This window comes from Faecalibacterium sp. An77, from assembly GCF_002161315.1.
Lineage (GTDB): Bacteria > Bacillota > Clostridia > Oscillospirales > Ruminococcaceae > Faecalibacterium.
In genome coordinates, this window is sequence record NZ_NFHK01000023.1 from 1 (window position 1) to 41,007 (window position 41,007).

Here is a 41,007-nt window from a genome sequence, read left to right on the forward strand (position 1 = left end):
GACCCAAAACAGGTTCAAAGGAAGGTCCTTTCCTTTGTGTGCCTATAATACCATACCCCCCCCGGTGTCAAGACCCGATTTCAAGATTTTCCATTTTTGCTTAATTTTATATAGTTTGGAAAGGTCCATCTTGGATACAAGCCATTTTGAGGACGGGAGAGGCGGAGGAGATTTCCCCGGTTCTGCCCTCTGATTCAAAAATTTTTGGCTGTGAACGGGTAAAAAACAATGTCATCCCGAACGGCAGAAAAACCGCCAAAACCACACTTTAAAACAAAAAATCCCCGCCCCTACGGTAAGCAGAAGCGGAGATTTTTGTATTTTATAGAGCTTTCCTATCTACCGGGAAATAGCACACCAAAATAAAAGACAGATTCGGCCTCGCAAAACCTTGGACTCACCGGGGCGCAGCCCGGGAACCTGATAAAGCGGCTGAAACCTCGCCGCTGGCAGGGCCTTGTAAGGACCACAGCAGTCAGAGGTACCAGATGAAAGTCTTTTGCCTACTTTTCTTCCAGAAAAGTAGGGTTATTCGAGGTTTTGGGTGAGGGTCATGACCGAGGCCAGGACGGCCAGGGGCGCGGTCTCACAGCGGAGAATGCGGGGACCCAGGCCCACCGTTTTCGCGCCGGCGGCCGAGGCGGCCTCGGCTTCTTCGGCGGCAAAGCCGCCTTCGGCGCCGGTAACGATGGCAATGCGCAGAGGCCGTCCCTCAGGGGCAGGCGTGTCGGCCAGCAGCTGGCGCAGGGGCGCGCCGCCGCATTCGTAGCAGAACAGCACCAGGTCGTACTGGTCAAAGGTGCGGCAGACTGCCCCAAAATTGAGCAGGGGCATCCCTACGTCGGGCAGAATGCCCCGGCCGCACTGCTTGGCCGCCTCATAGGCGATGCGGTTGTAGCGGACGTTCTTCTGGTCCTCTTTTTTGGGGGCTGCCACGCAGTAACGGCTGAAAAAGGGAATGATGTGGCTGCATCCCAGCTCGACGCCGTGGCGGATGATCTGCTCCAGCTTGTCCTGCTTGGGATAGCCCGCCAGCAGGGTCACTTCCACGGTGGGCTCGGCCGCCGAAGGATACCCCTCCTGAATGGAGAACTCCACTTCGTCCTCCCCAAAGCCGGTGATGGTGGCGGTATACTCCACGGCGTTGCCGTCGCAGAGGATCACCTGATCCCCTGTTCTGGCCCGCATGACCCGGGCCAGGTGATGGGCATCGGCTCCCCGCAGAAAGGCCCGGCCCTCGGCGGGCCAGACATCGGTGGTAAAATAACGGTGCGGCATCTTGGTTTCTTCTCCTGTTGATCGGTAGGTTCAGGCGGCGGTGCAGACAAAGCAGACCCAGCCGCGCTTTTCTTTGCGCTCCTTCACCGCCAGGCCGGCAGCCTTCAGAGCTGCCTCCACCTCGTCGGCGCGGGTATCAATGATTCCGCTGGCAATGAAATATCCGCCGTCGGCCAGCAGTCCCGGCACCGCCGGGGACAGGGAGATGATGGCATTGGCCACGATGTTGGCGGTGACAATCTGATAGGTGCCGCTGGCCTGATCGGACAGGTCGCCCACCAGTCCGCGGAACTGGCTCTCCACCCCGTTGAGGGCGGCGTTTTCCACGGCGGTGCGGACCGCTACCGGGTCAATGTCCACGCCTTCGGCGCTGGCAGCCCCCAGCTTGAGGGCCGCAATGGCCAGAATGCCGCTGCCGGTACCGATATCCAGCATCCGCTCGCCGCCCTGGACCAGCTCGTCCAGCGCCTCCATGCAGAGGCCGGTGGTCTCATGGCCGCCGGTGCCGAAGGCCAGGCCCGGATCCAGCAGCAGCTTGACCCGGTCGGTGTCGTACTCCTGCCAGGAGGGCACCACCGCCAGGCGCCGGCCGATCTCCAGCGGATGATAGTACTTCCGCCAGCCGTTCTGCCAGTCCTCCTGCTCTACCCCTTCGGTTTCCACCGTGTAGGCAATGCCGGCGGCCTCCATCCGGGCCTCGATGGCCGCCAGGGTCTCGGCAGGCTGGGCGCCCGGTTCCAGATAAATATGGATAATCACCACGTCCCGGGGCTTTTCCAGCAGCTCGGGCTCGATGAGGTCCACATGGGCGATCTCCGCCACCTGCTCCTCAATGTCGCTGTAGTCCTCAATGTAGATGCCGCCCTCGGCGATCATGGTTGCAGCCGCTTCGGCCAGCTCGGCGTCCTTCTGGGCCACCGTCACTCGGATGTCCGTCCATTCCATTGTATATGCCTCCTGTCAAACATAATCTGGTTTTGTCCTGTAATATGATAAGGTGAATGCCGCCGGCCGGAACAGCCGGGGTCCCTTCTTTCCTGTTTTGCCCCGACCCGCCGGCGGGCGGCGCTCCGCCTCCGTGCGTCCGGGTCCGCTTGTCCTGTCCGTCAACGCAGCCCAAAGCCCATCCGCGCCCAGCAGGCTCCTCCGGGTTCAATAATCATGTATGGCTATTATACTTTGTCCGCCAAGGCGGACCGAGACAACTCCACGCGGAGCGTGCACTTCCAGGTACAATAATCATGTATAGCTATTATACCACAACCCCCTTCGTCCGGTCACCCCCAAACCGCGCCTATTCAGTTTGGTGCATCTTTATTCGATCGAAGTTGAATATTTTTCATACCTTCGTTAATCCTTTTCCCGCAAAAATAAAACCGGCTGTATTTTTTCCGATATTCATGCAATTCGTCCAAAAATTTTTTTATTTTCCAGAAAATCTATAGCTTTTCTTTGACAAATGTGCTACAATGTTGTTACACAAGTGTGAACACGTTGGCAACCAGAAGCGTGTTTGCACGCCCTTTATTTTTCATGGAGGCGGCGGTTGCCGCCTCGCGCACAAGGGAGGATATCACTTATGATGAAGTACCTGCAAAAACTGGGCAAGTCTCTGATGCTGCCCGTCGCAGTGCTGCCCATCTGCGGTCTGCTGATGGGTATCGGCTATGCGCTGTGTCCGTCTACCATGCAGGGCGGCTCGGTCGAGGGTCTGGCTCAGATCATCGGCTTCCTGCTGGTGAAGGCCGGCGGCGCTCTGATCGACAATATGCAAATCCTGTTCGTCATCGGCGTTGCAGTCGGCATGGCCGATGAGCCGGACGGCACCCCCGCTCTGGCTGGCCTGGCCTCCTGGCTGATGGTCCAGCAGCTGCTGAGCGTTGGCGTGGTCACCACCATCATGCCCAGCATCGTGGAAGGTTCCACCCAGTACATCGCTTTCAGCAAGATCTCCAACCCCTTCATCGGCATTCTGTGCGGCCTGATCGGCGCCTGGTCCTACAACCGCTTTAAGACCATGCAGCTGCCCGACTTCCTGGCCTTCTTCAGCGGCAAGCGCTTCGTCGCCATGGCCGCCGCCGTGGTCTCGATTCTGGCCTCTGTGGTCCTGCTGTTCGTCTGGCCTCTGGTCTTCGGCGGTCTGGTTGCCGTGGGCGACGCCATCGTCGGCCTGGGCGCATTCGGCGCTGGCATCTACGCTTTCCTGAACCGTCTGCTGATCCCCATCGGCATGCACCACGCTCTGAACAACGTGTTCTGGTTTGACACCATCGGCCTGGGCGACCTGACCAACTTCTGGGCAGGCAAGACCAGCGCTGACGTCACCTGGAGCCTGGGCATGTACATGTCCGGCTTCTTCCCCTGCATGATGTTCGGTGTCCCGGCTGCTGCTGCCGCCATGATCGCCACCGCAAAGAACAAGAAGGCTGCTGCCGGCCTGCTGATCTCCACTGCAGTCTGTGCTTTCGTCTGCGGCGTTACCGAGCCCTTCGAGTTCTCCTTCATGTTCGTGGCATTCCCCCTGTACGTCGTGTACGCCCTGCTGTACGGCGTCATGACCGTCATCACCTACTACAGCGGCTTCCGCGCAGGCTTCTCCTTCTCGGCTGGTGCAACGGACCTGGTCTTCTCCGCTTCGCTGCCCGCTGCTGAAAAGACCTGGATGATCCTGCCTCTGGGCCTGCTGGCTGCTGTTCTGTTCTTCATTGCCTTCTACGTCCTGATCAAGACCTTTGATTTCAAGACCCCGGGCCGTGAGGACGAGGATGAGAACACCGATGCAGAGAAGAAGGTTGTGCTGGCCAACAACAACTACACCCAGGTCGCTGCGGGCGTCCTGGCAGCTGTGGGCGGCAAGGGCAACATCAAGAATGTTGAGTACTGCGCAACCCGTCTGCGTTTTGAGATCAACGACTACACCGCTGTTGATGAAAAGGCCGTTAAGAATGCAGGTGCTGCCGGCGTTGTCCGTCCCAGCAAGAACGCCTGCCAGGTCATCATCGGACCCAAGGTGCAGTTCGTTTACGATGAGCTGAAGAAGATGCTCTGAGAGCGGCCGGCTCTCTGAGCCATCGCCGCCCCACTCATCCCATTCCCATGTAAACCGGCGGGGACTGGTTGCCCCGTCTCCCCTTTCATAGCCGCCGAGGGCGGGCCGAACAGCCCTGCTTTCGGCGGCTCCTTTTTGTCACAGTCTGTCCATACAGATGTGTTATAATGGAATTATCCAAAACGTGAGCAGGAACACACCCTGAAACGGAGGTTTATCCCTATGAAGATCATTCGCGCAAAGGATTACAAAGACATGTCCCGCAAGGCCGCCAACATCATCTCGGCCCAGGTCATCATGAAGCCGGCCTGCGTGCTGGGCCTGGCCACCGGCGGCACCCCCGTGGGCACCTACGCCCAGCTGATCGACTGGTACAACAAGGGCGACCTGGACTTCTCCGAGGTCACCACCGTCAACCTGGACGAGTACCGCGGCCTGCCCCGCACCCATGAGCAGAGCTACTGGTACTTCATGCAGAAGAACCTGTTCGAGCACGTGAACGTCCGTCCCGACCACATCCATGTGCCGGACGGCTCCAACCCCGACGCCGAGGCAGCCTGCCGCGAGTATGACCAGATCATCCGCGACGTGGGCGGCATCGACCTGCAGCTGCTGGGCATCGGCATCGACGGTCACATCGGCTTCAACGAGCCGGGCGAGGCCTTCGAGCTGGGCACCCACTGCGTGGACCTGACCGAGAGCACCATCGAAGCCAACAAGCGCTTCTTTGACGGCAACGAGGCTCTGGTTCCCCGCCAGGCCTACACCATGGGCATCAAGACCATCATGCAGGCCCGCAAGGTCCTGATGGTGGCCAACGGCGCCAACAAGGCCGAGATCATTAAGAAGGCTTTCTTCGGCCCGGTCACCCCCGAGGTTCCGGCTTCCATCCTGCAGATGCACCCCGACTTCATCCTGGTGGGCGACGAGGAGGCTCTGAGCCTGGTCTGATCCCACTGCACCGCCGTTTTGCGGCGGATTGATTCGCTCCCCGGCCCAGGCGGTTCCACAGGGACAAGCCGGCCCGCGGGAGCGGCAGGAGGTATTTCCCCATGATCCTGAAAAACGCTCTCATCTATACCCCCGAGCACACCTTTGTTCCCGGGGACCTGGCCGTCCGTGACGGCCGCATCGTCACCGATCTGACCCCCCAGCCCGGGGAGGAGGTCATCGACGCCGGCGGGCTGTACGCCCTGCCCGGCCTGCTGGACCTCCACTTCCACGGCGCCATGGGCCACGATTTCTGTGACGCCAGCGAGGAGGCCATCCAGGCCCTGGCCGATTTCGAGGCCAGCCGCGGCATCCTGGCCATCTGCCCCGCCACCATGACCTATTCCGAAGAGATTCTGAACGGCGTCATGGACGCAGCCGCCGCCCACAAGAACGGCCGCGGCGCCGACCTGGTGGGCATCAACATGGAGGGTCCCTTCATCAGCCCCCAGAAGCTGGGCGCCCAGAACCCCGCTTATCTCCACGGCCCCGATGTAGGGATGTTCCGCCGCCTGCAGAAGCGGTCGGGCGGCCTCATCAAGCTGGTGGACATCGCCCCCGAGGTGGAGGGCGCGCTGGACTTCATCGCCCAGTGCAAGGACGAGGTGCGGATTTCCATTGCCCACACCTGCACCGATTACGCCACCGCCATCCAGGCCTTTGACGCCGGCGCCAGCCACATGACCCATCTCTACAACGCCATGCCTGGCATCTCCCACCGGGAGCCCGGCCCCATCATTGCGGCCCTGGAAAAGCATGCCGAGGTGGAGCTCATCACCGACAACATCCACATTCATCCCGCCATGGTCCGGTTCACCTTCAACACCTTTGGAGATGACCGGGTGATCCTGATTGCCGACAGCATGATGGCCTGCGGCCTGCCCGACGGCCAGTACAGCCTGGGCGGCCAGGCGGTCACCGTCACCGGTCCCCGGGCTACCCTGACCGAGAACCCCGGCGTCATCGCCGGCAGCGCCACCTGTCTGTATGACTGCATGAAGCGGGCCGTCCTGGATATGGGCGTGCCTCTGGAGAGCGCCGTCCGCGCCGCCTCCGAGAACCCCGCCAAGAGCATCGGGCTGGAGGCCGACTATGGTTCTCTGGCTCCCGGCCGCTACGGCAACATCATTCTGGCGGACAAGGCTCTGAACATCCAGTCCGTCATCCAGAAGGGCGTCCGGATCGTCTGATCCCGCTCCGCCCCCGCAAAACCCTGAACCTATCCCGGCGAACGGCAACGTTCGCCGGGATTTTGTTTTGTGCCGCGGGGGCGTTTCGTCTTTTTGTCGGGGCAAAAGGCCCGATTTTCTCCACTTTCACGGGAAATGTAAAATTCAGGGCTATTCTTTTGGCCCCGATTTTACATTTTCTTTTCGTTTCGGCAAAACCACCGCCCAAAACTTTACACGAATTTTCCCTGGTCATGGTCGCAGCCGAGGCGGTTTGGTTGTACAATGGGGTCGTTCCGAGAGGAAAGCAAAAAGAAAAAGATCGCCGGGCCGACACATTCCCGGTGCTGTGATTTTGGAGGAAAATTCCTATGAAAAAGATCAATCGTCGTTCCTTCCTGGCCGTTTGCGGCGCTGCGGCTGTGGCCGGCGTTCTGACCGCCTGCGGCAGCTCTTCCAGCTCCACCGCTGCTTCGTCTGCTGTGTCTTCCACCGCTTCTTCCACCGCTTCTTCCACTGCTTCTTCCGCCGCTGCCGGTGATCTGAGCAGCCTGTCCGGCAAGATCGCCACCGGCGGTTCCACTTCGATGAACAGCGTCATCGAGGCTCTGACCGAGGGCTTCGCCGAGGTCGCTCCCAACGTCACCATCAGCTACGATCCCACCGGTTCGGGCGCTGGCATCACCGGTGCTGTGGAGCAGACCCTGGACATCGGCCTGGCTTCCCGCGGCCTGCACGACGATGAGACCGGCGTCACCGCCACCACCGTCGCCCTGGACGGCATCGCCATCGTGGTCAACAACGAGAGCGCTGTGTCCGACCTGACCGTGGATCAGCTGGCTCAGATCTTCACCAAGGAAATCACCAACTGGTCCGAGGTTGGCGGCGAGGACGGCGAGATCGTTGTCATCGGCCGTGAGGCTGGTTCCGGCACCCGCGACGGCTTCGAGAGCATCGTGGGCGTGGAGGATGCCTGCCAGTACGATCAGGAGCTGACCGCTACCGGCGCTGTCATCTCCGCTGTGGCTTCCAACCCTCTGGCCATCGGCTACGCTTCCCTGTCCGCTGTGGGCGACACCGTCAAGACCCTGACCGTCGGCGGCGTTGAGTGCAGCGAGGCCACCGTTCTGGATGGTACTTATGAGGTCCAGCGTCCCTTCAACTTCATCACCAACGACTCCGTGGAGCAGTCCGACGCTATCAAGGCCTTCATCGAGTTCGCTACCAGCGAGGATGCTGCTGAGCTGATCCGTCTGGCCGGCGCTGTGCCCCTGGTTGACGCCCAGGGCTAAGCCCAACCAAAGCCCGGGTCTTAAATCCTGAGATACTCCGCCTGGGTCCATGCGGTCCCAGGCGGTTTTTGGGAGTAGACCGCCGTTTTGCATCCTGATACCATGGGGGTTACTATGAAACAGCAAGACTCCGCTTCCGGCGCCGTCGTCCGGAAAAAATTCAACAAGCCCCACAATGCAGCCGAATGGCTGGAGCTGGTGATGAACGTCATCTTCTTCCTGTGCGGCATTCTGGCCATCGGCTGCGTGGCCCTGATTACCGTGTACATGGTGATCTCGGGTCTGCCGGCCATCGGCCAGATCGGCGTTGTGGAATTCCTCTTCGGCCAGAAATGGGCCTCGACCGCCGCCGAGCCTTCCTTCGGCATCCTGCCCTTCATCCTGTCCAGCGTGTACGGCACCCTGGGCGCCATCCTCATCGGCATCCCCATCGGCCTGCTCACCGCCGTTTTCCTCTCCAAGGCCGCCACGCCCAAGCTGCGCACGGCAGCCACCTCGGCCATTGAGCTGCTGTCCGGCATTCCCAGCGTTATCTTCGGCCTGCTGGGCATGCAGCTGCTGGTCCCCGCCGTGGCCGCGGCCTTTGGCCGGGCCTCCGGCGCCTGCCTCCTGACCGCCATCCTGGTGCTGTCCATCATGATCCTGCCCAGCATTGTCTCGGTGTCGGTGACGGCCCTCAACGCCGTCCCCCGGGAGTACGAGGAGGGCAGCCTGGCTCTGGGCGCCACCGAGGCGGAGACCTGGTTCAAGGTCAGCGTCCCGGCCGCCAAGAGCGGCATTGCCGCCGGTATCGTTCTGGGCATCGGCCGCGCCGTGGGCGAGGCCATGGCCGTCATGATGGTGGCCGGCAACAGCCCCAACATGCCCGGTCTGTTCAAGAGCGTCACCTTCCTGACCACCGCCATTGCCAAGGAAATGAGCTATGCCAGCGGCCTGCAGCGTCAGGCACTGTTCAGCATCGGCCTGATCCTGTTCCTGTTCATCATGGCCATCAACCTGGTCCTCAACTTCTTCCTGAAAGGAGGCCGCAACGGTGAAAAGTAATCGCTACGCTGATTTTTCTCCCTCCCGCCGCCTGTGGAACCAGTTCTTCACCTGCGCGGTATGGATTGCCGCCGTCCTGGTGATTGCGCTGGTGGTGGGCATCATCGGTATGGTTCTGGTGCGGGGTCTGCCCCACGTCAGCTGGACCTTCCTGACCACCACCTCCAGCATCCTGCGGGGCACCAACGGCATCCTGCCCGCCATCCTGAACACCCTGTACATCATTCTTTTGACCCTGATTATCGTCCTGCCCCTGGGCGTGGGCGCCGCCGTCTATCTGACCGAGTACGCCACCAACCGCCGCCTGATCTCGATGATTGAGTTCACCAACGAGACCCTGGCCGGCATCCCCAGCATCATCTACGGCCTGGTGGGTATGCTGGTCTTTGCCCAGACCCTGGGCTTCCAGACCAGCCTGCTGTCGGGCAGCCTGACCCTGGTCATCATGACCCTGCCCACCATCATCCGCACCACCCAGGAGTCCCTCAAGACCGTTCCCATGGGCTACCGCGAGGGCGCTCTGGGCCTGGGCGCCGGCAAATGGCACATCATCCGCACCATCGTGCTGCCCTGCAGCATCGACGGCATTGTCACCGGCTGCATCCTGGCCATCGGCCGTATCGTGGGCGAGAGCGCGGCCCTGCTGTTCACCGCCGGCGCAGCCCAGGTCATCGCCGGCAACATCATCGAGGCCTACACCTCCAACGGCGCGACCCTGTCGGTTCTGCTGTATCTGCGGGCCTTTGAAAACGGCGACTTCGACTCCGCCTGGGGCATCGGCGCCGTCCTGCTGATTCTGGTTCTGGTCATCAACATTGCCGCCCGCCTGGCCAAGAAGCATCTCCGCCAAAAGGGCTGATTGAATGAGGTAAAACGATATGGAAACGCAAAACACCACCCCTGTTATTTCGGCGAAGAACCTGAACCTCTGGTACGGTGACTTCAAGGCCCTCAAGTCCATCTCTCTGGACGTGGGCGAGCGGGAAATCACCGCTCTGATCGGACCCTCGGGCTGCGGCAAGTCCACCTTTCTGAAAACGCTGAACCGGATGAACGACCTGGTGCCGGGCATCCGCATTGAGGGCGACGTCACCCTGCGTGGTGAGGACATCTTTGGACCCAACATGGTCCTCACCACCCTGCGCCGCCGCGTGGGCATGGTCTTCCAGAAGGCCAACCCCTTCCCCATGAGCATCTACGACAACATCACCTATGGTCCCAAGCTCCACGGCGTGCGCAAAAAGGAAGAGCTGGACGAGATCGTGGAGAGCAGCCTGCGGGGCGCCGCTCTGTGGGACGAGGTGAAGGACCGCCTGAAAAAGAGCGCTCTGGGCCTGTCGGGCGGCCAGCAGCAGCGTCTGTGCATTGCCCGCGCCCTGGCCGTCAAGCCCGAGGTCCTGCTGATGGATGAGCCCACCAGCGCCCTGGACCCCGGCTCCACCATGAAGGTGGAGGAGCTGATGAGCGAGCTGAAGAAGAATTACACCGTGGTCATCGTCACCCACAACATGCAGCAGGCCGCCCGTATCAGCGACCGCACCGCCTTCTTCCTGCTGGGCGAACTGGTGGAGGTGGGCCCCACCAGCGAGATCTTCAGCACCCCCGCAGACAAGCGGACCGAGGATTATATCTCTGGCCGGTTCGGCTAATGGGTTGATGAGAGAGGAGAAAACCTATGAGCATTCGCAAGCAGTATGATGAGGCGCTGACCGAGCTGAACCAGGCTCTGGCCGAGATGGGCCAGGCCTGCGCCGACGCGGTGGAAAACGCCATGGAAGCTCTGGCCTCCACCGACGCCGAAGCCGCCGCCCAGATCATCCGGGACGACAGCCAGATCAACGAGATGGAGCACGACATCGAGCACCGCTGCATGGTGCTGCTGCTCCGCCAGCAGCCGGTGGCCGGGGACCTGCGCCGGATCTCCGCCGCCATGAAGGTCATCACCGACCTGGAGCGGATCGGCGATCACGCTGCGGACATCGCCGAGATCATGCCCCACCTGTTCACCTCCCGCAAGGCTGGCGACCCCGCCGTCAGCGACGCCATCCGGATGGGCCAGAAAGCCCACAAGATGGTGGTGGACGCCCTGGCTGCCTTCCAGGCCGAGGACATGAACGCCGCCCAGAAGGTGATTGCCGACGACGACGAGGTGGACTACGACTTCAACGCCGTCAAGCGGACCCTGGCCGAGGAGATTGCGGCCAATCCCGGCCAGGTGGACGCCGCCCTGGATCTGCTGATGGTCATTAAGTACCTGGAGCGGATCGCCGACCACGCCGTCAACGTGGCCGAATGGGTCCAGTTCACCCGCACCGGCCTGTACAAAAACGAGAACCTCTTCTGATCTTTTTCAAAACGGACCCTCTGGTCCGGCGGCCTGCCGCGCATGCGGCGGGCCGCTTTTTGCGCTTCGAAGGGCTAAAGGACCTTATTTTTGTACAGATTATGAGCAATCTGTTTCCTGCCTGTTGCCAAGATGTAAAAGTTCTTCCATACGTGCAATTTTGCAATAAAGCTCGTCCTTATTTCGTATTTGGAGTGAACGAAAGAGCTCCAGGCTCTGCATCGATCGGAGGAAACTATGACTGAACCACAAGCGAAGGACCTGCGTACAGGCCCCGGCCGGAGCGGTACGGTGAACAAAGAGGCGCTGGTCCGCGCCGCCCTCGATGAAATCGTCAACAACTATCGGGAGGCCAACCTCTCGAATGTGGCGCGTACTTATGAGGTTTCGCTGGCCTACGTCAGCGAATGTGTCCGAGCCGAGACCGGCAAAACCTACAAAGAACTGCTGCAAAAGCACCGTCTGGAAACGGCGGCCCGGATGCTGCGCCGCAGCGACATGACCATCCAGCAGATCATTGCCCAGGTCGGGTATGAAAACACCAGCTATTTCTACCGCCTTTTCCGGGCCCACTATGGCCAGAGCCCCCGGGAATACCGGATGAGCCGCCTGACCCGCTCCTCTTTTGCGGACCGAAAATAAGGTCCGCGTCTTTCCCCTTACCCTGCAAAAAACCGGCACCCCTTGGGCTTCTGCCCGAAGGATGCCGGTCTTTTTGTGCAGGAAAGCAAAATTCAAGGCAGACCCGCGGCGGCCTGGAGCCTCCGCGCAATCTGCCTCGAATCCTCACGCTGCCCCCCTCTGTCCAAACAGAGCCGGGGCGCTTTTTCTATTCTCAGTAATCCTGGCTGTGGTCCTCGATGGGCGCCGTGGCGCCGCCGTGGGCCTCCATATACTCCTCAAAGCTGGAGAACTTCTGCTGGGGCGGCCGGCGGCTGATGAGCACCAGGCCGGGGTCGTCGCTGCGGCTCTCGTGGCTGCGGCTGCCGCGGCCCTTGGGCTGGCTGGAAGCCTGGGCCCGGCCGGAATTATTCCGGCTGTTCTGGCTGCGGCCTGCGCCGTGGTCGGCGGGGGCGTTCTTGGGGGCGGACGCCTTGGGCTGGGCGGCGGGGCGGTTCTCCTTCTCCCCGCGGGCAGGGCGCTGCTCGGCGCTGCGTGCCTCATTGCCCTTGGAGGCGTTCCGGTTGGAACGGCTCTCCTTGTCCTCCTTGCGGCCCTCGGCCTGCTTTTCCCGCTGGGGCCGGGCGTTCTGGGCGTTGCCCTTGCCGCTGCGGCCATTGGGGTTCTGGGGCTGGATGGCGGTGCGGGGCTTCTCCCCCGAGGCCGCCACCGTCTTGGCCGGCAGAACTGCCGTCTCGGCGCCGGTCAGGAAGTGAGGGTCAAATTTCGGCTGCTGCTGCGGATTCTGGCCGCCCTGGGCGGGCTGCTTGCCGCGGCCGCCGTCCCGCCGGCCGCGCCGGGAACGGGAACGCTTCTCCCCGCCTTCGCTGGCGCGGGGAGCGGTCTTTTTGGTTTCGTCCATGATGGTCTCCTCTTTCTCTATCTTGAGGGGCTGCACCTGCCGCACCTTCACCGGCCGGGCAGGCTGCGCCGCCTTGGGTTCCTTCTGGGGTTCCTGGGGCTGGGGGCTGTCCCAGGGATGTCCGCTCACCACCGGGATTTTCTTGCGGTTCAGCTTTTCGATGCCCGCCAGGTACTCCCGCTCCTCGGGAGCGCAGAAACTGACGGCGGTGCCGTCCGCCCCGGCCCGGGCCGTCCGCCCGATGCGGTGCACATAGGTTTCCGGCACCTCGGGCAGGTCATAGTTGAACACATGGGACAATTCGCTGATGTCGATGCCCCGGGCGGCGATGTCGGTGGCCACCAGGACCTTGGTCCGGCCCGCCTTGAAGCCCTCCAGCGCTGCCACCCGGGCGCTCTGGCTCTTGTTGCCGTGGATGGCCGCCGCGGTGATTCCCTGCTTGGTCAGGTCCCGGGCGATGCGGTCGGCCCCGTGTTTGGTGCGGCTGAACACCAGCGCATTGCGGACAGGGGGCTCCAGATTCTGAATCAGCCAGGGCAGCAGCCGGCGCTTGTCCGCCTTGGAGACAAAATACAGGCTCTGCTGGATGCGGTCCACCGTGCTGGACACCGGGTCCACCTTCACAAAGGCGGGGTCCCGCAGGATGGTGGCGGCCAGCTGCTCAATTTCGGTGGGCATGGTGGCGCTGAACATCAGGTTCTGACGCCGCGCCGGCAGCTTGGCGATGACCTTTTTCACGTCGTGGACAAAGCCCATGTCCAGCATCCGGTCCGCCTCGTCCAGGACGAAAATCTCCACCCCGGACAGGTCCACATGCCCCTGGCCGATCAAATCGTTGAGCCGGCCGGGGCAGGCCACCAGAATGTCCACCCCTTTCTTGAGCTGTTCCACCTGGGGCGCCTGGCCCACGCCGCCGAAAATCACGGTGTGGCGGAGGGACAGATACTTGCCGTACTGGCCAAAGCTCTCCTCAATCTGGAGGGCCAGCTCCCGGGTGGGGGTCAGGATCAGGGCCCGGATGGACCCCGGTTTGGAGGCGGGCCGGGCCGACAGCAGATCCAGCATGGGCAGGGCGAAAGCCGCCGTCTTGCCGGTGCCGGTCTGGGCGCAGCCCATCAGATCCCGGCCTTTCAGCACCGGCGGGATGGCCTTTGCCTGAATCGGAGACGGCTTTTCATAGCCCGCCTGGGCGACCGCCCGCAGGATGGGTTTGGATAAATTCAGTTCTTGAAATGTCATTCTACTCCTTGGTTGCGTGTGGGAAAACAGGTGAAAAATCCGTCATGCCCGGACGGCACAGTGCGTACGGGCATGACACAGGCAGGGATATCCCGGCCCGGGCCCTGGGCCCGGCCGTCGGATGGTTTATTTGGTGATGCGGCGGCACTCCATGTAGTACCGCTTTTCTTCGGCGTGACCCATGCTGAAGGTCTTGCGGGGCAGCACGCCGCCCAGCACCACGCCGCGGAAGATATCCCCTTTCTTCATGGGCGGCAGCAGCAGGCCCACAGCCCCCTCCTTCGCGCAGAAGGAGCGGACGGCGGCCTCATCGTGGACATAGTCCACCCGGGCCTCGGGGTGGTTTTCGAGGAAATACTCCACGAATTCGTCCACCGTGCCCACTCCCAGAGGGGCGGTGGGGTTCTCGAAGCTGAGGGCGCACTCGTCCTGCGGGCCGGTCAGGCGGAGCTTCTGTTCAAAGTTCTCCCCGAAGCGGACCCCTGCCATATTTTCATCGCTCCATGTAACCAGGTTCAGCAGCACCGTCTCATAGCTGGTGTTGAACAGAACCCGGTGGATCGGCTCGATTTCCACCGCGTCCGACCGCACATTGCAGACCTCTGCCAGGCACCAGCGGGCCGGATGATTTTCCCGCTGCTGGGGGGTCAAGGTCTTTTTGATTTCCTCCCAATAGGCCTTGGCGGTGGCCAGGGAGTGGTTGCCGTCCCCGACGGCCAGGGCCAGGGGGCGGTCATTGGGGGCCGCAGGATACTTGGCCAGGAAGGTCTCCTGGCTGCTCAGAACCGCCATGGCCTCCTCGATCTGCTGGATCAGGGCGGGGTCCTCCACCGCCCAGCCGGCCACCGGGCCGCCGCCCAGCATCAGCTCCCCTTCGTACAGGGGGCGCAGATGATCCTTCTGGCGGCCGATGGGCTCAATCAGCAGCTGATCGGGGTCGTCCGCCAGCATCATCACATGGGGGGTCTCCAGGCAGGCGCCGCGGCGGACCGCCATCCGGGGCGGGATCCGCTCCTCCACCGTGTGCTCACTGGGCCGGATCAGGGACAGGCTGCCCAGATGGTAGTTGTACGCCTCCAGGTCCACCCGGCCCACCAGGCCCTGACGGACCCGGCCGCTCTGGAGGGTCCGCTCTACGTAGACAAAGCCGTCCACCGCCCGGGTCAGGACGCTGCGGCTGTATTCTTCCATGGTCCGGTGGATTTCATCCACCCGGGCCTGCTGGTCCTTGTCCCCCAGATACACCTCCGGCAGGATCATCCGCAGGGTGCTGGGGCCGCCGGCGGCTGCCGCCTCGGCGCTGGCCCAATAGTCCCGGTCACTGGTAAACTGGTCACAGGCAATGCAGCCCCACTGTCCCAGCGGCACGGATGCCTCGGGCAGAAGGATATGGGCCGGCATAAAGCAGGACGTTTTTTCCATGATTCGGTTCCTCCCTCTCACAAAAGACCCAAACTGTGGGTCAGATCAATAAAAGCTCCCGGTCTCGCTGTCCCGCACGACAACGTACTGAGCCCCCAGCTCTTTCATCTGGGCGACGGTCTGGGCCAGCTGGGCCGGGTCCTGGGCTTCCCCGGCCGGCAGGCTGATGACCAGATTCTTCACTCCCAGCTGGGCGGGCAGAGCCCCCAGGGTGGAGCTGACGCCGGTGCAGCTGGACACAGGGTATTCGTACCACAGGGTGACCCGCCCCGCAAACCGGGCGTCCCATGCGGCAATGTCCGCCGCCAGCTGGCCGTCGCGGCCCACGCCGCCGGTCTCGCCATAGCTCTGTTTGGAGGAGGTGGACTGGGGGAACTGCACCGCCGACAGGCAGACCTGTTCAAAGCCGCAGTTGTACAGTTCTTCCACCAGATCTCCCACAAACTGGATGGCCGAAGCCGCATAGGGATTCAGCCAGGCCTTGCCGCCGGCGGCCGCATTGGCTGCATCCAGCCAGAGGTAATTGCCGTCGCCGCTGTACTGAATGGCCATGGAGCGGTCGGTGTAGCTGGCCACAGGGTCCTGGAAGGCGGCCACTCCGGCCACCGGCACCAGGCCCTCCTCCTTGAAGATGGAGGCGATGAGGGCAGAGTCCACCACGCTGGCGGCCACACTGCCGGAGGCCGCCGGCACCGCCGACGCATAGTAGATATAGCCGTTGGTGTCTTTCAGGGGCACCAGGGCATAGGTCACGCCCTGGCTGGCCAGGGTCTGGGCGGTGGCCCGGATGGATGCCTCATCCCCCAGCGCCGACAGGCTGACGGTGGCCCAGCTGCCATCCCGAATGGCGGTGCCGTCCACCGGCTCGGGCCGGGAAGACGCCGCCTCCGAGGAAGCCGCCGAGCTGGCCGCCTGGGACGAGGAGGACGCAGCCTCGGACGATACGGCCGACGAGGCCTCCGAAGACGCCGCCTCGGAGGAGGACGGCAGGTCTCTGTCCCGCACCACCGTGTACCAGGTATGGGTGGCCCAGTCCAACACATAGGGCGCGGCCAGCCAGGCCACACCCAGCACCACCACGGCCAGCACGAGGATGCCCAGGGCCTTCTTGATCTTCATTCCCCGGCTGTAAAAGCTGCGGTGATACCGCTTGACTTTTTTGTTCCGCCTTCTTTTCGGCATGGTTCCTTCACCTTTCCCTTACAGGCGGGAAACAATTTTTCCTGCCACCGTTCGTGAAATATCGTTCAAAGCCAGCCCGGTTTCCGGGCCGTGTCCCCAACAGAAAACGCCTTTGGCCCGGTTTACAGGATGACGGTGTGGCCGGTCAGGCCGTAAATGGCCAGCGCCAGCACGCCAATGTAAATCAGGGTAATGGGCATCCCGCGGAAAGCCGCGGGAATCGCCTGGCTGCGCAGGCGGTTCTGGGCTTCCGTCACCAGCAGCACCGCCAGCAGATAGCCCACGCCGCTGCCCAGGCCAAAGCCCATGGACTGCAGCAGGCTGAAGCTCTGGGTCCGGCCCAGGAGCAGGGTGCCCAGCACACAGGTATTCAGGCAGGCCAGCGGCAGAATCCGCAGCAGCTGACGCTGCCAGGGCAGCTTGACCAGATGCAGAAAGACCATTTCGGCCACACTGACCACCGCAATACAGGCCAGATAGACCAGAGGCCGGGAGGCTGCTCCCAGCCCAAACGACGCGGCCACGCCGCCCACATACCAGGCCAGCGGGGCCAGCAGCAGCTGGGTGATGCACTGCAGGATACCGAACAGGACGCTGTTGGTCCGCTCGTCTCCCACCAGCTGCACCAGGCGGGAGACGCCCAGCGCACGGGTAAAAACAGCATTCTGGGCCAGAACCGCCATCATGGCGTAGCCAAAGAAGATGGTCAGCGCCTCGGAAAGAGAGCCGGCCGGTGCAAAGATGGCAGTATTCACGGTTCTCCCCTCGCTTCCTTCTGATGGTTGACAATCACCTGGTTGCGGGCCTCATTGGCCAGGAATGCCCGATACCGGGCCGCCAGGGCCCGCCAGATGGCGCTGAGAACGCCCAGCAGGATGAATCCGCCCGCCGGCATGGAGGCCAGGGGCAGCAGCACGGTATTGGCCGTCACGGCAAAACCAAAGACGGTGCCGGAGGCCAGCCATTCCCGGACGCAGCCCACCAGCAGCAGAACCACCGCATAGCCCACCGTCACCCGCAGGCCTTTGGACACCGACTTGCGCAGGGTCTCCTGGACGCGGCCGTAGCGGTAGATGATGAGGGGTTCCACCACCAGCATGGGCAGATAGATGCCCAGGGTCAGCAGTTCCATCCCAAACAGACGGCTCATGAGAGGGTAAAACAGCAGATACATGACCGCCGCGGTGCCGGAATAAATCAGGCCGCGGGGCAGCAGTTTGGCACGCAGTTCCTCCTCGCTGGCGTGCTCCTCCAGGGGCACCAGCTTGCTGAGGAAAAAGCTCACCACGCGGGAGGGGGTCAGCAGCAGAGCCACCGCCACCGCCAGCATCAGGGCGTTGCGGCCGGTGGTGGCCAGCACCACCACCGGGGCCAGGCCCATGCCCTGCATGATGACCGGGTTATTCAAAAAGATGCGGTCGTGATGGGCGTACTTGCCCGGGTCACGAAGGATGACTTCCGCCTTGCTCTGTTTCATAAGGCAGCCTCCTTCCCGCCGGCCCGCCGGTTTTCAGGCAGGCGGTACAGCCGCTCCACCACGCGGTCCAGCCAGCCGGCCAGGCCGTTCATCATCAGGATGGCAAAGCAGACCGCCGTCTCGTACACGCCCACATAGCGGAACAGCATACTGACGCAGCCCAGCAAAGCCCCATACAGCACCTGGCCCAGTTTGCGCCGGGGGCAGGTATAGGGCTCACTGATCAGGAACACCGCACTGTACAGGGTGGCGCCGCTGACCAGTTCGTATTTCACCAGATTGAGACGCTGCCAGACGCTGTCCCACACGGCGGTGTGGACCAGATCGGCCTGGCGGGGGAACAAAAAGACAATCACAGCGCAGGCCGCCAGGAAACTCAGGGCAGCCGGCAGCCGGATATCTTTCTGGGTGCAGAGGAACAGCCCGCAGGCCAGCAGAATCAGGACGGCGCCGCTGCCCAGCGGGGCGGCGAACTCGCCCAGAAACAGGGACAAAGACCCTACGGTGGGCAGGCCGCCGTTGCGCAGGGTATTGCTCATGCCGCTGACCAGGTTGACCCCCGAGGTGTCAAACAGGGGGATATTGGCGTAGGGCTGGGGGTACAGAAAGACCTGTTCCGGCCAGGACACCGCCACCACCACATAGCCCACAGCCGCGGGATGAAAGGGGTAGCTGCCGTAGCCGCCAAAGGCTTCCTTGCCCAGCAGAACGCCGGCCACCACCGCCACCACCAGCACATACCAGCTAACCGTCGCCGGCATCAGCAGGGCGATGACGAGGGCAAAGCTCTCATTGGACCAGTCGGAGGCGCTGTACACGCGGCGGCGCAGCACCGCCACCAGACGGTCGCACAAATTGCCGGTCAGGAGAGCCACCAGGCACATCACGACCGGCCGCGGCCCATACAGATAGGCCGACATGCAGACAAGAGGCAGCGCCATCCAGCAGATGTGCTTATAATACCGGCCCGTCTGGGCCAGCGCCGCCTCCTGTTCTTTTCTTGTTGTTTCTTCCATTGGTCATCCTCATCCGAACGGAGTTACACCGCCGCCAGGGCCTGCACCACAGCAGCCGGGTCAGACGCAGCAAACACGGCGCTGCCCGCCACCAGCACGTCCGCACCGGCTTTGGTGCACAGAGGAGCCGTCTCGGCGTTGACGCCGCCGTCCACCTCCAGCAGGAACTCCAGGCCCCGGGCCTGACGCTCCGCCTTGAGGGCGGCCAGCTTATCCAGGGCCGAGGGCATGAACTTCTGGCCGCCAAAGCCAGGCTCCACACCCATCACCAGGACCAGGTCCAGCCGGTCCAGCCAGGGGAAGAGCTTTTCAGCCGGGGTGCCCGGGCTGATGGTCATGCCGGCCTTGCAGCCCGCTGCCTCGATGGCGTCCAGCACAGCAGCCGGGTCGTCCTCGGCCTCCAGATGGAAGTTGATGAGGCTGGCGCCCGCCTTGGCAAAGGCATCCACATAGGACAGCGGATGGCTGATCATCAGATGCACGTCAAAGAAAGCGCTGGGGATGCCCCGGTGCAGGCTGGCCAGCACCGGCACGCCGAAGCTGATATTGGGCACAAAGTGTCCGTCCATTACGTCAAAGTGGAGCATTTCGGCTCCGGCTTCCAGCGCCATGCGGCACTCATCCCCCAGACGGCAGAAGTCGGCAGATAAAATCGATGGACTGATGATCGCCATGGTATGTTTACTCTCCGTTGTATCAGTTTTTTGTATTCCGTTTCGTTGGCGGCGCACCATGCGCAGCTTACATTTTAGTGTACACGAAAACGACACAAAAATCAAACCCGACGCCGTCTTTTTCACGGAAATGACGTAAATTCATCGGATCAAATGCCCAGATTTTCCACAAAATCCCCTGTTTTCGGACCAAAAAGCCCGCCGGACAGGGTCCAAATTTCGCGCCGGACCGTCCACTCTGCCCATCCGCCGGCCCGGAATTACTGCGCCGGCCGGGCGGGGCCGGCCTGGGTGGTGTCGTCGGACAATTTCAGCAGATCGCCGCGGCCCGGCACCTCCACCGGCAGGGTAAAGACAAACCGGCACCACTCGCCCTGTTTGCTCTCCACCCGAATCTGTCCGCCGGCCAGATTCACCAGCACCTTGCAGATATGCAGGCCCAGCCCGGCGCCCCGGGCATGGAGACCGCGGGACTGGTCCTCTTTATAGAATCGCTCAAATACGAAGGGCAGCGCGTCCTCGGCAATGCCCTGGCCGCTGTTCCAGATGGAAATTTCGGCCTCGGGGCCCAGCTTTTCGACGTTGAACCGGATCACCCCGCCGGGAGGCGTGAACTTGATGGCGTTGTCCAGCAGGTTATACACCACCTGATAGATCAGGTCGGGGTCGGCGTACACCAGCACCCGCTCGTCCATGGTGAGGCCTTCCAGGTCAATCTGGCCGTCGTTGATCCGCTGTTCGGCGGACAGGGCCACCCCGGTGAGGGTTTCCCAGATGTTGAACATCCGGGCGTTGACCCGGTACTCTCCCGACTCCAGCTTGGACAGGTCCAGCATATTCTGGACCAGCCGGGCCAGACGGCCCGTCTCCTGGGACACCAGCTGCAAATAGTGGTTGTGGAGCTCAGGCGGGATGGTGCCATCCAGAATACCGTCGATGAAGCCCTTGATGGTGGTCATGGGGGTGCGCAGCTCGTGGGCGATGTTGCCCATAAACTGGCCCCGGGAGGTGTCAATCTGCTGCAGGTTGGCGGCCATGGTGTTGAAGGTGCGGGCCAGATCGGCGATTTCGCCGTCGCCGTCCACGTCCTCCACCCGGACCGAGAAGTCACCGCCGCCGAATTTCTGGGCGGCCTCGCTGATCCGGTGCAGGGGCTCGGTAAGGCTGCGCATCATGAACATGGTGAGGACGCTGGCGCAAATCAGCATCAGGCAGGCCGACAGGAGGAAGTTGGAGGCGAACCGCCCCACAAAATCATCCAGCATCTGCCCCGAAGCACAGACAAAGATATAGCCCATGGTCTCGGAATTGCTCAGAATCGGCCGTGCCGAGACATAGAACTCCTCGTCAAAGGAGCCCTTCATCTTGCCCAGTTCGTGGTATACCCCTTCCTCGGCCCCGGCCACATTGGCCAGAACCTCCGGGGGAATGTTTTCCTGGGTCAGGTGGTTGCTGTTGGAAGCAAGAACCACCTTGCCCTCGGTGTCGGTAAAGAAAATATAGACGTTGGCGCTCTCACCGATCAGGTCCACCTGACCCACGACGCTCTCCATCTTCTCGCTCTCGGTCAGGTCGTCCCAGAAATACCCCACCGTCCGGCCGGCCAGGTTGCCCACGTCGTCCAGGGTATCAAACCGCTCCTCAGCAAAATACTTGCTGAACAGGACCAGCTGGGACAGACCCATAACGGCCACCGCCAGAATCAGCAGGGTGGCCACCGTGGAGAAGAAAGCCACCGATATGCTTTTGCGCATTACTGACGCACCTCGAATTTATATCCCACGCCCCAGACGGTTTTCAGCTCCCACTTGTCGGAAGCGCCGGCCAGCTTTTCACGCAGGCGCTTGACATGGACGTCGATGGTGCGGGAGTCGCCGTAGTACTCAAAGCCCCAGACCTCGTCCAGCAGCTGGTCCCGGGTATACACCCGGTTGGGGTGGGAAGCCAGGCAGTACAGCAGTTCCAGTTCCTTGGGGGGAGCCTCCACCACCTTGCCCTTGACCTTCAGCTCGTAGCTGTTCATATCCAGGCGGAGGTTGTCAAACTCCACCACGCCTTCCACCGGCTTTTCAGCCGCCGCGCCGCCGGCGCACCGGCGCAGCACCGCCTTGATGCGGGCCACCACTTCCTTGCTGTCGAAGGGCTTGACGATATAGTCGTCGGCGCCCAGCTCCAGGCCCAGAACCTTATCGAAGGTCTCGCCCTTGGCGGTGAGCATAATCACAGGGGTATCGCCCTGTTTGCGGATGCGGCGGCAGACCTCCCAGCCGTCCAGCCGGGGCATCATGACATCCAGCAAAACCATATCCGGCTTGATCTGGGCGTACTTCTCCAGGGCGTCCTCACCGTCCGAGGCGAGGGTGACCTGGAAGCCCTCTTTGGTCAGGTAGAGCCGCAGCAGCTCACAGATATTCTGGTCATCGTCCACGACGAGGATCTTTTCGTTTGCCATGGTATATTCCTCCAGCCATTCCCATCGCAGCGGGCGCGCAGCGCGCAAAATCTTCTTCCCCCTGCGTTTTACATTTTGCGATATAGCTTTATTATACGGAACAGATATGACAAAATAAAGAACTTTCCGGCTTTTTCGTGAAAAAGCTTCACTGGGTACCATACACTTTCCGGGTCTCCGACACTTCCGCGGGGCCGTTGCGCTCCGGCTCGCTCGTTACGTTTGTGCCTGCGGCACGGTACGATGCAAACTGCCTCATAGACTGATTTTACCCAGCGGCCGGGCTCCGGCTCACGCGTTGCGTTTGTTCCTCTTGCGTTTAGCCGGGTGGCGGCACCCTGCTTTTGCTTCGGGCGCCGCCGCGCTCATGTAAAAGACAGACCGCTGCCCCCGCTCCGCCTCGGCTGCGCAGCCAACGGCACAATATGATACAGGGGTTAACCGGACCCGGATTTACTTTCTTCTGTGAACAGGTAGTAACATGAAATGTACAATCAAGCCATACCGGAGTTTGCATCGTACCGGGGCGCAGGCAACGGCAGCGACCGCATCCGGTGGATGAAACAGGGAGCTGCCGTTGGCGCTGCGCTCCGGTTTTTGCAAGCGCCATTCTTGGCACGCCGCAAAAACCGGCTAAGCGCAAGAGGCACAAACGTAACGAGCGAGCCGGAACGTAAAGGCCCCGCGGAACCTTCGGAGACCCGGAAACTGTATGGTACCCATTGAATCCTCTTGCGCTTAGCCGATTTTTGCGGCGCGCCACGGCGGGCGCTTGCAAAAATCGGAGCGCGGCGCCAGCTTCGGCTCGGCTGTTTCGTCCGCAGGACGCGCCGAGCCAAAGCTGCCTTTTGCCTACTTTTTCTCGAAAAAGTAGGTTGCGCTTGGGGCGAGGGTTCAGTATAATGAGGAGGAACGCAAAATCCGGCGCTGTGCCGCAGACGGCGCAGCCTGCTATAAAGGAGCATTATCGTATGAAATTAGGTATCGTCGGCCTGCCCAACGTGGGCAAGTCCACCCTGTTCAACGCCATCACCTCGACTCGCAACGCCGAGGCCGCCAACTATCCTTTCTGCACCATCGAGCCCAACAGCGGCATCGTGGCGGTGCCCGACAGCCGGCTGGACAAGCTGGCCGAAATCTGGCAGACCAACAAAAAGACTCCCGCCATTGTGGAGTTCGTGGATATCGCCGGCCTGGTGAAGGGCGCTGCACAGGGCGCCGGCCTGGGCAACAAGTTCCTGGGCCATATCCGGGAATGCGACGCCCTGGTCCATGTGGTGCGCTGCTTTGACGACGACAATATCATCCACGTGGTGGAGGACGTGACCCGCGCCGAGGCCGTGGACCCCATCTCGGATATCGACGTCATCGACTATGAGCTGATCCTGTCCGACCTGGAAGTGGTTCAGAACCGGGCCGGCCGGATGGCCAAGGCCGCCAAGAGCGGCAACAACAAAGGCGCAGCCGCCGAGGCTGCCTGGCTGGAACAGCTGGCCGCCCATCTGGCCGAGGGCAAGCCCGCCCGCAGCTTTGACTGGGACGAGACCAGCGACGACCAGAAGAACGTCCTGCGTGAGATGGGCCTGCTGAGCGCCAAGCCGGTGCTGTACGCCTGCAACGTGGGCGAAGATGACCTGATGGAGGGCATTGAGAACAACAAGTACGTTCCCCTGGTGGCCCAGCGGGCCGCCGCCGAGGGCGCCAAAGTCATCCCCATCTGCGCCCGCACCGAGGAGGACATCGCCGACTACAGCCCCGAGGAAAAGAAAGCCTTCCTGGCCGAGATGGGCATCCAGTCCAGCGGCCTGGACAACCTGATTACCGCCAGCTATGACCTGCTGGGCCTGATCTCCTTCCTGACCGACGGCAAGAAGGAATGCCGCGCCTGGACCATCCGCCGCGGCACCAAGGCTCCCCAGGCTGCCGGCAAGATCCACAGCGACTTTGAGCGGGGCTTCATCCGGGCCAGCGTCATCCACTACGCCGACCTGGAAGCCAACAACTTTGACTATGCCGCCGTCAAGGCCAAGGGCATGCAGCACACCGAGGGCAAGGAATACGTGGTGGAGGACGGGGACGTCATCGAGTTCCTGTTCAACGTCTAAGGAGGTGGACGCAATGGTCATCGGCATTATGGGCGCCATGCCCGACGAGGTGGACCAGCTCTGCGCCCGCCTGACCGACGTACAGGTTGAGGACTACGGCGGCGTGCAGTATCACTGCGGCAGCCTGGCCGGACGCCAGGTGGTGGTCTGCTGCGCCGGCATGGGCAAGGCCAACGCCGCCGCCACCACCCAGGTCCTGATTACCAAATACGCCGCCCAGCAGATCATCTTCTCGGGCATCGCCGGGAACATGACCAGCAAAATCGGCATCGGCGACGTGGTCATCGGCGGAACGGTGCTGTATCATGACGCTCAGCTGGACATGATCTGCCAGAATCCCCCCTACCTGAAGGAATACCACGGCGACCCCGCCCTGATTGCAGCGGCCGAAGCCGCCTGCGCCGAGGCCGGGGTCCGGTACATCACCGGCAAGATCGCCACCGGCGATCTGTTCATCGGGGACAGCGCCTCCAAGGAGGCCATCGCCGCCAAGTGTGACCCCGACTGCGTGGAGATGGAGGGCGCCGCCGTCAGCCAGATTGCGGCCAAGAACAACGTTCCCTGCGTCATCCTGCGGGCCATGAGCGACAACGCCGACGAGGACGGCCACGAGGTTCTGGTGGTGAAGAAATTCAGCATTGCGGAATATGTAGCCACCGCCACCCGGATTGTGGCCTCCATGATCCAGCGGCTGTAATCCCCCGCCCCATCATTCATACGACAAAAGGCGCAGCCTTCCACACCGGGAGGCTGCGCCTTTCTTTGGGTCTTGTTACAGGAACTGTTCCAGCTTGATGCGGTTGTCCTCCTCAAAGTCCTGGAGCCGCTGCATCAGCCGTTTGGTGCCGGGGGCGGCGTTGGGATAATCCTTCTGGCACTTGATGCAGTCCATCACGCCCTGGCTGCTGCCCTCGGACAGCATCTCGGCCAGGTTCCGGGTGGACTTGTCGGTGAGGGTCTTCATGCTGATGCCCATTTTGGTGTTCATCTTGGCAAAGGCGGACTGGCCCTGCGCCTGGCCGCCGCAGGCCTCCATGTCGCTGTGGGCCTCCTGGCTCAGCTCCTGGTAGCCGTTCCGCTCCCGAATCAGTTCGGCACGGAACCGGGCATCGTCGGTCATGGGCAGGATCTGGGCCAGGGTATTTTTGCCCATCTCGGTGTTCTGGATGACCGCCTCCAGCATATTCAGGTTGTCGTTTTTCTGGTGTTCCATCGAAAAAGCCTCCTTTTGGGTCTGGGAACGCCCCCGCAAGGGGGGACTTTGGTTCCTAGTGTGTACCAAAAGGAGGCTTTTATACCGTGGGTTTGGGGGTGCAAAAAATCCGGCCGGAGGGCAGACGCCGTTCCGGCCGGATAAAGGTTTGATCTCAGTCCCGGGCGCAGATGCAGTTGCCGCCGCTGGACACTGCGGCACACAGTCGCTTGTCGCACAGGTGGTACAGGTTCTCCCAGCTGCGCTGGCCCTCGGCCAGCTCAGAGGTGCCCGCCACGCCGATGGACAGGGTGAAGGCCACCCGGCTCATCATGCCGGTGCCGGCGATGCAGCTGCAGGGCATGGAGGCGTAATGCTGCCGGACTTCTTCCTCCAGCTGGGCCGCCGTCATTCCCTCGCAGACAATCAGGAGAATCCCGCCGTGGAGGCGGCAGACCACCCGGCTGTTGGGCACGTCGTAGTGTTTTTTCCACTGGTTGACGATGGTGCAGACGATCTGGTCCAGAGAGGGCTGCCCGTGGGCGTACCGCAGGCGGTCGGCCTCGTCCAGCGACACCAGCGCCGCGGCGGCCTGGCCGCCAGCCTGGAGGATTTCATCCAGCCGGGGGCTGAACACCGTCTCCACATAGCGGCGGTTGTAGGCGCCGGTCAGGAAGTCCCGGTTGAGGTCCTCCCGCACCAGTTCCCGCTCCCGCTCGGTCATCCGGTCCTCGGGCAGGGTGTTGCCCGCCAGAGGCGCGCTCATCTGGATGCCATAGCTGGCCTCATCCACCTTGACGCGGCGGCGGAGCACACAGCTCACCTGGCCGCCCCCCTGCTCATAACTCACCTGCATGGCGTCATCCTGCCAGTGATCCTCGGACTCGGGCGGCAGCGCAACAACGCTGACGTCCTCAAAGACCATCTGTAAAGCCTCGGTCAACCTTTGCAGGTCCTGCACCGTACATCCTTTTTTCATCGCTGTTTCCCCCGCTATGCGCCGGTCCTTCTTCATGGGCCGCGGCGGCAAAATCCCTCCGTCCGGCTTTGCTCCCCACGCTCCAAGGCGGCTGCATATTCCCTCAGACGGGCCCTCTGCCCATCCATTTGCCAGCTTGTCTAAATAACCAGCATATGTAAATTATATCACGGACTGGATCTATTTTCCAGCCGCGGGGGCAACTTTCCCCCCGGATTGCGGAAATTTTGTCATTCTGCTAAAAGATTCTCCCGGGTACGGCAGCTTACCTCACATTCCTGGCGGATTCGCTCGGCCAGGGCGGCGGTGTCAAAGCCTTTCTTGGCCCGCCATGCCCAGTTGCCGCCCAGGCGGCCCGGGGTGTTCAGATGGGCCTCGGCGCCCAGGCCCAGCCAGTCGTACAGGGCGATGATGGCCCGGTCTGCCGGGGAGCTGAGGGCCGCCCGGAGAATGGCCTGACGGGCCTCGGCGGGCTCCACCAGGGCGGCCTGGGCCGCGGTGGGCTTGAGGTAGCTGGTCAGGTGCAGATAGGCGGCAGCGTTCCGCTTTTCGGTCTTGGTGGCCACGTTTTCCCACCAGTCGGTGATGGTGGTGTTGTCGTGGGTGCCGGGGTACACCACGCAGTTCTTGATGTGGTTGTAGGGCAGGTATTCATTGTCTCCGCCGGTGAAGGCAAACTGCAGCACCTTCATGCCGGGGAAGCCGCTGTCGGCCAGAAGCTGGCGGACGCTGTCGGTCAGATCGCCCAGGTCCTCCGCGATGATGGGCAGCTGGCCCAGGGCGTTCTCCAGGGCGTGGAACAGCTCCATGCCGGGGCCCTGCTCCCACTTGCCGGTCTTGGCGGTGGCGCTGGAAGCCGGGATGGCCCAATAGGTATCGAACCCGCGGAAGTGGTCAATCCGCACCAGGTCATAAATCGAGGTGGCGTAGCGCACCCGCTTGATCCACCAGGCAAACCCGGTCTTGCGGTGATAGTCCCAGTCATAGAGGGGGTTGCCCCACAGCTGGCCGTCGGCGGCAAAGTAGTCCGGCGGGCATCCGGCCACCCGGGCAAACCGGCCCTCGCCGTCCAGCTCAAAGAGGCTGCCGCCCACCCAGGCGTCCACCGAGTCGGCCGAGACGTAGATGGGCATATCGCCCAGAATCTTGATGCCCTTGGCGTTGGCGTAGGCTTTCAGCTTGCTCCACTGCTTGCTGAATTCATACTGGAGGAACTTCCAGAAGCCGATCTCATCCTGGTTTTCGGCGGCGTAGCGGCGGATGGCCTCGGCGTCCCGCAGACGGTATTCCCGGGGCCACTCGGTCCAGGGCTTCATCTTCTGCTCCGACTTGAGGGCCATGTACAGGGCGTAGTCGTCCAGCCAGTCTTCCTGGGTCAGGGTGAAGGCGTAATAGTCGTCGGGGTAGTACGTCTCGCAGCCATGGAGGCCGACGCACTTGGCCTGCCATGCCTTATAGGCGGCCCGCAGGAGCTCATAGCGGCTGTTGTACAGGGCGCCGTAGTCCACCACGCAGGGGTCCTCGCCCCAGTCGGCTTCCTCCAGCTGCTCTTTTGTGAGCAGGCCCTCGGCCTGCAGGGCTTCCAGGTCGATGAAATAGGGGTTGCCGGCAAAGGCCGAACAGCTCTGATAGGGACTGTCCCCGTAGCCGGTGGGGCTGAGGGGCAGAATCTGCCAGATGCTCTGGCCTGCCGCCGCCAGAAAATCCACAAACTTCACAGCCTCTGCGCCGAAGCAGCCGATCCCGTAGGGGCCGGGCAGGCTGGAAATCGGCATCAAAATTCCACTTTCACGCATGTTCCGTTCCTCTCTTTTTTCAAACGTGCCGCCCTTTTATGCGCGGCCCTGTCTATTTTATGATATCACAACCGGTAACTATTTTCCACAGGCAAAAATCGTGGTATAATAGCCCTAAACGGGCTATTTGACCTAAATGACAGCGCTTCGCGCCCATTGGTTTTTGTCTGCTTTCGCAGACACGGTATAACGGCTGCAAGAGCAGCCATTTGACCGAGAAGTGCGCGCGATGCGCGGATTTGTTTTTGTCCGCTTTGGCGGACATGGTATAACGGCTGCAAAAGCAGCCATTTGACCGAGAAGTGCGCGCGATGCGCGGATTTGTTTTTGTCCGCTTTGGCGGACATGGTATAATAGCCCTAAACGGGCTATTTGACCTAAATGACAGCGCTTCGCGCCCATTGGTTTTTGTCTGCCGTTTCCCGCTGTTCAGAGAGAGGAAATCCATCATGCACCCAACCGAACGTTTTTACGAAGCCGACCCCTGCCGCGCCGAGGCGGACACCCTGATTGAGGCCGCCGAGCCTCTGGCCGAGGGCGGGGGCCGCATTGCCATGACCGGCACCGTCTTTTATCCCGAGGGAGGCGGCCAGCCCGCCGACCGGGGTACCCTGACCCTGCCCGACGGCACCGCCCTGCCGGTGACCGACGTCCACGAAAAAGAGGGCATCATCTGGCACACTGTGTCCCTCCTGCCCCCTGACGCCAAGGCCGGGGTTCCCGTCCATCAGCAAATTGACTGGGAGTGGCGGTTTGACAAGATGCAGCAGCACACCGGCGAACACATCCTGTCCGGAACCCTGCACCGTCTGTTTGGGGCCGAGAATGTAGGCTTTCACATCGGCAGCGAGGCGGTGCGGATGGACACCAGCGTCCCCATCAGCCCTGAAGGGCTGCGCCAGGCCGAGGCGGAGGCCAACCGCTTTGTCTGGCGGGACCTGCCGGTCCAGATCAGCTATCCCAGCCGGGAGGAGCTGGCCCACATGACCTACCGCAGCAAAAAGGAGATCGAAGGCCAGGTGCGGATTGTCACCATTCCCGGAGCCGACGTCTGCGCCTGCTGCGGCACCCACACCGCCACCACCGGCCAGGTGGGTCTCATCAAGATTCTGGCAGCGGAACATTACAAGGGCGGGATGCGGCTGTCGGTGGTCTGCGGCGGCCGGGCCCTGGCCGAAGTCCAGGCCATGCAGGACCGCCAGAGCACCATTGTGGCCCTGCTGAGCGCCAAGCCCGCCGAGACGGCCAACGCCGTCCGCCGGGTTCACGCCGAACTCACCGCCCTCAAGTACACCCAGTACGGCCTGTGCGGCCAGCTCTTTGACGCGCTGGCCGGGGCGGTGGGCCCCCACGAGGACGCCATCCGGACGGTGGCCGGTCTGGACCCCGACGGGCTCCACCGGCTGGCGGTACGGCTCACCGAAGCCACCGACGGCCTGTGCGCCGCCCTCACCCCCACCGACAAGGGCTGCGGCTACTGTCTGGCCCGCCGGGACGGGGACGTCCGTCCCCTCACCAAGGCCCTCAACGCCGCCTGCGGCGGACGGGGCGGCGGAAAGCCCGGCATCTGCCAGGGCAGCTGTTCCGCCGGGCCGGAAGAAGTGGCCGCCTTCCTGCAGAATGCAGCCCATTCGTAAAATCATCAATCCATAAAACAAGGAGTATAACCCTATGCGCATGCGTTTCAAGCCCTACGCGCGGGCCGAGCTGCTCGCCGCCGACTTCCACATCCATGACCCCTTCCACCTGCAGGGCCAGTGGCACAACCAGTTCGCCAACCCGGATCTGCCCCTGGTGCTGGAGCTGGGCTGCGGCAAGGGCGGCTTTATCTCCCAGCTGGCCGCCGCCCACCCCGAAAACAACTATCTGGGCATCGACATCACCGACAAGGTGCTGATTCTGGCCAAGCGGAAAATCGAGGCGGCCTACGCCGCCGTCAACCGTCCCATCGACAACGTGCGGATTATGAGCGCCGACATCGAGCGGATTCGCAATCTGTTTACCCCCGAGGACACCGTCAGCCGGATCTACATCAACTTCTGCAACCCCTGGAGCAAAAACGCTTCCTCCAACAAGCACCGCCTGACCCATCCCCGGCAGCTGATCCAGTACCGGGATTTTCTGGTGGACGGCGGGGAAATCTATTTCAAGACCGACGACGATGACCTGTTCCGGGACAGCCTGGCCTACTTCCCTGCGGCGGGCTACGAAATCACCTGGCAGACTTACGATCTCCACGAGAACGAGCCGGCCTGGAACATCCGCACCGAGCACGAGGGGATGTTCACCGAAATGGGCATCAACATCAAAGCCCTGATCGCCCGCAAAATCCCCGGCGACGACAGCGTCACCTGGGTGGAACCCAAGCGCCGCGGCGGCCAGGACGAGGACGACGCCGAAGCCCCTGCCTCCGGCAGCGAGGAATAACCGGCTTTTTTGAGAGGCTGTCTTATGATCTTTGGATTCACCTTGTATCAAATCGCAGCGTATTTCCTGATTTACTCTTTCCTGGGCTGGGGGCTGGAGGTGGCCTATGCCGCCGTCACCACCGGAAAGCTGGTCAACCGCGGCTTTCTGAACGGCCCGGTCTGTCCCATCTACGGCTTCGGAATGCTGACCATGCTGTTTTTCCTGACCCCGCTGCTGAACAACAATATCCTGCTGTTCATCGGAGGCGTCATCATTCCCAGCGCCATCGAGCTGGCGGGCGGCTGGCTGCTGTATAAGATCTATCACACCCGCTGGTGGGACTACACCGACCGGCCCTTCAACCTGGGCGGCTATATCTGCCTGGAATTCTCCCTCTACTGGGGCCTGGGCGCCGTCTTTATGATGAAGCTGGTCCATCCCACCATTGCCGCCCTGGTGGGCATGGTGCCCACCACCGCAGGGTGGATCATCATTGCCCTGCTGTACATCCTGTACGGCGTGGACCTGGTGGTCACCACCATCACCGCCACCGGCCTGGCGGAGGAGCTGGAAGCCCTGGAGCGGATTGCGGACGGCATCCACGACATCAGCGATGTGATGACCGACCTGATCGGCTCCACCGCCCTGGACGCCGACCAGAAGCTGGACGAGAGCCGTCTCCAGATCAAGCTGGCCCAGGCCGAGCTGCGGACCGCGGGCGAAAAGCTGTCGGCCAAGGAGATCCGCCGCACCTCCCGTGCCGCCCGTGACAAGGCGGACGAGGCCATCGAGGCCGCCCGCCGGGCCGGCGAGCTGGCCCGTCTGAACGCCATGGAGGCCGCCGAAGCGGCCCGTCTGGCTGCCGCCGGCACCATGGAGCGGGCCACCGACCGAGCCGCCGAGCTGCTCCAGCTGGAAGACCTGCGGGCCGAGCTGGAAGCCCGTTCGGAGGAAATGCAGGCCCAGATGCGGGCCCAGATGCAGCACGGCTCCTTCTTTGGCGCGGGCCGTCTGCTCCATGCCTTCCCCCGGATGCGCCACGGCCGCCGTCACCTCTCCCTGGACGCTCTGCGGGAGCGCCTGCGCCGGAAGGACGACGACGAATCCCAGTCCTGAATACCAAAAAAGCTGCCGCAGGGTTTTGGCCCTGCCGCAGCTTTTCTTTTTGTATTCCCTTTTGATTTTCCCGGGAAACCGGACCCTCAGGGGCCGGTTCCGCCTTCATCAGGTGAGCTGATTGGGATAGATGACGAAGTTGACTTCCTTGTTCTCCAGGCGGTAGACAATCCGCAGGGTCTGGAGGTTCTCGGTGATCTGGCCGATGCAGTCAATGTGGGAAGCGCCCTTGGGGACTTTGGCGTATGTATTCTCCTTGCGGGGCTGGCCTGCCGAACCGGTGTAGCAGACGGCGCCGAACTTGCCGTCGTTCAGGTACATGCCGTTGTTGTAGCCCCAGATGACAGCGGGAGCCTTCACCATCCGGTTGGCGTTGGGATAAGTGGGATACTCGCTGGTTTCCTCGGCGTTCTTCTCCCAGCGGTAGAAGTAATCCCGCACCTTTTCGTCGGTGTACTTGGTCTCGAACCAGTCGAAGCTGTAGCGCTTGTTGTACAGCTCGATGTCGGCGTCGGTGGTGTTGGTCATCTCGATCCGGAGATAGACATAGCGCTGGCCGTCGTCCACCTTCAGCTGATAGTTGGATGCCACATCGGTGTGGTTGGAGGCGGTGACCTCCCAGGCCTCGGCAATCTTCATGGAAACCGTGCCGCCATTTTTGTCGGTCCAGGTGACGGTCTCTCCCAGGCCATACTCGGCGTCAAACTTGGTGCAGCCGCCCAGGAGGCTGGACGAGGCCAAAGCCAGGGCGCCTATGCCGGCGCACCTCATAAAGTTTCTGCGGGAGATTTTGCAAGACATAGGATGTCCTCCTTCACGTTTCTTATGTTACACCGGCCCTGCAGCCCGAAAAAGCTGCCGCGGCATACGTCTCGGTATGGTTTGATTCTATCACAGGGGGCAGATTGTGTCAATCAACACCCAGAATTTTTCATTTGATACGTCCTTTTTTCGATTTTCGCGCCGGGCCGCCGGGCGGCCCGTTCATCCATGAGCCGCCTGCATCTACACGTTTGATGGGTGCAATTTATTTCATCTGTTTTTCCACGGCGGACGCCTTGCAGGGCCGGTCTGCGGTCCATTATAATAGAGTCAGAGTAGACCCAAGGAGGGATGTTCCATGAAATCTTCGGTCCTTCATCTGCCTGCCCACTGCGCCCCCATCGGGGCGGAAAACCTGGCCGGCATCGACGGCGGATGCTGCCACCGCGCTGCCGGCTGCTGTGCCGTTTCCTACGACTGTCCCTATCAGGGCCAGCCCGCCGGACGGCATGCCCGCCGGCGCCGCCACGCTGCCTGGTGCCAGCCCGACTGCACCGGTTTTGACTGCATGGTACAGGCCGAATGACCCCCAAACCACGCCGCTGCATCTGCCTTTGCAGCGGCGCTTTTTGTTTGTTGGATGCATGGCATTGACTTTCCTGTCCAAAACCGGTACACTGGGACGCAGGAAAAAAGCCGCGCCGTCCCGGGAGTGGACAGCGCCGGGAAATGGAGGTTCATCCCTATGAAAATCGCACTCATCAACGAAAACAGCCAGGCCGCCAAGAACGGCATCATCCTCGCCGCCCTCAAGAAGGTGGTGGAGCCCATGGGCCATGAGGTGGTCAACTACGGCATGTACGCCGCCGACGATGCCGCCCAGCTGACCTACGTTCAGAACGGCATCCTGGCCGCCATCCTGCTGAACAGCGGCGCCGCCGACTATGTCATCACTGGCTGCGGCACCGGCGAGGGCGCCATGCTGGCCCTGAACAGCTTCCCCGGCGTCATCTGCGGCCACGTGGAGGATCCCGTGGACGCTTACACCTTTGCCCACGTCAACGACGGCAACGCGGTGGCTCTGCCCTTCGCCAAGGGCTTCGGCTGGGGCGGCGAGCTGAACCTGGAGTACATCTTCGAGAAGCTGTTCGGCTTCGGCCACGGCCAGGGTTATCCCAAGGAGCGCCGTGAGCCCGAGCAGCGGAACAAGATCATCCTGGACGGCGTCCGCGCCAACAACTTCAAGCCCCTGATCGACTGCCTGAAGGACCTGGACCCCGCTCTGGTCAAGGGCGCTGTGGCCGGCGAACACTTCAGCGAGCTGTTCTTCCCCGCCTGCAAGGATCAGGAGCTGGCCGACTACGTCAAGACCCTGCTGGACTGAGCCTCTGACCCTCCGATTCCACCCCACACCCAGAAAGGATAACCGCTAACCCATGCTGCAACTCTTTGAACAAATGGACTCCGGGATGGAGACCGCCCTGGCCGTCTCTGTCCCTCTGATTTCCGGCATCGCCGAGTTGATCGGCCTGCTCATCATCGTGGTCAGCCTGCTGCGCACCACCTACCACTATCTGCGGGTGGTTTTGTTCCACGACGACTACGACTATCACCTGGAGATGAGCACCGGCCTGATTACGGCGCTGGAGTTCCTGATGGCGGCCGAGGTCTCCAAGACCATCCTGCTGCCCAGCCTGGACGCCGTCCTTCTGCTGGTGGCAACCTTTGGTTCCCGCGCTCTGATGAGCATACTGCTGCGGGTGGAAATGCGCTCGGAGCGGGCCGAGCGGGCCGAGGCCAAGCGCGACGAACGCCGGGCCGAGCGCCGGGCGGAACTGGAGTCCAGTCCCTTCTGGCCCTGGAAACCCGGCTCTGCCGGCGAGTCCGCCGGGATGGACCGTTCCGACGATCCCGACCAGCGGGAAGCCCAGTGACCGGCTTGGGCATTTTGGCGAAAAGCAGGGGCCGCCTTTTGGCGACGCTGTGAAACGTCCCAAAACGCCGCGCCCGTTCTTGACATTTCGCACAAAGCGAGCTATACTGACATCGTCGAAAGCAAAGGCGCTGACGGACTGGAGTCTGTCAGCGTCTTTTTGTTTTCGCGGCCCGGCGCCTTCCGCTTTTCGGGGAGAATAGAGGGCTCTCTGAGAGGCGGCCCCTGCCGCAAGGGTTACGGTGCGCGGGCGTTCTCCTTCTTCTTTTTCTTTCCTTTTACCAGATGCAGAAAGCAGAGCAGCCTCCGCCCCCAGCCTCCGACAGGGCGGGGGCTGTTTTGCTGGGGCAGACAGGTTTTTGCCCCGCCCGCTTGCATTTTTGCCGCAGGTGTGCTACAATCTTCTCAGTTTCATCCTGGCCAAGCGTGAGAGGGCCCCGGCGCCCTCTCGGATGCGGACAAACAGGGGCAGAACCGCGACGCCTGAGAGAGGGCTGCCGCCGCAGCGATGCGGCGTGCTGCAAGCAGCCTGGCGCAGCCCGCCCCCTACCACCGCGGAGTGCAGAGGCGAACCTCTGCCGGGTGTGCCCGTTACAGCACATCGAGAGGCACAGCCCCCTGGGCGGCGCAATTCGGGTGGAACCGTGGAGCGTTCCCGGCAAAGAATGACCGGCGCTTCATCCCGTGCATACGTTCTGCGGGATGAAGCGCTTTTTTATTTTCCATGCAAACCCTATTTGGAGAAAGGAATACTGCGATGAAGATCATTTACAATGACGGCACCGTTGCTGAGTGCCCGCAGGACCAGGAACTGCACGTTTTGCGCCACACCGCCGCCCACATCATGGCACAGGCCATCAAGCGCCTGTACCCCGAGGCTGACTTCGGCTATGGCCCCGCCACCGAGAACGGCTTCTACTACGACGTGGACCTGGGCGACACCAAGCTGACCGACGAGGATCTGGCCGCCATCGAGAAAGAGATGCGGAAGATCGTCAAGGAGAACCTGCCCATCAAGGCCTTCATCCTGCCCCGTCCCGAGGCCATCAAGCTGATGGAGGACCGTCAGGAGAAGTTCAAGGTGGAGCACATCGGCGATCTGCCCGAGGATGCCACCATCAGCTTCTATCAGCAGGGCGAGTACATTGATATGTGCGTCGGCCCCCACCTGACCTACACCAAGGCCCTGAAGGCCTTCAAGATCACCCAGCAGTCGGGCGCCTACTGGAAGGGCGACAAGGACAACAAGATGCTCACCCGCATCAACGGCGTCGCCTTCCGCACCCAGGAGGAGCTGGAAGCCTGGGAGAAGCAGCAGGAAGAAGCCCGCGCCCGGGATCACCGCCGCATCGGCAAGGAAATGGGCCTGTTCATGACCGACGACCTGGTGGGCCGCGGCCTGCCCATGTTCCTGCCCAACGGCTACACCGTCTGGCAGGAGCTGGAGAACTATATCAAGGCCAAGGAGCGCGCCCGGGGCTATCAGCACGTCATGACCCCCTGCGTCGGCACCGTCAACCTGTACAAGACCTCCGGCCACTGGGATCACTACCGTGAGAACATGTTCCCCGCCATGGAGATGGAGGGCGAGAGCTATGTCCTGCGTCCCATGAACTGCCCCCACCACATGATGATCTACGCCAACCGGCCCCATTCCTACCGCCAGCTGCCCATCCGCATCGGCGAAATCGCCCACGATTTCCGGTATGAGTCCAGCGGCACCCTGAAGGGCATCGAGCGCGGCCGTCACTTCTGCCAGAACGACGCCCACCTGTTCGTGACCCCCAGCCAGATCAAGAGCGAAGTGGCCGCCGTCTGCGACCTGATTTTCGAGGTGTACAAGGACTTCGGCATCACCGACTACCGCTGCGTGCTGTCCCTGCGCGACCCCGCCGACAAGAAGAAGTACCACGACGATGACGCCATGTGGGATCACGCCGAGACCGCTCTGCGCGAGGTTCTGACCGAGCTGGGCATCAACTTCACCGAGGAGATCGGCGAGGCTGCCTTCTATGGTCCCAAGCTGGACGTCAACGTCCGTCCCGCCGTGGGCGCCGAGTACACCCTGTCCACCTGCCAGCTGGACTTCTGCCTGCCGGCCAAGTTCCACCTGACCTACGTGGACAGCGACGGCACCGAGAAGACCCCCGTGGTCCTGCATCGCGCCATCCTGGGCTCCATTGACCGCTTCATGGCCTACCTGATCGAGGAGACCAAGGGCCGCTTCCCCACCTGGCTGGCACCCACCCAGGTCAAGGTCCTGCCCGTCTCGGAGAAGACCCTGGACTACGCCACCGAGGTCACCGAGAAGCTGGTTGCCGCCGGCATCCGCGTTGCTCTGGACAGCGACAACGAGAAGATCGGCTACAAGATCCGCGAGGCCCAGCAGGTGGACCGCGTGCCCTATATGCTGGTCCTGGGCGCCAAGGAAGCCGAGGCCGGCAACGTCTCGGTCCGTGACCGCAAGGGCGAAACCACCACCATGGAGCTGGATGCCTTCATCCAGAAGGTCTGCGACGAAATCGCCACCCGCGCCCACGAGTAACCTCCATCCTTTCAACTGGTACCAGCAGCTGCTGTGAACTTCACAAGGCCCTGCCGGCGGTCAGGTCTCAGCCTCTTTAGGAAGGCTCCCGGCCTGCGGCCCGGTACGATGCAAAGTCTGTCATCGCCTGATTTTCTGATCCACAGCAGAGCTTCATAAAAACACAAATCCCCGTTCCTGTAAAAAGGAACGGGGATTTTCTCTTCCCCCAGCCCTGCGGGCTCGCCCCGGCGGGGCTCTGGACACAGGGTACATTCTCTATTCTGTACGTTTCCCTCATAACAAACAATGCGAGGGCCAGCTCGTGAGAGCCGGCCCTCGCAGAGGGACCCTATCTTTCGTGACGCAAAAGTTCTTTTGTTTTGGTGCGATCAACAACAGAAGGAATATTGGTTAGACATTCCCCTTTGTCGCCACATCGGATGGGTTATTTACCCGAGCCTCTAAACGGTCTCTCGCTTAAAAGCCCCTTATATCAGCTCCCAGCCATGGTGCTGCTGGGGTGTTATAAGCATGAATGCGTGTCAAATCAGACAACCTTGGTCACATTCTGGGTGACAGCAACAGCAATGTACTTGACACCAGTCTCCACGCCCTGGACGACAGAGGAAGTCACAGTCTTGGTCACAATGCTTGCAGAGATGTCATAAGTATACTTGTAGTTGGTATCTGCAGAAGTTTTCGGCAGGTCCACAATACCAATCATTCCTGCAATCTGCTCCAAAGCATACTCATCGCTGGTAGTAGCATTGACAACATACAGGTTCACAGCTGTGGTGGTCTTGGTGTTATCATCATCCAGCGCAGCCACAATACCCTTCTCTGCATTCATGGACTTAACCAGGTTATTGTAGATGACAGCATTCTCATCATCAAGATCAACCTGAACTGCGTCAATATTGGTGATATCAGCGTAATCAGTGATTACAAAGTACTTTTTGACATTCTGTTCCAGAGCAGAATCCAGCTTGCTGTTTGCTACAGCAGTCACACGCTCCTTTGCAGCGCCAGTCATAGCGGTGCGCAGCTCGGTGGAGTAGCTGGTAGCGGTCGAGGTCTCGCCCTCACCCTTGTTGTCATCGGTGTTGTTGCCAGAGCAGCCAGCCAGCATGCTGACAGCCATAACGCCAGCGAGCATCAGAGAAGCAATCTTCTTGAGTTTCATAATGAATTTTTCCTCCTTAATGGTGTAAAAAGATAGAGACCCAAAACAGGTTCAAAGGAAGGTCCTTTCCTTTGTGTGCCTATAATACCATACCCCCCCGGTGTCAAGACCCGATTTCAAGATTTTCCATTTTTGCTTTATTTTCTATAGTTTGGAAAGTTCCATCTTGGATACAAGTCGTTTTGAGGCGGGAGAGGCGGAGGAATTTTTATCTGGCGCTGTGGCCCGGGGCCCTTTCGAAACAAAACAAAAAAGCGATGGATTTTCATCCATCGCTCTTTGGCGCCTCTTGCCTGACTCGAACAGGCGACACCCTGATTAACAGTCAGGTGCTCTAACCGACTGAGCTAAAGAGGCATATATATAAAACGGCACACGGCCGTTTTATATGTTGGTGACCCGTACCGGAATCGAACCGATGTTAAAGGCGTGAGAGGCCTCTGTCTTAACCGCTTGACCAACGGGCCATATTTTGTTGTCGGCGTGTCGCTCTTGACTTCCGACTCGGTTATTATAGCGCAAAAGCTGTCAGATGTCAATAGGTAAAATGCAATTTTTCGTCTTTTATTTTTTGGTTTGTCCGGGCCGGCCTTTGTCTTGCGGGGGCGGGCCCTTTCACGTATAATAGGAAAAGATTCTCATGCCATTTTACATCGAACAACGAAGGATTTTGCCATGAACGAAGGAAATCTTGTCGCCATCACAGCCCAACAGGTGCTGATGATGTTCCTGCTGATTCTGACGGGCTATCTCGCGGTGCGCGGCAGGCTGTTGAATGCCGAAGCGCGCCAGGGCTTTTCCAGTCTGCTGGTGAACCTGGTGGTCCCGGCCATGATCATCAACTCATATCTCATTGAGTTTGACCCCGAGATCCTGTCCAATCTGGTCCGCACCGCCTTTGCCAGCGCGGCGGTACTGGTGATCGGTCTCTGCATTGCCCTGCTGTCCACCCGCAAAAAGACCGGCCCAGACCAGCCCATTCTCCGCTTTGCCATGACCTTCTCCAATGCGGGCTACATGGGTTTTCCCCTCATCAACGCCCTGTTTGGGGCCGAGGGGATGCTCTATGCCAGCATCTTCAACACCTTTTTCAATCTGCTCATCTGGACCGCCGGCATTGCCCTGGTGGACCGCAGCAGCGGCGCCGCCAAGCGCAACCTTGTGGTGGAACTCATCAAAAAGCCCGCCCTTCTGGCGGTGGCGGTGGGTCTGGTGCTCTATCTGGGTCAAATCCCGGTCCCCTACCTGATCGCCCAGCCCATCAGTCTCCTGGCCGGCATGAACACGCCGCTTTCCATGCTGATCACCGGCATCATCATCGCCACCAGCGACCTGCGGCCGGTCATCCGCAGCTTTCAGCTTTGGCACGCCATTCTGATCCGGATGCTGATTATTCCCGCGGCATCCTTCCTTTTCTGCCTCCTCACCGGCACCGGCGGCATGGTAGGGGCGGTGGTGATCCTGCTGGAAGCCTGTCCCTGCGCGGCCCTCACCTCGGTTCTCGCTATCCAGTACCGCTACAGCGAGCAGCTGGCCGCCGGACTGGTGGTCTTGTCCACCCTGTTGTCCATTGCGGCCCTGCCTCTGTGCGCCATGTTTGTTCAGATGATGGGATGAGGAGCAACTCGCTTTTGCACCATGCCGGCCTTCGGGCCGGCTTTTTTCGTGTCAGTCTCTCCGCACGACTGCATACAGCATCCGGGAAAAGTCCGGCGGACAGGCCGTCAGCCCCGTTTCCACCACCGCAAGGCGGTTTCGGGTCAATTCCTTCTGAAAGGCATCCATGCCCACCATCCGGCAGGATGTCCCCGCAATCCGCACGGTTTTCCCTGTTCCCTGGTGAACCCGTTCCTGCGGCTCAAAGGCCGTCCGAATATCGCTTTGGGCCTCCGTCTCACCATCACCCATGGTACAGATCAATGCCAATCCCTGGGGTTTCAAATGGCTCTGGATAAACCGATAGAAAGCCTGCCGGTCCTCCTCCAACACCAGCATATGGAGTACGGCCACGGCATAGATGAAATCAAAGGTTTCCTCCATGGTTCCCGCAATGCAGTCCAGCACCTGAAAATGTTCTTCAAAATCCGGGGCTTTCTGCTGACAGAATGCAACCGCTTCGGGTGAAACATCAGTCGCCAGCACATCCAGCCCCCGGCGCAGAAGATCCAGAGCATCCCGGCCCTCTCCGCAGCCAATCTCCAGAATTTTGGCCCCTTCCGGGAGAGGATACCGGCCGAGAACCTCTCCCACAATCGGAGAAGGCGTATCGCTGGCCCATTGCAGGTGCTGCTGATGAATCTGCTTGTAGCGCAGGTCGTATGCCTCGTAATATTTGGCCGTCATCGTTGCCTCCCTGTATATTTTGCAAAAGAATAAACAAAAAACATCCATTCAAGCCAAAGCCTAAATGGATGTTTCGTTGGTGCACCTCCAGGGACTCGAACCCTGGGCCCACTGATTAAGAGTCAGTTGCTCTACCAACTGAGCTAGAGGTGCATGACCATCAGAATACGGTTTCAATATTCTGATGGATGAGAGAAGCCGGCATCTACCTATTTTCACAGGCCGTGTCCAGCCAACTATCTTCGGCACAAGTGAGCTTAACTTCTGTGTTCGGAATGGGAACAGGTGGGACCTCACCGTCATCGACACCGGCTGTTCAGATTTGCGTCTGAACAATCTCTCTATTCTCTTTTGGAAGGACGTGCCTTCAGAACTGAATAATAATCTGCGCCATGCAATCAGAGTACAAGTGCTTTCAACCTGGTCAAGCCCTCGATCTATTAGTACACTCTTGCTGAATGGATCACTCCACTTACACATTGTGCCTATCTACCTTGTAGTCTTCAAGGGAT

Annotated in this window: 36 protein-coding genes, 3 tRNA genes and 2 rRNA genes; 19 read left to right on the top strand and 22 right to left on the bottom strand. The window is 61.2% G+C overall.

Annotation, left to right across the window (positions count from 1 at the left end):
- Nucleotides 1-528 precede the first annotated feature (528 nt).
- Nucleotides 529-1,278, bottom strand: a complete 750-nt coding sequence (locus B5G28_RS08760; protein WP_087247942.1) for a 16S rRNA (uracil(1498)-N(3))-methyltransferase — start codon at nucleotides 1,276-1,278, stop codon at nucleotides 529-531.
- A gap of 30 nt (nucleotides 1,279-1,308) precedes the next feature.
- Nucleotides 1,309-2,223, bottom strand: a complete 915-nt coding sequence (prmA, locus tag B5G28_RS08765) for a 50S ribosomal protein L11 methyltransferase (RefSeq protein ID WP_087247944.1) — start codon at nucleotides 2,221-2,223, stop codon at nucleotides 1,309-1,311.
- A gap of 634 nt (nucleotides 2,224-2,857) precedes the next feature.
- Between prmA and B5G28_RS08770 the strand changes: the two genes are divergently transcribed.
- From B5G28_RS08770 to B5G28_RS08810, 9 genes are all read left to right on the top strand, one after another.
- Nucleotides 2,858-4,327 carry a PTS transporter subunit EIIC gene (locus tag B5G28_RS08770; RefSeq protein ID WP_087247946.1) on the top strand — a complete coding sequence of 490 codons (1,470 nt, stop codon included), beginning with the start codon at nucleotides 2,858-2,860 and terminating at the stop codon, nucleotides 4,325-4,327.
- Between the two features lie 222 nt (nucleotides 4,328-4,549).
- Nucleotides 4,550-5,278: a glucosamine-6-phosphate deaminase gene (gene nagB / locus B5G28_RS08775; RefSeq protein ID WP_087247948.1), complete on the top strand. Its 729-nt coding sequence runs from the start codon at nucleotides 4,550-4,552 to the stop codon at nucleotides 5,276-5,278.
- A 101-nt stretch (nucleotides 5,279-5,379) separates the two neighbouring features.
- Nucleotides 5,380-6,507, top strand: coding sequence for an N-acetylglucosamine-6-phosphate deacetylase (nagA, locus tag B5G28_RS08780; RefSeq protein WP_087247950.1), 1,128 nt, complete (start codon nucleotides 5,380-5,382; stop codon nucleotides 6,505-6,507).
- Between the two features lie 350 nt (nucleotides 6,508-6,857).
- Entirely contained in the window at nucleotides 6,858-7,778 is a 921-nt protein-coding gene (locus tag B5G28_RS08785) for a phosphate ABC transporter substrate-binding protein (protein ID WP_087247952.1), read from the top strand.
- A gap of 201 nt (nucleotides 7,779-7,979) precedes the next feature.
- Nucleotides 7,980-8,822 carry a phosphate ABC transporter permease subunit PstC gene (gene pstC / locus B5G28_RS08790; RefSeq protein WP_087248010.1) on the top strand — a complete coding sequence of 281 codons (843 nt, stop codon included), beginning with the start codon at nucleotides 7,980-7,982 and terminating at the stop codon, nucleotides 8,820-8,822.
- A gap of 31 nt (nucleotides 8,823-8,853) precedes the next feature.
- On the top strand, nucleotides 8,854-9,681 hold the full coding sequence (gene pstA / locus B5G28_RS08795) for a phosphate ABC transporter permease PstA (RefSeq protein ID WP_087248008.1): 828 nt from the start codon (nucleotides 8,854-8,856) through the stop codon (nucleotides 9,679-9,681).
- A gap of 19 nt (nucleotides 9,682-9,700) precedes the next feature.
- Nucleotides 9,701-10,471 carry a phosphate ABC transporter ATP-binding protein PstB gene (gene pstB, locus B5G28_RS08800; RefSeq protein WP_087247954.1) on the top strand — a complete coding sequence of 257 codons (771 nt, stop codon included), beginning with the start codon at nucleotides 9,701-9,703 and terminating at the stop codon, nucleotides 10,469-10,471.
- 26 nt (nucleotides 10,472-10,497) lie between these two features.
- On the top strand, nucleotides 10,498-11,166 hold the full coding sequence (gene phoU / locus B5G28_RS08805; protein ID WP_087247956.1) for a phosphate signaling complex protein PhoU: 669 nt from the start codon (nucleotides 10,498-10,500) through the stop codon (nucleotides 11,164-11,166).
- 237 nt (nucleotides 11,167-11,403) lie between these two features.
- A complete protein-coding gene (locus B5G28_RS08810; protein ID WP_087247958.1) occupies nucleotides 11,404-11,808 on the top strand; it encodes a helix-turn-helix transcriptional regulator in 405 nt (134 codons plus the stop codon).
- Between the two features lie 193 nt (nucleotides 11,809-12,001).
- Here B5G28_RS08810 and B5G28_RS08815 read toward each other — a convergent pair whose 3' ends face one another.
- The 9 genes from B5G28_RS08815 to B5G28_RS08855 form a co-directional block, all read right to left on the bottom strand.
- Nucleotides 12,002-13,927 (bottom strand): DEAD/DEAH box helicase, encoded by a 1,926-nt coding sequence (locus tag B5G28_RS08815; RefSeq protein ID WP_087247960.1) that lies wholly within the window; start codon nucleotides 13,925-13,927, stop codon nucleotides 12,002-12,004.
- Nucleotides 13,928-14,053: 126 nt separating this feature from the next.
- Nucleotides 14,054-15,349: a DUF1015 domain-containing protein gene (locus B5G28_RS08820; RefSeq protein WP_087247962.1), complete on the bottom strand. Its 1,296-nt coding sequence runs from the start codon at nucleotides 15,347-15,349 to the stop codon at nucleotides 14,054-14,056.
- A 45-nt stretch (nucleotides 15,350-15,394) separates the two neighbouring features.
- On the bottom strand, nucleotides 15,395-16,531 hold the full coding sequence (locus tag B5G28_RS08825) for a putative glycoside hydrolase (RefSeq protein ID WP_087247965.1): 1,137 nt from the start codon (nucleotides 16,529-16,531) through the stop codon (nucleotides 15,395-15,397).
- Nucleotides 16,532-16,653: 122 nt separating this feature from the next.
- Nucleotides 16,654-17,286 carry an Rnf-Nqr domain containing protein gene (locus tag B5G28_RS08830; RefSeq protein WP_242962142.1) on the bottom strand — a complete coding sequence of 211 codons (633 nt, stop codon included), beginning with the start codon at nucleotides 17,284-17,286 and terminating at the stop codon, nucleotides 16,654-16,656.
- Complete coding sequence (locus tag B5G28_RS08835) at nucleotides 17,283-18,008, bottom strand: Rnf-Nqr domain containing protein (protein WP_087247967.1); 726 nt, start codon at nucleotides 18,006-18,008, stop codon at nucleotides 17,283-17,285. Before B5G28_RS08835 ends, B5G28_RS08830 begins: the two co-directional genes overlap by 4 nt.
- Nucleotides 18,005-19,024 (bottom strand): RnfABCDGE type electron transport complex subunit D, encoded by a 1,020-nt coding sequence (locus B5G28_RS08840; protein WP_087247969.1) that lies wholly within the window; start codon nucleotides 19,022-19,024, stop codon nucleotides 18,005-18,007. Before B5G28_RS08840 ends, B5G28_RS08835 begins: the two co-directional genes overlap by 4 nt.
- A 23-nt stretch (nucleotides 19,025-19,047) precedes the next feature.
- Complete coding sequence (gene rpe / locus B5G28_RS08845; RefSeq protein ID WP_087247971.1) at nucleotides 19,048-19,698, bottom strand: ribulose-phosphate 3-epimerase; 651 nt, start codon at nucleotides 19,696-19,698, stop codon at nucleotides 19,048-19,050.
- A gap of 260 nt (nucleotides 19,699-19,958) precedes the next feature.
- On the bottom strand, nucleotides 19,959-21,452 hold the full coding sequence (locus B5G28_RS08850) for an ATP-binding protein (protein ID WP_087247973.1): 1,494 nt from the start codon (nucleotides 21,450-21,452) through the stop codon (nucleotides 19,959-19,961).
- Nucleotides 21,452-22,150 (bottom strand): response regulator transcription factor, encoded by a 699-nt coding sequence (locus B5G28_RS08855; protein ID WP_087247975.1) that lies wholly within the window; start codon nucleotides 22,148-22,150, stop codon nucleotides 21,452-21,454. Before B5G28_RS08855 ends, B5G28_RS08850 begins: the two co-directional genes overlap by 1 nt.
- A 971-nt stretch (nucleotides 22,151-23,121) precedes the next feature.
- Between B5G28_RS08855 and ychF the strand changes: the two genes are divergently transcribed.
- Together ychF and B5G28_RS08865 are read left to right on the top strand one after the other, a co-directional pair.
- Nucleotides 23,122-24,255 (top strand): redox-regulated ATPase YchF, encoded by a 1,134-nt coding sequence (ychF, locus tag B5G28_RS08860; protein ID WP_087247977.1) that lies wholly within the window; start codon nucleotides 23,122-23,124, stop codon nucleotides 24,253-24,255.
- Between the two features lie 13 nt (nucleotides 24,256-24,268).
- Nucleotides 24,269-24,952: a 5'-methylthioadenosine/adenosylhomocysteine nucleosidase gene (locus B5G28_RS08865; protein WP_087247979.1), complete on the top strand. Its 684-nt coding sequence runs from the start codon at nucleotides 24,269-24,271 to the stop codon at nucleotides 24,950-24,952.
- Nucleotides 24,953-25,027: 75 nt separating this feature from the next.
- Here B5G28_RS08865 and B5G28_RS08870 read toward each other — a convergent pair whose 3' ends face one another.
- The 3 genes from B5G28_RS08870 to malQ all read right to left on the bottom strand — a co-directional run bounded on the left by B5G28_RS08870 (nucleotide 25,028) and on the right by malQ (nucleotide 28,222).
- A complete protein-coding gene (locus B5G28_RS08870) occupies nucleotides 25,028-25,468 on the bottom strand; it encodes a hypothetical protein (RefSeq protein WP_087247981.1) in 441 nt (146 codons plus the stop codon).
- 154 nt (nucleotides 25,469-25,622) lie between these two features.
- On the bottom strand, nucleotides 25,623-26,426 hold the full coding sequence (locus B5G28_RS08875; protein WP_087247983.1) for a GGDEF domain-containing protein: 804 nt from the start codon (nucleotides 26,424-26,426) through the stop codon (nucleotides 25,623-25,625).
- Nucleotides 26,427-26,656: 230 nt separating this feature from the next.
- Nucleotides 26,657-28,222 (bottom strand): 4-alpha-glucanotransferase, encoded by a 1,566-nt coding sequence (gene malQ, locus B5G28_RS08880; protein ID WP_087247985.1) that lies wholly within the window; start codon nucleotides 28,220-28,222, stop codon nucleotides 26,657-26,659.
- Between the two features lie 449 nt (nucleotides 28,223-28,671).
- On the opposite strand from malQ, the gene B5G28_RS08885 reads away from it, so the two are divergent.
- The 3 genes from B5G28_RS08885 to B5G28_RS08895 are packed head-to-tail and all read left to right on the top strand — an operon-like array spanning nucleotide 28,672 to nucleotide 31,747.
- Entirely contained in the window at nucleotides 28,672-29,859 is a 1,188-nt protein-coding gene (locus B5G28_RS08885; RefSeq protein ID WP_087247987.1) for an alanyl-tRNA editing protein, read from the top strand.
- Nucleotides 29,860-29,893: 34 nt separating this feature from the next.
- A complete protein-coding gene (trmB, locus tag B5G28_RS08890; protein ID WP_087247989.1) occupies nucleotides 29,894-30,649 on the top strand; it encodes a tRNA (guanosine(46)-N7)-methyltransferase TrmB in 756 nt (251 codons plus the stop codon).
- 24 nt (nucleotides 30,650-30,673) lie between these two features.
- The gene (locus tag B5G28_RS08895) at nucleotides 30,674-31,747 is read left to right on the top strand and encodes a putative ABC transporter permease (RefSeq protein ID WP_087247991.1); all 1,074 of its coding nucleotides are present in this window, start codon (nucleotides 30,674-30,676) and stop codon (nucleotides 31,745-31,747) included.
- A gap of 108 nt (nucleotides 31,748-31,855) precedes the next feature.
- Here the strand turns inward: B5G28_RS08895 and B5G28_RS08900 are convergent, their stop codons facing one another.
- Nucleotides 31,856-32,548, bottom strand: a complete 693-nt coding sequence (locus B5G28_RS08900) for a hypothetical protein (protein WP_087247993.1) — start codon at nucleotides 32,546-32,548, stop codon at nucleotides 31,856-31,858.
- Between the two features lie 319 nt (nucleotides 32,549-32,867).
- On the opposite strand from B5G28_RS08900, the gene B5G28_RS08905 reads away from it, so the two are divergent.
- From B5G28_RS08905 to thrS, 4 genes are all read left to right on the top strand, one after another.
- Nucleotides 32,868-33,095, top strand: a complete 228-nt coding sequence (locus B5G28_RS08905) for a hypothetical protein (protein ID WP_087247995.1) — start codon at nucleotides 32,868-32,870, stop codon at nucleotides 33,093-33,095.
- A gap of 159 nt (nucleotides 33,096-33,254) precedes the next feature.
- On the top strand, nucleotides 33,255-33,893 hold the full coding sequence (locus tag B5G28_RS08910) for an RpiB/LacA/LacB family sugar-phosphate isomerase (protein WP_087247997.1): 639 nt from the start codon (nucleotides 33,255-33,257) through the stop codon (nucleotides 33,891-33,893).
- A 52-nt stretch (nucleotides 33,894-33,945) separates the two neighbouring features.
- Complete coding sequence (locus tag B5G28_RS08915) at nucleotides 33,946-34,443, top strand: DUF1622 domain-containing protein (protein WP_087247999.1); 498 nt, start codon at nucleotides 33,946-33,948, stop codon at nucleotides 34,441-34,443.
- Between the two features lie 756 nt (nucleotides 34,444-35,199).
- Entirely contained in the window at nucleotides 35,200-36,987 is a 1,788-nt protein-coding gene (gene thrS, locus B5G28_RS08920; RefSeq protein WP_087248001.1) for a threonine--tRNA ligase, read from the top strand.
- 529 nt (nucleotides 36,988-37,516) lie between these two features.
- Here the strand turns inward: thrS and B5G28_RS08925 are convergent.
- The 3 genes from B5G28_RS08925 to B5G28_RS08935 form a co-directional block, all read right to left on the bottom strand.
- Entirely contained in the window at nucleotides 37,517-38,152 is a 636-nt protein-coding gene (locus B5G28_RS08925; RefSeq protein WP_087248003.1) for a hypothetical protein, read from the bottom strand.
- Nucleotides 38,153-38,432: 280 nt separating this feature from the next.
- Nucleotides 38,433-38,509, bottom strand: a tRNA-Asn gene (locus tag B5G28_RS08930).
- Nucleotides 38,510-38,544: 35 nt separating this feature from the next.
- A tRNA-Glu gene (locus tag B5G28_RS08935) sits at nucleotides 38,545-38,619 on the bottom strand.
- A gap of 208 nt (nucleotides 38,620-38,827) precedes the next feature.
- Here B5G28_RS08935 and B5G28_RS08940 point away from each other — a divergent pair.
- On the top strand, nucleotides 38,828-39,769 hold the full coding sequence (locus B5G28_RS08940) for an AEC family transporter (RefSeq protein ID WP_087248005.1): 942 nt from the start codon (nucleotides 38,828-38,830) through the stop codon (nucleotides 39,767-39,769).
- Nucleotides 39,770-39,820: 51 nt separating this feature from the next.
- Here the strand turns inward: B5G28_RS08940 and B5G28_RS08945 are convergent, their stop codons facing one another.
- The 4 genes from B5G28_RS08945 to B5G28_RS08960 all read right to left on the bottom strand — a co-directional run.
- Complete coding sequence (locus tag B5G28_RS08945; protein WP_087248006.1) at nucleotides 39,821-40,495, bottom strand: class I SAM-dependent methyltransferase; 675 nt, start codon at nucleotides 40,493-40,495, stop codon at nucleotides 39,821-39,823.
- 77 nt (nucleotides 40,496-40,572) lie between these two features.
- Nucleotides 40,573-40,648: transfer RNA gene (locus B5G28_RS08950), tRNA-Lys, on the bottom strand.
- Nucleotides 40,649-40,691: 43 nt separating this feature from the next.
- Nucleotides 40,692-40,808, bottom strand: a 5S ribosomal RNA gene (rrf, locus tag B5G28_RS08955).
- A gap of 107 nt (nucleotides 40,809-40,915) precedes the next feature.
- Nucleotides 40,916-41,007 (bottom strand): 23S ribosomal RNA (locus B5G28_RS08960); the annotation flags it as partial.

What these genes read in the sequence shown, in the direction of transcription:
- B5G28_RS08810 (WP_087247958.1), top strand. Translation starts at nt 11,404, where the DNA reads ATGACTGAACCACAAGCGAAGGACCTGCGTACAGGCCCCGGCCGGAGC.
- B5G28_RS08875 (WP_087247983.1), bottom strand. Translation starts at nt 26,426, where the DNA reads ATGAAAAAAGGATGTACGGTGCAGGACCTGCAAAGGTTGACCGAGGCT.
- B5G28_RS08825 (WP_087247965.1), bottom strand. Translation starts at nt 16,531, where the DNA reads ATGCCGAAAAGAAGGCGGAACAAAAAAGTCAAGCGGTATCACCGCAGC.
- B5G28_RS08760 (WP_087247942.1), bottom strand. Translation starts at nt 1,278, where the DNA reads ATGCCGCACCGTTATTTTACCACCGATGTCTGGCCCGCCGAGGGCCGG.
- trmB (WP_087247989.1), top strand. Translation starts at nt 29,894, where the DNA reads ATGCGCATGCGTTTCAAGCCCTACGCGCGGGCCGAGCTGCTCGCCGCC.
- B5G28_RS08835 (WP_087247967.1), bottom strand. Translation starts at nt 18,008, where the DNA reads ATGAAACAGAGCAAGGCGGAAGTCATCCTTCGTGACCCGGGCAAGTAC.
- malQ (WP_087247985.1), bottom strand. Translation starts at nt 28,222, where the DNA reads ATGCGTGAAAGTGGAATTTTGATGCCGATTTCCAGCCTGCCCGGCCCC.
- B5G28_RS08855 (WP_087247975.1), bottom strand. Translation starts at nt 22,150, where the DNA reads ATGGCAAACGAAAAGATCCTCGTCGTGGACGATGACCAGAATATCTGT.
- B5G28_RS08840 (WP_087247969.1), bottom strand. Translation starts at nt 19,024, where the DNA reads ATGGAAGAAACAACAAGAAAAGAACAGGAGGCGGCGCTGGCCCAGACG.
- B5G28_RS08885 (WP_087247987.1), top strand. Translation starts at nt 28,672, where the DNA reads ATGCACCCAACCGAACGTTTTTACGAAGCCGACCCCTGCCGCGCCGAG.
- thrS (WP_087248001.1), top strand. Translation starts at nt 35,200, where the DNA reads ATGAAGATCATTTACAATGACGGCACCGTTGCTGAGTGCCCGCAGGAC.
- B5G28_RS08925 (WP_087248003.1), bottom strand. Translation starts at nt 38,152, where the DNA reads ATGAAACTCAAGAAGATTGCTTCTCTGATGCTCGCTGGCGTTATGGCT.
- rpe (WP_087247971.1), bottom strand. Translation starts at nt 19,698, where the DNA reads ATGGCGATCATCAGTCCATCGATTTTATCTGCCGACTTCTGCCGTCTG.
- B5G28_RS08870 (WP_087247981.1), bottom strand. Translation starts at nt 25,468, where the DNA reads ATGGAACACCAGAAAAACGACAACCTGAATATGCTGGAGGCGGTCATC.
- B5G28_RS08895 (WP_087247991.1), top strand. Translation starts at nt 30,674, where the DNA reads ATGATCTTTGGATTCACCTTGTATCAAATCGCAGCGTATTTCCTGATT.
- B5G28_RS08820 (WP_087247962.1), bottom strand. Translation starts at nt 15,349, where the DNA reads ATGGAAAAAACGTCCTGCTTTATGCCGGCCCATATCCTTCTGCCCGAG.
- B5G28_RS08815 (WP_087247960.1), bottom strand. Translation starts at nt 13,927, where the DNA reads ATGACATTTCAAGAACTGAATTTATCCAAACCCATCCTGCGGGCGGTC.
- B5G28_RS08910 (WP_087247997.1), top strand. Translation starts at nt 33,255, where the DNA reads ATGAAAATCGCACTCATCAACGAAAACAGCCAGGCCGCCAAGAACGGC.
- pstC (WP_087248010.1), top strand. Translation starts at nt 7,980, where the DNA reads ATGAACGTCATCTTCTTCCTGTGCGGCATTCTGGCCATCGGCTGCGTG.
- prmA (WP_087247944.1), bottom strand. Translation starts at nt 2,223, where the DNA reads ATGGAATGGACGGACATCCGAGTGACGGTGGCCCAGAAGGACGCCGAG.
- B5G28_RS08785 (WP_087247952.1), top strand. Translation starts at nt 6,858, where the DNA reads ATGAAAAAGATCAATCGTCGTTCCTTCCTGGCCGTTTGCGGCGCTGCG.
- B5G28_RS08905 (WP_087247995.1), top strand. Translation starts at nt 32,868, where the DNA reads ATGAAATCTTCGGTCCTTCATCTGCCTGCCCACTGCGCCCCCATCGGG.
- phoU (WP_087247956.1), top strand. Translation starts at nt 10,498, where the DNA reads ATGAGCATTCGCAAGCAGTATGATGAGGCGCTGACCGAGCTGAACCAG.
- B5G28_RS08915 (WP_087247999.1), top strand. Translation starts at nt 33,946, where the DNA reads ATGCTGCAACTCTTTGAACAAATGGACTCCGGGATGGAGACCGCCCTG.
- B5G28_RS08945 (WP_087248006.1), bottom strand. Translation starts at nt 40,495, where the DNA reads ATGACGGCCAAATATTACGAGGCATACGACCTGCGCTACAAGCAGATT.
- B5G28_RS08770 (WP_087247946.1), top strand. Translation starts at nt 2,858, where the DNA reads ATGATGAAGTACCTGCAAAAACTGGGCAAGTCTCTGATGCTGCCCGTC.
- ychF (WP_087247977.1), top strand. Translation starts at nt 23,122, where the DNA reads ATGAAATTAGGTATCGTCGGCCTGCCCAACGTGGGCAAGTCCACCCTG.
- nagB (WP_087247948.1), top strand. Translation starts at nt 4,550, where the DNA reads ATGAAGATCATTCGCGCAAAGGATTACAAAGACATGTCCCGCAAGGCC.
- B5G28_RS08850 (WP_087247973.1), bottom strand. Translation starts at nt 21,452, where the DNA reads ATGCGCAAAAGCATATCGGTGGCTTTCTTCTCCACGGTGGCCACCCTG.
- B5G28_RS08865 (WP_087247979.1), top strand. Translation starts at nt 24,269, where the DNA reads ATGGTCATCGGCATTATGGGCGCCATGCCCGACGAGGTGGACCAGCTC.
- nagA (WP_087247950.1), top strand. Translation starts at nt 5,380, where the DNA reads ATGATCCTGAAAAACGCTCTCATCTATACCCCCGAGCACACCTTTGTT.
- B5G28_RS08900 (WP_087247993.1), bottom strand. Translation starts at nt 32,548, where the DNA reads ATGTCTTGCAAAATCTCCCGCAGAAACTTTATGAGGTGCGCCGGCATA.
- pstB (WP_087247954.1), top strand. Translation starts at nt 9,701, where the DNA reads ATGGAAACGCAAAACACCACCCCTGTTATTTCGGCGAAGAACCTGAAC.
- B5G28_RS08940 (WP_087248005.1), top strand. Translation starts at nt 38,828, where the DNA reads ATGAACGAAGGAAATCTTGTCGCCATCACAGCCCAACAGGTGCTGATG.